The 53,870-nt window shown below is 69.0% G+C and carries 59 protein-coding genes and 1 tRNA gene; 34 read left to right on the top strand and 26 right to left on the bottom strand.

Annotated features, from left to right (window positions below):
* Positions 1-166: 166 nt before the first annotated feature.
* The 7 genes from trmD to C0481_RS05870 all read left to right on the top strand — a co-directional run bounded on the left by trmD (position 167) and on the right by C0481_RS05870 (position 5,381).
* Entirely contained in the window at positions 167-877 is a 711-nt protein-coding gene (gene trmD / locus C0481_RS05900) for a tRNA (guanosine(37)-N1)-methyltransferase TrmD (RefSeq protein ID WP_293401638.1), read from the top strand.
* 26 nt (positions 878-903) lie between these two features.
* Positions 904-1,290 (top strand): 50S ribosomal protein L19, encoded by a 387-nt coding sequence (rplS, locus tag C0481_RS05895; RefSeq protein WP_293401636.1) that lies wholly within the window; start codon positions 904-906, stop codon positions 1,288-1,290.
* Positions 1,291-1,561: 271 nt separating this feature from the next.
* Positions 1,562-2,050 (top strand): helix-turn-helix domain-containing protein, encoded by a 489-nt coding sequence (locus C0481_RS05890; RefSeq protein WP_293401634.1) that lies wholly within the window; start codon positions 1,562-1,564, stop codon positions 2,048-2,050.
* Positions 2,047-2,628 carry a 2-hydroxychromene-2-carboxylate isomerase gene (locus C0481_RS05885; RefSeq protein WP_293401632.1) on the top strand — a complete coding sequence of 194 codons (582 nt, stop codon included), beginning with the start codon at positions 2,047-2,049 and terminating at the stop codon, positions 2,626-2,628. The genes C0481_RS05890 and C0481_RS05885 overlap by 4 nt, the downstream gene beginning before the upstream one ends.
* 26 nt (positions 2,629-2,654) lie before the next feature.
* Positions 2,655-3,353 (top strand): SDR family NAD(P)-dependent oxidoreductase, encoded by a 699-nt coding sequence (locus C0481_RS05880; protein ID WP_293401630.1) that lies wholly within the window; start codon positions 2,655-2,657, stop codon positions 3,351-3,353.
* A gap of 46 nt (positions 3,354-3,399) precedes the next feature.
* Entirely contained in the window at positions 3,400-4,257 is an 858-nt protein-coding gene (locus tag C0481_RS05875) for a bifunctional hydroxymethylpyrimidine kinase/phosphomethylpyrimidine kinase (RefSeq protein ID WP_293401628.1), read from the top strand.
* Positions 4,254-5,381 carry a serine hydrolase domain-containing protein gene (locus C0481_RS05870; protein WP_293401626.1) on the top strand — a complete coding sequence of 376 codons (1,128 nt, stop codon included), beginning with the start codon at positions 4,254-4,256 and terminating at the stop codon, positions 5,379-5,381. Before C0481_RS05875 ends, C0481_RS05870 begins: the two co-directional genes overlap by 4 nt.
* A gap of 142 nt (positions 5,382-5,523) precedes the next feature.
* On the opposite strand, the gene rarD is transcribed toward C0481_RS05870, so the two are convergent.
* From rarD to pseB, 3 genes are all read right to left on the bottom strand, one after another.
* Positions 5,524-6,438: an EamA family transporter RarD gene (gene rarD, locus C0481_RS05865; RefSeq protein WP_293401624.1), complete on the bottom strand. Its 915-nt coding sequence runs from the start codon at positions 6,436-6,438 to the stop codon at positions 5,524-5,526.
* Positions 6,439-6,709: 271 nt separating this feature from the next.
* The gene (gene pseC, locus C0481_RS05860; protein ID WP_293401622.1) at positions 6,710-7,861 is read right to left on the bottom strand and encodes a UDP-4-amino-4,6-dideoxy-N-acetyl-beta-L-altrosamine transaminase; all 1,152 of its coding nucleotides are present in this window, start codon (positions 7,859-7,861) and stop codon (positions 6,710-6,712) included.
* 5 nt (positions 7,862-7,866) lie between these two features.
* Positions 7,867-8,925 (bottom strand): UDP-N-acetylglucosamine 4,6-dehydratase (inverting), encoded by a 1,059-nt coding sequence (pseB, locus tag C0481_RS05855; RefSeq protein WP_293401620.1) that lies wholly within the window; start codon positions 8,923-8,925, stop codon positions 7,867-7,869.
* Between the two features lie 74 nt (positions 8,926-8,999).
* On the opposite strand from pseB, the gene C0481_RS05850 reads away from it, so the two are divergent.
* The gene (locus tag C0481_RS05850; protein WP_293401618.1) at positions 9,000-9,419 is read left to right on the top strand and encodes a hypothetical protein; all 420 of its coding nucleotides are present in this window, start codon (positions 9,000-9,002) and stop codon (positions 9,417-9,419) included.
* 528 nt (positions 9,420-9,947) lie between these two features.
* Positions 9,948-11,111 carry a Shedu immune nuclease family protein gene (locus C0481_RS05845; protein WP_293401616.1) on the top strand — a complete coding sequence of 388 codons (1,164 nt, stop codon included), beginning with the start codon at positions 9,948-9,950 and terminating at the stop codon, positions 11,109-11,111.
* Positions 11,112-11,123: 12 nt separating this feature from the next.
* On the opposite strand, the gene C0481_RS05840 is transcribed toward C0481_RS05845, so the two are convergent.
* The 3 genes from C0481_RS05840 to C0481_RS05830 are packed head-to-tail and all read right to left on the bottom strand — an operon-like array spanning position 11,124 to position 12,879.
* Positions 11,124-11,900, bottom strand: a complete 777-nt coding sequence (locus tag C0481_RS05840; RefSeq protein WP_293401614.1) for an SDR family oxidoreductase — start codon at positions 11,898-11,900, stop codon at positions 11,124-11,126.
* 14 nt (positions 11,901-11,914) lie between these two features.
* A complete protein-coding gene (locus C0481_RS05835; RefSeq protein WP_293401612.1) occupies positions 11,915-12,223 on the bottom strand; it encodes a 4a-hydroxytetrahydrobiopterin dehydratase in 309 nt (102 codons plus the stop codon).
* Positions 12,220-12,879: an HAD-IA family hydrolase gene (locus tag C0481_RS05830; RefSeq protein WP_293401610.1), complete on the bottom strand. Its 660-nt coding sequence runs from the start codon at positions 12,877-12,879 to the stop codon at positions 12,220-12,222. The genes C0481_RS05835 and C0481_RS05830 overlap by 4 nt, the downstream gene beginning before the upstream one ends.
* 91 nt (positions 12,880-12,970) lie before the next feature.
* Between C0481_RS05830 and C0481_RS05825 the strand changes: the two genes are divergently transcribed.
* Both C0481_RS05825 and C0481_RS05820 read left to right on the top strand, forming a co-directional pair.
* A complete protein-coding gene (locus C0481_RS05825) occupies positions 12,971-13,342 on the top strand; it encodes a VanZ family protein (RefSeq protein WP_293401608.1) in 372 nt (123 codons plus the stop codon).
* A complete protein-coding gene (locus C0481_RS05820; RefSeq protein ID WP_293401606.1) occupies positions 13,339-14,172 on the top strand; it encodes a heme-dependent oxidative N-demethylase subunit alpha family protein in 834 nt (277 codons plus the stop codon). The genes C0481_RS05825 and C0481_RS05820 overlap by 4 nt, the downstream gene beginning before the upstream one ends.
* A 7-nt stretch (positions 14,173-14,179) precedes the next feature.
* Here C0481_RS05820 and C0481_RS05815 read toward each other — a convergent pair whose 3' ends face one another.
* Positions 14,180-14,875, bottom strand: a complete 696-nt coding sequence (locus C0481_RS05815) for a response regulator transcription factor (protein ID WP_293401604.1) — start codon at positions 14,873-14,875, stop codon at positions 14,180-14,182.
* Positions 14,872-16,350, bottom strand: coding sequence for an ATP-binding protein (locus tag C0481_RS05810; RefSeq protein WP_293401602.1), 1,479 nt, complete (start codon positions 16,348-16,350; stop codon positions 14,872-14,874). The genes C0481_RS05815 and C0481_RS05810 overlap by 4 nt, the downstream gene beginning before the upstream one ends.
* Positions 16,351-16,524: 174 nt before the next feature.
* Here C0481_RS05810 and C0481_RS05805 point away from each other — a divergent pair, with 174 nt between their 5' ends.
* Positions 16,525-17,649, top strand: coding sequence for a 2OG-Fe(II) oxygenase (locus C0481_RS05805; RefSeq protein WP_293401600.1), 1,125 nt, complete (start codon positions 16,525-16,527; stop codon positions 17,647-17,649).
* On the opposite strand, the gene C0481_RS05800 is transcribed toward C0481_RS05805, so the two are convergent.
* On the bottom strand, positions 17,646-18,389 hold the full coding sequence (locus tag C0481_RS05800; protein ID WP_293401598.1) for an SDR family oxidoreductase: 744 nt from the start codon (positions 18,387-18,389) through the stop codon (positions 17,646-17,648). The genes C0481_RS05805 and C0481_RS05800 overlap by 4 nt on opposite strands.
* Positions 18,390-18,489: 100 nt before the next feature.
* Between C0481_RS05800 and C0481_RS05795 the strand changes: the two genes are divergently transcribed.
* Entirely contained in the window at positions 18,490-19,398 is a 909-nt protein-coding gene (locus tag C0481_RS05795; RefSeq protein ID WP_293401596.1) for an AraC family transcriptional regulator, read from the top strand.
* A gap of 81 nt (positions 19,399-19,479) precedes the next feature.
* The gene (locus tag C0481_RS05790; protein ID WP_293401594.1) at positions 19,480-20,040 is read left to right on the top strand and encodes a sugar O-acetyltransferase; all 561 of its coding nucleotides are present in this window, start codon (positions 19,480-19,482) and stop codon (positions 20,038-20,040) included.
* 46 nt (positions 20,041-20,086) lie between these two features.
* Here the strand turns inward: C0481_RS05790 and C0481_RS05785 are convergent.
* Positions 20,087-20,163: transfer RNA gene (locus C0481_RS05785), tRNA-Arg, on the bottom strand.
* A 50-nt stretch (positions 20,164-20,213) separates the two neighbouring features.
* The gene (locus C0481_RS05780; RefSeq protein WP_293401592.1) at positions 20,214-21,152 is read right to left on the bottom strand and encodes an ABC transporter ATP-binding protein; all 939 of its coding nucleotides are present in this window, start codon (positions 21,150-21,152) and stop codon (positions 20,214-20,216) included.
* A 158-nt stretch (positions 21,153-21,310) separates the two neighbouring features.
* Here C0481_RS05780 and C0481_RS05775 point away from each other — a divergent pair, with 158 nt between their 5' ends.
* Both C0481_RS05775 and C0481_RS05770 read left to right on the top strand, forming a co-directional pair.
* Complete coding sequence (locus C0481_RS05775; protein WP_293401917.1) at positions 21,311-21,559, top strand: zinc-finger domain-containing protein; 249 nt, start codon at positions 21,311-21,313, stop codon at positions 21,557-21,559.
* Positions 21,560-21,661: 102 nt separating this feature from the next.
* Positions 21,662-22,450 (top strand): isocitrate lyase/phosphoenolpyruvate mutase family protein, encoded by a 789-nt coding sequence (locus C0481_RS05770; protein ID WP_293401590.1) that lies wholly within the window; start codon positions 21,662-21,664, stop codon positions 22,448-22,450.
* 9 nt (positions 22,451-22,459) lie between these two features.
* On the opposite strand, the gene C0481_RS05765 is transcribed toward C0481_RS05770, so the two are convergent.
* Entirely contained in the window at positions 22,460-24,484 is a 2,025-nt protein-coding gene (locus C0481_RS05765) for an MHYT domain-containing protein (RefSeq protein ID WP_293401588.1), read from the bottom strand.
* 209 nt (positions 24,485-24,693) lie between these two features.
* Here C0481_RS05765 and polA point away from each other — a divergent pair, with 209 nt between their 5' ends.
* Positions 24,694-27,558, top strand: coding sequence for a DNA polymerase I (gene polA, locus C0481_RS05760; RefSeq protein ID WP_293401586.1), 2,865 nt, complete (start codon positions 24,694-24,696; stop codon positions 27,556-27,558).
* 4 nt (positions 27,559-27,562) lie between these two features.
* On the opposite strand, the gene C0481_RS05755 is transcribed toward polA, so the two are convergent.
* Positions 27,563-27,952, bottom strand: coding sequence for a GFA family protein (locus tag C0481_RS05755; RefSeq protein ID WP_293401584.1), 390 nt, complete (start codon positions 27,950-27,952; stop codon positions 27,563-27,565).
* 161 nt (positions 27,953-28,113) lie between these two features.
* Between C0481_RS05755 and C0481_RS05750 the strand changes: the two genes are divergently transcribed.
* Entirely contained in the window at positions 28,114-28,929 is an 816-nt protein-coding gene (locus tag C0481_RS05750; protein WP_293401582.1) for a thioesterase family protein, read from the top strand.
* A 5-nt stretch (positions 28,930-28,934) separates the two neighbouring features.
* Complete coding sequence (locus C0481_RS05745) at positions 28,935-29,567, top strand: HAD family hydrolase (RefSeq protein ID WP_293401580.1); 633 nt, start codon at positions 28,935-28,937, stop codon at positions 29,565-29,567.
* Between the two features lie 136 nt (positions 29,568-29,703).
* Here the strand turns inward: C0481_RS05745 and C0481_RS05740 are convergent, their stop codons facing one another.
* On the bottom strand, positions 29,704-30,252 hold the full coding sequence (locus C0481_RS05740) for a hypothetical protein (protein WP_293401578.1): 549 nt from the start codon (positions 30,250-30,252) through the stop codon (positions 29,704-29,706).
* A 6-nt stretch (positions 30,253-30,258) separates the two neighbouring features.
* The gene (locus C0481_RS05735) at positions 30,259-31,161 is read right to left on the bottom strand and encodes a LysR family transcriptional regulator (RefSeq protein WP_293401576.1); all 903 of its coding nucleotides are present in this window, start codon (positions 31,159-31,161) and stop codon (positions 30,259-30,261) included.
* A gap of 179 nt (positions 31,162-31,340) precedes the next feature.
* Between C0481_RS05735 and leuC the strand changes: the two genes are divergently transcribed.
* The 7 genes from leuC to leuB are packed head-to-tail and all read left to right on the top strand — an operon-like array spanning position 31,341 to position 37,224.
* On the top strand, positions 31,341-32,765 hold the full coding sequence (gene leuC / locus C0481_RS05730; protein ID WP_293401574.1) for a 3-isopropylmalate dehydratase large subunit: 1,425 nt from the start codon (positions 31,341-31,343) through the stop codon (positions 32,763-32,765).
* A complete protein-coding gene (locus C0481_RS05725) occupies positions 32,762-33,484 on the top strand; it encodes a hypothetical protein (RefSeq protein WP_293401572.1) in 723 nt (240 codons plus the stop codon). Before leuC ends, C0481_RS05725 begins: the two co-directional genes overlap by 4 nt.
* On the top strand, positions 33,481-34,332 hold the full coding sequence (locus C0481_RS05720; RefSeq protein WP_293401570.1) for a VOC family protein: 852 nt from the start codon (positions 33,481-33,483) through the stop codon (positions 34,330-34,332). The genes C0481_RS05725 and C0481_RS05720 overlap by 4 nt, the downstream gene beginning before the upstream one ends.
* Positions 34,329-35,234, top strand: coding sequence for a hypothetical protein (locus C0481_RS05715; RefSeq protein ID WP_293401568.1), 906 nt, complete (start codon positions 34,329-34,331; stop codon positions 35,232-35,234). Before C0481_RS05720 ends, C0481_RS05715 begins: the two co-directional genes overlap by 4 nt.
* Positions 35,234-35,845, top strand: a complete 612-nt coding sequence (leuD, locus tag C0481_RS05710) for a 3-isopropylmalate dehydratase small subunit (protein ID WP_293401566.1) — start codon at positions 35,234-35,236, stop codon at positions 35,843-35,845. Before C0481_RS05715 ends, leuD begins: the two co-directional genes overlap by 1 nt.
* The gene (locus C0481_RS05705; protein ID WP_293401564.1) at positions 35,842-36,144 is read left to right on the top strand and encodes a putative quinol monooxygenase; all 303 of its coding nucleotides are present in this window, start codon (positions 35,842-35,844) and stop codon (positions 36,142-36,144) included. The genes leuD and C0481_RS05705 overlap by 4 nt, the downstream gene beginning before the upstream one ends.
* A 27-nt stretch (positions 36,145-36,171) precedes the next feature.
* Positions 36,172-37,224, top strand: a complete 1,053-nt coding sequence (leuB, locus tag C0481_RS05700; protein WP_293401562.1) for a 3-isopropylmalate dehydrogenase — start codon at positions 36,172-36,174, stop codon at positions 37,222-37,224.
* On the opposite strand, the gene C0481_RS05695 is transcribed toward leuB, so the two are convergent.
* The gene (locus C0481_RS05695; protein ID WP_293401560.1) at positions 37,221-37,856 is read right to left on the bottom strand and encodes a DUF6134 family protein; all 636 of its coding nucleotides are present in this window, start codon (positions 37,854-37,856) and stop codon (positions 37,221-37,223) included. The two genes, leuB and C0481_RS05695, sit on opposite strands and share 4 nt — an antisense overlap.
* Before the next feature lie 137 nt (positions 37,857-37,993).
* On the opposite strand from C0481_RS05695, the gene C0481_RS05690 reads away from it, so the two are divergent.
* Positions 37,994-38,323, top strand: coding sequence for a DUF6481 family protein (locus tag C0481_RS05690; RefSeq protein ID WP_293401558.1), 330 nt, complete (start codon positions 37,994-37,996; stop codon positions 38,321-38,323).
* A gap of 7 nt (positions 38,324-38,330) precedes the next feature.
* Here C0481_RS05690 and C0481_RS05685 read toward each other — a convergent pair whose 3' ends face one another.
* From C0481_RS05685 to C0481_RS05675, 3 genes are read right to left on the bottom strand one after another with little or no spacing between them, the layout of a single operon-like run.
* Complete coding sequence (locus C0481_RS05685) at positions 38,331-39,599, bottom strand: sulfatase (RefSeq protein ID WP_293401556.1); 1,269 nt, start codon at positions 39,597-39,599, stop codon at positions 38,331-38,333.
* Between the two features lie 35 nt (positions 39,600-39,634).
* Positions 39,635-40,555 (bottom strand): helix-turn-helix domain-containing GNAT family N-acetyltransferase, encoded by a 921-nt coding sequence (locus C0481_RS05680; protein WP_293401554.1) that lies wholly within the window; start codon positions 40,553-40,555, stop codon positions 39,635-39,637.
* Positions 40,556-40,603: 48 nt separating this feature from the next.
* Complete coding sequence (locus C0481_RS05675) at positions 40,604-41,050, bottom strand: MarR family transcriptional regulator (RefSeq protein ID WP_293401552.1); 447 nt, start codon at positions 41,048-41,050, stop codon at positions 40,604-40,606.
* An 80-nt stretch (positions 41,051-41,130) separates the two neighbouring features.
* On the opposite strand from C0481_RS05675, the gene C0481_RS05670 reads away from it, so the two are divergent.
* Positions 41,131-42,117, top strand: coding sequence for a D-2-hydroxyacid dehydrogenase (locus tag C0481_RS05670; protein ID WP_293401550.1), 987 nt, complete (start codon positions 41,131-41,133; stop codon positions 42,115-42,117).
* 3 nt (positions 42,118-42,120) lie between these two features.
* On the opposite strand, the gene C0481_RS05665 is transcribed toward C0481_RS05670, so the two are convergent.
* Both C0481_RS05665 and C0481_RS05660 read right to left on the bottom strand, forming a co-directional pair.
* Positions 42,121-42,507: a PaaI family thioesterase gene (locus tag C0481_RS05665; RefSeq protein WP_293401548.1), complete on the bottom strand. Its 387-nt coding sequence runs from the start codon at positions 42,505-42,507 to the stop codon at positions 42,121-42,123.
* Positions 42,508-42,586: 79 nt separating this feature from the next.
* The gene (locus C0481_RS05660) at positions 42,587-43,174 is read right to left on the bottom strand and encodes a hypothetical protein (RefSeq protein ID WP_293401546.1); all 588 of its coding nucleotides are present in this window, start codon (positions 43,172-43,174) and stop codon (positions 42,587-42,589) included.
* Positions 43,175-43,303: 129 nt separating this feature from the next.
* Between C0481_RS05660 and C0481_RS05655 the strand changes: the two genes are divergently transcribed.
* On the top strand, positions 43,304-44,335 hold the full coding sequence (locus C0481_RS05655) for an aspartate-semialdehyde dehydrogenase (protein ID WP_293401544.1): 1,032 nt from the start codon (positions 43,304-43,306) through the stop codon (positions 44,333-44,335).
* Positions 44,336-44,341: 6 nt separating this feature from the next.
* Here C0481_RS05655 and C0481_RS05650 read toward each other — a convergent pair whose 3' ends face one another.
* The gene (locus tag C0481_RS05650; RefSeq protein ID WP_293401542.1) at positions 44,342-45,994 is read right to left on the bottom strand and encodes a hypothetical protein; all 1,653 of its coding nucleotides are present in this window, start codon (positions 45,992-45,994) and stop codon (positions 44,342-44,344) included.
* Positions 45,995-46,281: 287 nt separating this feature from the next.
* Here C0481_RS05650 and C0481_RS05645 point away from each other — a divergent pair, with 287 nt between their 5' ends.
* Genes C0481_RS05645 through C0481_RS05625 form a run of 5 tightly spaced genes read left to right on the top strand, consistent with a single transcriptional unit; the run spans position 46,282 to position 49,767 of the window.
* Positions 46,282-47,001 (top strand): response regulator transcription factor, encoded by a 720-nt coding sequence (locus tag C0481_RS05645; protein WP_293401540.1) that lies wholly within the window; start codon positions 46,282-46,284, stop codon positions 46,999-47,001.
* A complete protein-coding gene (locus C0481_RS05640) occupies positions 46,970-48,601 on the top strand; it encodes a stimulus-sensing domain-containing protein (protein ID WP_293401538.1) in 1,632 nt (543 codons plus the stop codon). The genes C0481_RS05645 and C0481_RS05640 overlap by 32 nt, the downstream gene beginning before the upstream one ends.
* A complete protein-coding gene (locus C0481_RS05635) occupies positions 48,598-49,083 on the top strand; it encodes an HPr kinase/phosphorylase (RefSeq protein WP_293401536.1) in 486 nt (161 codons plus the stop codon). Before C0481_RS05640 ends, C0481_RS05635 begins: the two co-directional genes overlap by 4 nt.
* Before the next feature lie 10 nt (positions 49,084-49,093).
* Positions 49,094-49,498, top strand: coding sequence for a PTS sugar transporter subunit IIA (locus tag C0481_RS05630; RefSeq protein WP_267233765.1), 405 nt, complete (start codon positions 49,094-49,096; stop codon positions 49,496-49,498).
* Positions 49,495-49,767: an HPr family phosphocarrier protein gene (locus C0481_RS05625; RefSeq protein ID WP_293401532.1), complete on the top strand. Its 273-nt coding sequence runs from the start codon at positions 49,495-49,497 to the stop codon at positions 49,765-49,767. Before C0481_RS05630 ends, C0481_RS05625 begins: the two co-directional genes overlap by 4 nt.
* Before the next feature lie 66 nt (positions 49,768-49,833).
* Here C0481_RS05625 and C0481_RS05620 read toward each other — a convergent pair whose 3' ends face one another.
* The 4 genes from C0481_RS05620 to bioB form a co-directional block, all read right to left on the bottom strand.
* Positions 49,834-51,006, bottom strand: a complete 1,173-nt coding sequence (locus C0481_RS05620; protein WP_293401530.1) for an OmpA family protein — start codon at positions 51,004-51,006, stop codon at positions 49,834-49,836.
* A gap of 205 nt (positions 51,007-51,211) precedes the next feature.
* Positions 51,212-51,973, bottom strand: a complete 762-nt coding sequence (locus tag C0481_RS05615) for an ABC transporter permease (RefSeq protein WP_293401528.1) — start codon at positions 51,971-51,973, stop codon at positions 51,212-51,214.
* Positions 51,970-52,896: an ABC transporter ATP-binding protein gene (locus C0481_RS05610; protein WP_293401526.1), complete on the bottom strand. Its 927-nt coding sequence runs from the start codon at positions 52,894-52,896 to the stop codon at positions 51,970-51,972. The genes C0481_RS05615 and C0481_RS05610 overlap by 4 nt, the downstream gene beginning before the upstream one ends.
* Positions 52,897-52,998: 102 nt before the next feature.
* The coding region (gene bioB, locus C0481_RS05605) for a biotin synthase BioB (protein WP_293401524.1) at positions 52,999-53,870 on the bottom strand (872 nt) is incomplete at its 5' end.

The following is a 53,870-nucleotide window of genomic DNA, read 5'->3' as shown; positions in this document are numbered from 1 at the left end:
ATGCTGCAAGTGCGAAAGGAGCCGGATTACGCCGATAGCAGCGTTCCGACAAGCTGGCCGATCCCCTAGGCGCCATCCCGGTTCTCGACCCAGGCCGGATGACGGCCCGGGCCCGACAGCGGGACATCAGTGGAATTTCAACGCCCAATGGTCCAAAAGCCGCGCCATGTCCTTCGACGCCACCGTCCTGACCATGTTTCCCGAGGCCTATCCCGGCCCGCTCGGCGTCTCGCTGATCGGCACCGCCTGGCGCGAGCACGGGCTTTGGACGTTGGAAACAGTGGACATTCGCCAATTTTCCAAGGATAAGCGCGGCTTCCTCGACGACACCCCTGCGGGTGGCGGCCCGGGACAAGTGATGCGAGCGGACGTCATCGCAGCCGCGCTGGACAGCGTGGAGCGGCGGGGACGGCCGCTTTTGTACATGAGCGCACGAGGTCGGCCCCTGACCCAGGCGCGCGTGAGTGAATGGGCCAAGGGTCCGGGACTGATCGTCCTGGCCGGACGGTTCGAAGGGGTGGACCAGCGGGTGCTCGACGCCCGGGGGTTCGAGGAGATCAGCGTCGGAGACGCGGTCCTCGCCGGCGGCGAGGCGGCGTCCCTGGTGGCGATCGAAGCGTGCGTGAGGCTCGTGCCCGGCGTCCTCGGCCAGGCGGAGAGCTTGAGTGAAGAGAGTTTCGAGGACGGGCTCCTGGAGCACCCGCAGTACACCAGACCGCGGGAATTCGAGGGACTTGAGATACCGCCAGTGCTGCTCAGTGGTCACCATGCCGACATCGGCAAGTGGCGCAAAGCGCAGCGTGAAGCGGCCACGCGGGAGCGACGTCCGGACCTCTGGGCGCAGCATCTCGCCAATCAACAGGCAAAGGGCGAGTAAAGCCCGGTAGGACAAGGACGACCGATATGAACATCATCCAGCAGCTCGAAAAAGAAGAGCTCGACCGCCTCGCCGCCACCCGTTCGATCCCGGACTTCCAGGCTGGCGACACCCTTCGCGTCAACGTGAAGATCAAGGAAGGCGATCGTGAACGCGTGCAGGCCTACGAAGGCGTCTGCATCGGCCGTCAAGGCGGCGGCGTGAACGAGAGCTTCACCGTCCGCAAGATTTCGTTCGGCGAAGGCGTGGAACGCGTGTTCCCGCTCTACTCCCCGAACATCGACTCCATCGAAGTGAAGCGTCGCGGCGTCGTCCGTCGCGCCAAGCTCTACTACCTGCGCGACCGTCGCGGTAAGTCGGCCCGGATCGCCGAGCGTCAAACCGCTCGCAACACCGAGACCACCGAAGCCTAAGCTTCCAGGTTTCACGAGACTTCAGACGGCGGCCGTGGCGACACGGCCGCCGTTTTCGTTTGCGGCCGGTCTCCACGGCCTGCTCCCTCGCCCCCCTTGGGGGAGAGGGTTGGGGTGAGGGGGACCTCGGCCGCATTGCGCCGCTTCGCGCCGCCTACCCCTCACCCTCCCCTCTCCCCTCAAGCGGGGAGAGGAAAATCCGCCGCCTACCCTTGCGCGCCGCCGCACGCCCACTAACTCTCATCATAAGAGTTACTGAGGAGCCCCGCCGATGCGCGCCAAGTCCTTCGCCGACATGACCTGTTCCGTCGCCGGCGCCCTCGAGGCGATCGGCGACCGCTGGGCGGTGCTGCTGCTGCGCGACCTGTCGCTCGGCTTGTCGAAGTACGACGAGTTGCAGGCCTCGACCGGCATGCCGACCACCACGCTCTCCACCCGGCTCAAGCACCTGGAGAGCACCGGCCTCGTCGAGCGCCGCCCCTATCAGGACAACCCGCCCCGCCATGAGTATCGCCTGACCGACAAGGGCCGCGACCTCTGGAAGGTCACCACGGCCCTGCGCGAGTGGGGCGACCGCTGGGACACCAATGGCCTGGGCGCGCCGACCATCGAACTGATCGACGGCCAGACCGGCCATCCGCTGGTCCTGGCGCTGGTCGACGCCGAGACCGGCGCGCCGGTCCCGCGCGAGCGCGCCCGCCTGCGCCCCGGTCCCGCCGCCGCCCCCGGTCTCAAGAAACTGCTTGGAGGAAACTCATGACCGACACCCTGACGCGCACGCGCTTCTTCTTCGATTTCCGCAGCCCCTACAGCTACCTGGCCAGCACACAGCTCGACTCCCTGCCCGGGACGTTCGACTGGCGCCCGTTCGACGTGCTGGAGCTGATGAAGCGTGTCGGCAACGTTCCGACCAGCGTGATCTGCAAGCCCAAGCAGGCCTACGCCCGCCAGGACCTCGGCCGCTGGGCTGCGCTCTACCGAGCTCAGCTCAGCCCCAATCCGGGCATGAGCGGCGTCGATGGCCCGCGGCTGTTGCACGCGGCGCTGGCCGCCCGCTCGCTCGGCCACGGCGAAGAAGCGGGCCGCCGGCTGTTCCGCGCCATGTGGGCCGGCGACGCGCCGCTGGCGACCTCTGACGATGTCGCCGCCCTGCTCGCCGACCTCGGCGTCACCGCCGCGATGATCGACGCCCCCGAGCGCGCGACCGAGCTCGAAGCGGGCACCGCCGCAGCGGTCGAGGCCGGCGTCTTCGGCGCACCCAGCTTCGTCACCGAGGGCGGCCTGCTGTTCTTCGGCAACGACCGCCTCGACTTCCTGCGCCGCGCGCTCGCCGCCTAGTCCTCCCTTCCAGAAGGAACGCCCACATGAAACCGCTCGCCATCGTCACCGGGGTCGGCCCCGGGACTGGAGCCTCGATCGTCCGCAGGTTCGCCGCCCAGGGCTACCGCGTCGCCATGCTGGCCCGGGACTTCGACCGCCTGGCTGCTCTCGCCCAGGAGATCCCGGACGCCGTCGCCGTGCCGGTCGACGTCTCCGACGCCGCCGCCCTGACCGCCGCGGTCGACGACCTGATCGTCCGCTTCGGAACGCCCAAGGTCGTGGTCCACAACGCAGTCGGCGGAGCGTTCGGCAACTTCCTCGACATCGACCCGTCGGTGCTGGAGCAGAACTTTGCGACCAACGTCATGGCCCTGCACCACCTCGCCCGCCTGACTGTCCCGAAGATGATCGAGGCCGGCGGCGGCGCGCTGATCGTCACCGGCAACACCTCGGCCCTGCGCGGCAAGGCCAATTTCGCCGGCTTCGCCCCGACCAAAGCCGCCCAGCGCATCCTGGCTGAAGCCATCGCCCGCGAGGTCGGTCCGAAGGGGGTGCACGTCGCCTATCTGGTGATCGACGCGGTGATCGACGTGCCGTGGACCCGCGAGCGCTACAAGGACGCGCCGGACGACTACTTCATCGCTCCCGACGACATCGCCGGCGAGGTCTTCCACCTGGCCCATCAGCCGAAGAGCGCCTGGTCGTTCCTGGCCGAGGTGCGGCCGTTCCGCGAGACCTGGTAGCGCCCAGCTTGTCGGGGTCGGGGGCGCTCGGCTAAGCAGGGCGGCCATGCCGCTCGCGCTGATCATCTCCAGCCACGTCGCCGCCAGCCATGTCGGCGGAACGGCGCAGGCCAGCGCCCTCTCGATCCTGCGCATCGACTCCATGGTCGCGCCGACCGTGCTCTACGGCCGCCATCCCGGCTGGGGCCCGCCCGGCGGCGCGAAGGTCGAGCCGGCCGTGCTCGAAGGCGTGCTGGCCGGGATCGAAGCCAACAAGCTGTTTGGCCAGACCGACCTGGTGCTGACCGGCTACTTCGCCTTCCCGGAACAGGTGCTCGCCGCCGCCCAGGCCATCGACGCGGTCCGCGGCGCCCAGCGCAGCGGCTACGACGGCGAGGCCCCGCGGGCGCCGGTGGTCATCGTCGACCCGACCATCGGCGACGCCGGCAAGGGGCTCTACGTCCCGGCCCCGGTCGCCGAGGCGATCGCCGAGCACCTGATCCCGCGCGCCGACATCCTGGCCCCCAACGCCTGGGAACTGGCCCACCTGAGCGGGCTGCCAACCCGCACCGCGCAGGACGTGCTGGTCGCCGCCCGGCGCCTGGGCAAGCCGGCCCTGGTCTCCTCGGTCGGCCAGGCCAAGGAGATCGGGGTGATCTATGTCGAGCCGGGGGAAGCCTGGCTGGCCGCCCACCCACGACTGCCCTCAGCCCCCAAGGGCACCGGCGACCTGCTCAGCGCCCTGTTCGGCGCGGCGCTCCTCGACGGGCTGGCCGGGTCCTATGCGCTGGGCCGCGCGGTCGGCGGCGTCGCCGAGACCGTCGCCGCCGCCCACGTGGCCGGGGCGGCGGAACTTCCTATCGTCGCCATGGCCCAGCGGCTGAAGGCGACCTCCCCCAGCGTGCGTTTGGAGCGATTGGCATGACCCCCGAGATCCACGGCCTCTGCCCCGAGCGCTTCGCCGACGTCCGCTCCGCCTTCGAGGACAACTTCGCCACCGGCCAGGAGCTGGGCGCGCGGTTTTCGCTGGTGCAGGGCGGCGAGCTGGTCGTCGACCTCTGGGCCGGATTCGCCGACCGCCAACGCACCAAGCCCTTCGACGAGCGCACCCTGACGCCGGTGTTCTCGACCACTAAGGCGGTCGCCGCGCTGCTGATCGCGCGGCTGGTCGACGCCGGAAAGCTCGACTACGCCCAGCGCGTCGCCGACGTCTGGCCGCAGTTCGCCCAGGCCGGAAAGCAAGACATCACCATCGAGCAGGTGATGAGCCACCAGGAAGGCCTCTCGGGCTTCCCGGACGAGATAGAACCCTCGCTGTGGTTCGACTGGGACGCGGTCTGCGCCAAGCTCGCCGCCATGGCCCCGCTGTGGCCGCCGCGGAGCGCCAGCGGCTACCACCCGATCACCTTCGGCTATCTGGCCGGCGAGATCTTCCGCCGCGTCGACGGGCGGACCATGGGAACCGCCCTGCGCGAGGACCTGGCCGGCCCCTTCGACCTCGACCTCTGGATCGGCCTGCCCGACGCCGAGCACGGCCGCGTCGCCGACCTGCAGCGCCCGAACGGCCTGCCGAACTTCGGCGAGATCAACGCCGCCACCAAGGCCGCCTTCCTGACCCCCTGGTCCTCGCCGGCCGGCCGCGGCCAGGCCGAATGGCGGCGCATCGAGATCCCCTCCGCCAACGGCCACGCCACGGCCCCGGCCCTGGCGCGGCTGATCGGCGCCCTGGCCAATGACGGCTGGCTGGACGGCGAGACCATCCTGTCGCCAGCCCTGATCGCCGAGGCCTCGCGCGAGCGCATCCACGGCCAGGACCTGGTGCTGCCCTTCGTGATGAGCTGGGGCGCCGGCTTCATGCGCAACAGCGCGGTCAAGGTCTGGGGCCCGGGCGAGCAGACCTTCGGCCATTCGGGCTGGGGCGGCTCCTGCGCCTTCGCCGATCCGGAGACGGGCCTCGCCGGGGCCTACGTCATGAACAAGCAGTCGACCGACCTGATCGGCGACGCCCGCGCCAAGCGGCTGATCGAGGCGGCCTACGCCGCGCTCTGACCATCGATCGTCATGGCCGGGCTTGTCCCGGCCACCCATAGACTCCGTATCGCCGAGGTAGCTCTGAACGCGTCGCGTTTATGGATCCCCGGCCCGCCGCCGCTGCGCGGCGCCGGCCGAGGATGACGAACAATGGAAGGGCCTACGCCGCGCTTTGAACGGCGAGCATCCGGCTGCGCCGCCAGGCGCCGAACGCGAACACCGCCGCCCCGCCCCAGATGAAGGCGAAGGAGACGCCGCGCAGCGGGGTGAACGGCTCGCCCTGCATCACCCCCATCACGAAGGTCATGCTGGGGGCGATGAACTGCAGAAAGCCCATGGCCGAGAACGGGATCCGCCGCGCCGCCCACGAGAACATCATCAGCGGCAACGCCGTCATCGGCCCGCAGGCCAGCAGCCAGGCCGTCGCCGCCGGGCTGGAGATGAAATGCCCCTGGCCCTGGCTCTGCAGCCAGGCGATCAGGAACACGCCAGGCAGGCCGAGGATCAGGCACTCGATCAGCAGCCCGGTCTGCGCCTCGGCCGCCACCCGCTTGCGAATGATCCCATAGGCGCAGAAGCTGGTCGCCAGGGTCAGCGAGATGATCGGCAGGTGGCCCAGCGCGAAGGTCTGGATGATCACCCCGATCCCGGCCAGGGCGATCGCGCCCTTGCCGATCGCGTCCATCCGCTCACGGAAGATCAGCGCCCCGGCCGCCATCGCCATCAGCGGATTGATGAAGTAGCCGAGGCTGGTCTCCAGCACCCGGCCGTTGTTCACCGCCCAGATGAACACCAGCCAGTTGACGGCGATGATCGCCGCCGACAGCGCCAGCCAGGCCATGGTGCGGCCGTTGCGCAGCACCGCGGCCAGCTGCTTGGTCTGCCCGGCCAGGGCGACGAACAGGAACGCGGTCGGCACCGCCCACAGCGTGCGGTGGGCGAGAATCTCCCAGGCGCCGATGCCGATCCGGCCCATCACCTGGAAGGCCAGCGGCACGATCCCCCAGATCACATAGCAGCCGGCCCCGACCGCGAGCGCGGAACCGTTGATGCGGGCGGAATCATCCTGAGCCATGGCTGCGCCGGTCGAAATGAGCTTGGAACCGGACAAAGACCGGTCGGGCCGCCTTACCTATGCCGCTCGCGCCGCCGGGCAAGCGGAAACCGCCGCCGATGCGCGGACTTCGGACGTCGCAGGAAGCGGCGCAGACCCCCTGTTGTCCCTCTCCCCGCTTGAGGGGAGAGGGGAGGGTGAGGGGTTCGCGGCGCGGAGCGGGCATTGCTGCAGTGGCCGTAGCCCCCTCACCCCAACCCTCTCCCCCAAGGGGGCGAGGGAGCGATCTGCGTCAGAGCCCCATCACGTCCGCCAGAGCCGCGATCACCCGGTCGACGTCGTCGTCGGCCATCCCCGGATAGAGCGGCAGCGACAGGCAGCGCGCGTACCAGGCGTTGGCGCCCGGCAGGTCCAGCTCGCCGTAGCGCTGGCGGTAATAGGGCTGGGTGTGGACCGGGATGTAGTGCACCTGGGTGCCGACCCCGCGTTCGCGCAGCGCCTCGACGACCTCGCGGCGCGTGCGGCCGGCCGCCTCGAAGTCGACCAGCGCCACCATCAGGTGCAGCACCGGGTCGCTCCAGTCGGGCCGGGTCGCCTGCACGACCAGCGGGGCCAGCGGCTTCAACGCCTCTTCGTAGCGCGCCGCCAGAATGCGCCGGCGGGCGGCGAAGGCGTCCAGCTTGCCCAGCTGCGAAATCCCGAGCGCGCAGAGGATGTCGGGCAGCCGGTAGTTGAAGCCGATCTCCGGCATCTCGTACCACCACGGATCGCCGCCGGCCGGCCGGATCATGCCGTGACTGCGCAGCCGGCGCAGGCGTTCGGCCAGCCGCGGGTCGTTGGTGGTGACCATGCCGCCCTCGCCGGTGGCGATGGTCTTCACCGGATGGAACGAGAAGGTCGCCATCGCCGAGTGGGCGCAGTCGCCGACCCGCTCCACGCTGTTGCCGAACTTCAGGGTCGAGCCCAGGGCGTGCGGCGCGTCCTCGACCAGCACCGCGCCCGCGGTCTTGGCCAGCGCCTCCAGCGCCGGCAACTCGGCGGTGTCGCCGCGCAGGTGCACCGGCAGCACCGCGCGCAACCGCCGTCCCTCCAGCCGGCTCATCGCCTCGGCCAGGGTCTCGGCGGTCATCAGCCCGGTCTGCGGGTCGACGTCGGCGAACACCACTTCGGCGCCGACGAACCGCGCGCAGTTGGCGGTGGCCAGGAAGGTGATCGACGGCGCGATCACCACCTCATCCGGCTGCACTTCCAGCGCCAGCATCGCCAGGTGCAGCGCCGCCGTGCCGTTGGAGCAAGCCACCGCATGCTGGGCTCCAACTTTCTCAGCGAAGGCGGTCTCGAACGCCTCGACCGTCGGTCCGGTGGTCAGGAAGTCGCCGCGTAGCGCCTGGGCCACCGCGGCGATGTCGTCCTCGTCGATGGTCTGGCGGCCATAGGGCAGCATCGGCGTCAGTCCGTCGCCCGGCGGCGGCGATGCTCGGGCGCGCCGTCGGCCAGCAGCGCCAGCAGCCCCTCGCCCGACAGCCACTCGTCGTTGGTGTCGCTGGCGTAGGAGAAGTTCTCGGCCACCATCGGATGGGTCTTGGCGTAGGACTCGCGGCCGAACTCCACGAAGGCCGGCTCGATGGCGTAGCGGTCGCCGAGGTCGACCGTGGTGCGCGCGTCGTCGGCGGAGATCATCATCTCGTGCAGCTTCTCGCCGGGGCGGATGCCGATCACCCGGACGCCGACGCCCGGCGACATGGCTTCGGCCAGGTCGGTCATCTTCATCGAGGGGATCTTGGGCACAAAGATCTCGCCGCCGCGCATGATCTCCAGCGACGACAGCACGAAATCGACGCCCTGGTTCAGGGTGATCCAGAACCGGGTCATCCGCGCGTCGGTGATCGGCAGCTCTGAGTCGCCGCGCGCCAGCAGCCGCTGGAACAGCGGCGCCACCGACCCGCGCGAGCCGACCACGTTGCCGTAGCGCACCACCGAGAACCGGGTGCCGATGTCGCCCGACAGGTTGTTGGCCGCCACGAAGGTCTTGTCCGAGGCCAGCTTCGTCGCCCCGTACAGGTTCACCGGGTTGCAGGCCTTGTCCGTGGACAGCGCCACCACCTGCTTGATGCGGTTGGACAGGCACGCCCAGACCACGTTCTCGGCGCCCATGATGTTGGTGTGGATGCACTCCGAGGGATTGTACTCGGCGGCCGGCACCTGCTTCAGCGCCGCGGCGTGGATCACGATGTCGACCCCGCGCATGGCCAGGGTCAGCCGCTCGCGGTCGCGCACGTCGCCCAGGAAGAAGCGCATGCAGGTCAGGGTCTCGGGATCGAACTTCTCGGCCAGGTCGATCTGCATCTCGTGCTGCTTGAGCTCGTCGCGCGAGAACACGATCAACTTGCGCGGCTTGGCGCGCATCAGCACGGTTTCGATGAACCGGCGCCCGAAGGAGCCTGTCCCGCCGGTGACGAAGATCACCTTGCCGTCGAGGTCGAGGTTGGTGGCTGCGAACCGGCCCAAAAGCGGCGCTCCAATACGAAAACTGCGAATCGTCGCCGCACTGTCTGGCCTAGCTCGTAAAGAGAGCTCTAACCATGATGTGGCGTGATGCCGCCATGGACCGCCGCCGCCTCCTTAGCCTCGCCTTGCTCGCCGCCGCGCCGCTGCTGACGGCCGCCGGCAAGAAGACGGACGAGAAGAAGACCAGCGTCGGGACCTATGTCGAAATCCACGCCCTGGCCGCCACCGTCATGCGCCCCAACGGCCGCCGCGGCGTGCTGACCGTCCAGGCCGGACTGGATGTCCCCGACGCCAAGCTGCGCGCCAAGGCCGAGAGCGTCCTGCCCCGCCTGCGCGCCGCCTTCGTCCAGACCCTGCAGATCTACGCCTCCGGCATGACCCCGTCGCTGCCCCCCAACGGCGACGTCCTGGCCCAGGTGCTGCAGCGCGACGCCGACCGAGTGCTCGGCCAAAAGGGCGCCCGGGTGCTGCTGGGCACGATGTTGATCAACTGACGGGCTCAACGCGGGGCGTGGAACTACGCCGGCCGAACCGCTCCCAATGCATGGCGCGAACACAGACTGACAGCGAACGCCGCGCGTCCGAAACGACCGGTTCCGAAGCGGGGTGCCCGCGGGAAGTATGGCTTTTTTGACCACGAACCCCGACTAGCGTCGTGCTGAAGTGTTGCCGAACGACGGGCAGGAAACCGGGCCCCCGGCCATGCAAAGCATGGGGATAATTCCCCATGCTTTGCATGCAGCTCCCTGTTTCCATGTCGCCGCCAACGGAGATGACCACGCGATGATTGTACTGACGCCTCAGCTAGTCGCCGCCTTCGCCGCCCTGCTGCCCGGCCTTGCCGCCCTGGTGTGGGCGATGAGGCGGAAGCCTTGATCCCTTCTGCGGCGGCGGTGGCCCCCGACGGGGTAAGCAGTTCAGGTAGCCCCCGAGGGGCCCACTTCGCGGCAGCATATAGATTTCAGGTCGCCGACAATTTCGCCGCGTCCTACGATTGCGCATCTACGGGTTAGGACCGAGGCATGTCTGACGAGAGCGACCACGAGTTCTTTAGGCTGCGACAGGAAGGCAAGACCTACATCTCGAAGGTCTTCAATTTTGGGGCTCACAACCCGGAGGAAATCCGCAATGTGTGGATGGTCCTAGAGGGCAGCGACAGCGTTCTGCTCGGCGAAGTCCAAGGCGCGCTATGTCTTCGCCTCACCGGGAGTAAGCGCAAGACCCAGGTTACCGCTCTCATCACCCAGGACGACAAGCGTCGCAAACGCCTATCCTTTCAGACGTTCCAGTCTCGATCAGGAGATTGGTACGAGGGATACGACAAACACGAGTTCACGTTCCGAGACGATGAATTCGATCGGCTTCTATCCTTCCTGAACCAGATACAATTCATCGACCTATCGAACCGCGACAGGTTTACAATTCAGGACATCTCCACGACGGCAGGCCCCAAGGCGATCATCGACGCATCCGAGCGAGGGATTGTCGAGCGCGTCAGGGGAATGACCGAGGCTCAGCGGCACGACTTCCTGCGCGATATTCAGAACACTCTGACGGGTGATGAAATCAATGTGCTCCTCGGCCGCAAGCAAGGCTTAGAAGAATATGAGCACCAGCTTGCACAGAGCGCTTGGAGCGAGGGCGACTGGCAAGACTTCTTTGAACGTCAGCAATGGGTGTTCGGCTACGGCCTGGACTACCGGATCATGCGGCAGTTCGACCGCGAGATGAGAGTTGGCGTCGGCGGGACTGACGACAAGAACCAGCCCATGACCGACTTCCTCATGAGCTTCACGGACTACACCGTGCTCGTTGAGATCAAGAAGCCGAGTACGCCGCTGTTTAAGGCGAAGCGGGGCGGACGCGCTGGGACATGGGAGTTCAGTTCGGAGTTCATGAGCGCGGTGTCGCAGGTCATCGAGCAGAAGGCGGAATGGTTGTCATTCTCGCAGACGGGCGAGCACTACAATAAGGCAGGGACGAAGAAGCTCACGGCACGCACCCGGAACGCTAGAAGTATCCTCGTCATCGGTTCCAAGGAGGAATTCGCAAGACAGGGGAACGCGAGGGACGCGGCCGTGATGGCCGACACCTTCGAGCTGTTCCGGCGCGAGTGCAGTAGCATCGACATCATCACCTATGACGAACTCCTAGAGCGCGCCCGCTTCATCACTAGGAGCCAATAGCGCCCCGCCCCCTCACATCGCCGAGATGCCGCCGTCGAGCTTCAGCTCCGCGCCGGTCATGAACTTGCTCTCGTCGCTGGCCAGGTAGAGCACGGCGTTGGCCACGTCGTCCGGCTCGCCGATGTGGCCGAGCGGGATCTGGCGGGCCAGCTTGCCCTCGGCGACCTCCTTGCCGAACCGCTCGCGCAGCGGGTCGAGGATCGGAGTGTCGATGAAGGTCGGGTGCACCGAGTTCGAGCGGATATCCAGCCCCTGCTTGGCGCAGTGCAGGGCGATGCCCTTGCTGAGCAGCCAGACCCCGGCCTTGGAGGCGTTGTAGACCGGGGAATTATGGGCGGCGATCAGCCCGGCGATCGACGAGATGTTGATGATCGAGCCGGGCTGGTTCTGGCGCATGTACTTCAGCGCGTGCTTGGTCCCCAGGAACACCGAGTCGACATTGACGCTCATCACCAGCTTCCAATCTTCGAAGCTGAGCTGCTCGATGTCGCCGCCGCGGCTGATCCCGGCGTTGTTGACCAGCACCGAGATGCCGCCCATCGCCGCGTCGGCCTCCTCCAGGGCGTAGATCCACTGGTCTTCGCGGGTCACGTCCAGCGGAAAGGCGAAGGCGATCCCCTCGCCATGCTCGGCGTTGATCTCCGCAGCCAGCGTCTGGGCCCCGGCGTGGTTGATGTCGGCGATCGAGACCTTGGCGCCCTCGGACGCCAGCATGCGGGCCATGGCTGCGCCCAGCCCCTGAGCGCCCCCGGTGATGAAGGCCTTCTTGCCCTCGACCCGTCCCGACATCGTCTCCTCCCTGGCTAGTCCTTCGCGCCGGCGGCCTTGGCGGCCTCGTCCATGAAGCCCGCCATCGTCAGGTCGAGCTCGGTGACCCCGTCGGCGTCATGAGTGGTCAGCAGCACCTCGACGCGGTTGTAGACATTGAACCATTCCGGATGATGGTCCAGCTGCTCGGCGCGGATCGCCACCCGCGTCATGAACGCGAACGCGATATTGAAGTCGGCGAACCGGTAGGTGCGGGCGATCGCCTCGCGATCGCCCGGCGCACGGCTCCAGCCCGGCAGCTTGGCCAGCGCCGCTTCGGCGCCGATCTTGGTTGGGCGCGTCACGCCAGCTCCTCTTCCTCGAACGTCAGGCCCGTAGCGGCGGACAGCTCGGCCAGGGTCTGACCCACGTCCACCACCTTGATCGCCCGCATGCCCAGGGCCGCGGCCGGTTTGCAGTTGATGCCCAGGTCATCGAGGTAGACGCAAGCCTCCGGCTTCACGCCGAGCGCTTCGCACATCATCAGGTAGATTTTCGGGTCGGGTTTGCGCACGCCGGCCTTCGAGCTTTCGATGATGTGGTCGAACAGCGGCATCACCTGGCCCATGGCCCCGGCCGCGCGCTGCGGCTCGTCGGCGCCGGGGCTGTGGTGGGTGACCATGTTGTTGGTGATGCAGCCGACCTTGAACTTCGCCTTGCAGGCCTTCAGCGCCGCGACCATCTGCGGCCGCAGGTGTCCCGACAGCAGGGGCAGCACGTCGGCGCCCGGCACCGGATGGCCCAGCGCGGTCGATTCCGCCAGGAACAGCTCGTCGAACCCCTTGGTGTCGATCTCGTTGCGCTCGAACAGCGCCCAGGCGTTGGTGTCCGGATTGGTCGAGTTGATCTTACGGATCAGGTCCTTGGGCAGGCCGTGCTCGGCCTCGTACCGCGCGAACGCCTCGAACGGCGAGGACGTGAACACGCCGCCGAAATCCCAGATCACCGCTTCGATCGTCATCGATTTAAACCCGTGTTTGAATTTTCCCGGAAGCTAGCGGGCCAGGGCGGCTTTTGAAAGGCTCGCCGTCGCCGCGGGGCGCGGCTATCAGATGGAAATGCGCGCCTTCTTCTCGTTCATCCCGCGGCCCCTGCGTCTGGCGATCTTCGGCGCGGCGGTCACGGTGATCCTCTACCTGACGCTGCCGCCGTCCAAAGACGTCCCGGGCTCTGGCCTGGTCTGGGACAAGGCCGCCCACGCCATCGCCTTCGGCCTGCTCGTGGTGATCGGCCTTTTGATGTCGACCCACCGACGCAAGACGGTGATCGCCTGCGTCTGGGGATTGGCGGCCGGCATCGAGGTCGCCCAGGCGCTGATGCCGTTCGGTCGTCAGGGCGACTGGATCGACCTCTTCGCCGACACCGTCGGCATCGCGCTCGGCGTCGGCCTCTGGGCGCTGGCCCGCCGCTTCAAGCCGCAATGACCATCCGCCACGCCCCCTACGAGGAGGCCGCGGACTTCACCATCGGCCTGCGCGCCATCCCCGAGGCCGCCTGGCTGGAGGGCGGCGAGGCCGATCCCGCCGCGCGCAAGGATCCGCTGACGGCCGTCCATCGCGACGTGGTCTGGGGCGAAACCGAGGGCTCGCGCCCCGGCCAGGCCGAGGCCGCCGAGCTGATCGCCGCGGCGCTTGGGTCGCCGCTCGGCGGCCAGGACCTGCCGCCGCTGCTGGCCGCCGCGCGGCGCGTCCCCGACGACCTGGTGCTGATGGAAAAGGCCGGCGGCCAGTGGCGGGTCAGCGCGCTGTCGCTCTGCGCCCCGACCTTCTTCACCGCCCACGAGGTGCTCGGCCGCGCGCTCGGCGACATCCACGGACCGGTGCACGGCTTTGCGGACCGCTTCCTCTCCCGCGTGATGCGGATCTTCGACGGACTGCGGCCGGGCCTGGTGCTCGAGCGCCGCAACTGGAGCGTGGTGAACTCAGGCGACACCTTCACCCCGGATTCCGCCCCGATCCGCGCCGGCATCGCCGAGATCGACCCGGCCCGCGCCGGGGCTGAACTGTTCGTCCGGGTCGAGCGCCAGACCCTGCGGCGGCTGCCGGCCACCGGCGGAGCGCTGTTCACGATCAGGGTTTGGCTCTCGCCGCTGGACGACCTCACAAGGGACCCGCCGCGGCTGGCCGCCTTCGCCCGCGCCTGGCGCGAAGCGACCTCGGACTTCCGTGCGTACAAGCGGCTGGAGCTCTACGATGAGCTCGTCGCTGGATTTCTTCGCGCCCACGGCGAAAGCCGCAACGCGAACGGAACCTAGCGGGGGCTCAGGCCTCGTCCTCCGGGGTCAGCCGATAGCCGATCCCTGGTTCGGTCAGCAGGATCTTCGGGGTCGAGGCTTCTTCCTCGATCTTCTGGCGCAGCTGGGCGACCAGCACCCGCACGAACTGGGCGTCGACCTGGGCCGTCGGGCCCCAGACCGCGGCGATCAGCTGGCGATGGGTGACCACCCGCCCGCCATAGCGCGCCAGGGTCTTCAGCAGGTCGTACTCGCGCGGCGTCAGCCGCATCTCCTCGCCCATCACCGCCACGCGCCGGGTGGCGAAGTTGACTTCCAGGTCGCCGCTGCGAAACACCGCGTGGGCCGAGAACCGACGCTCGCGCCCGCGCAGCGACGCGCGGAGCCGCGCCAGCAGTTCGCCGACCCCAAAGGGCTTGTTGATGAAGTCGTCGGCCCCCTGGTCGAGGGCGGCGATCTTCTCGTGCTCCAGGTCGCGGGCCGACAGCACCAGGATCGGGACCTCCGACCACTCGCGGATGCGGCCGATCACCTCCTTGCCGTCCATGTCTGGCAGTCCAAGGTCGAGGATCACCACGTCGCAGGCCTCGCTGGCCAGATGGGCCAGCGCCTCGCCGCCGGTCTCGGCGGTCGCCACCTCGTAGCCTGCCGCGCTCAGCGCCGGGCGCAGCGCCCGCAGGATCTGCTGTTCGTCGTCGACCAGCAGCAAGTGCCCCAGGCTCATGGCCGTCCTCCCGGAAAACTCAGCGCCACCACCAGACCCGTGCGCCCATCCGGCCGCGGCCGCGCGCTCGCCGTTCCGCCCATGGCCTCGACCAGGCCGCGGGTGATCGACAGGCCAAGACCGGTGCCTTGCTGACCAGCCGCCGTCGCCGGCGAGCGGTAGAACTTGTCGAAGATCATCGCCAGGTCGGCGTCCGGCACCCCGGGGCCTTCGTCCCAGACCTCGACCACCACCTGGCCGTTGTCGGTCCGCCGGGCGCAGACCTCGATCCGCGCGCCGTTCGGCGAGAAGCGGACGGCGTTCTCGACCACGTTGGCCAGCGCCTGCTCAGCCAGGATCGGATCGCCCAGCGCCGCCAGTTCGTCGCCGCCGGCCTGCGCGACCAGCTCCCGGTCGCCGGCGCGCTTGCCCAGCCGCTGCACGACCCGGCCGACCACTTCGCCCATGCCGAAGGTCACCGGCTCGATGCTCAGCGCGCCCGACTCCAGCTTGGTCATGTTGAGCAGGTTGCCGACGAACAGGTTCAGCCGCTCGGCCTCTTCCTGGATGGTCAGGGTCAGGTCGTCGCGCACCGCCGCGTCGAAGCGGTCGCCGAACTCACGCAGGCTGCTGGCCGAGGCCAGGATCGCCGCGAGCGGCGTGCGCAGATCGTGCGAGATCGACGACAGCAGCGCGTGGCGCAGTTGCTCGGTGCGCTCGCGGGCCTGCATCTCGGCCCGCGCCCCCGACAGCCGCGAGCGGGCGATGGCCGCCGCCGCCATGTCGACCAGCACGTCGACCAGCCGCTCGTCGTCGTCGGCTTGCAGCCGCCCGGTCGAGCGCCACGCCGCCAGGCCCAGCTCCTGGCCGTCGGCGCGCAGCGGCCGCAGCCGCCAGCGGTCGATCTCGCTCGGGGCGATCTGGGCCGCCGGATCAAGGGCGGCGCGGACCAGCCGCTCGGGCGGCTCGATCCCGGTCGGCGCGCTCCACCAGCGGCCGTCCTCGAACACCACCGCCTCGCGGCCGGTCTCGGCGATGCGGTGCGCCAACGCTTGGCGCACGGCGTCCTCATGGCCCGAGGCGGAAAACTCTTCGCTTGCCCGGAACAGCGCCCCGGACGTCCGCGCCCGGGTCTCGGCCCGCCGCTGGGCCTCGCGCAGGCGGCCGGCCAGCCCGCCGGTCAACACCGCCACGGCCAGGAACACGAAGAGGACCAGGAAGTCCTCGGCCGAGGTCATGGTGAACACGAAGCGCGGCTCGACCAAATAGATGTCGTAGACGAGGAACGCGACCGCGGCGGCGAAGTAGGCCGGGCCCGGCCCCAGGGTGACAGCGGCGACCAGCACGCCGGCCAGGAACACCATCGACAGGCGGTCGGTGTGGAAGACGCGGTAGATCACCTCGGCCACGACCGTAGAGACGGCGACCATGCCAAGGGCGGCCAGATAGCGCAGCGCGCCACGCGCCCGCGGGCCGATTGTCCAATCCCGCGCCATGCGGATCCTTGCAAAGCCGGGCGTCGACGGCGTCCGCCTGTCCGTGGGAACCCCAGGCTCGATAGTTGGGAGACGAGCGAGGCCGTCGACAGCCGGACCATGGCCGCGCCCGCGCGGCGGTTCAATTATGCCGGCCTTATGCCCTGCGCATGCGGCCGGCCTTATAAGCTTCTTATGCTTGTGGACATAATCCGTCCACGCGACCAACCGGGCATGATGATGCAGACCGGTCAAGCCGCGCCCTGGTTCACGGCCCCGACGCCCAGCGTCCCCAACTTCAATTTTTCCAGCCTCGGGGGGCGCTACGTCCTGCTGGCCTTCCTGCCGAGCGAGCCGATCGCCCGCCAATTGGCGCTGGCCGCGATGCAGGCTCACCAGGCGCTGTACGACCAGACCAACCTGATCGCATTCGGCGTACTGCGCGACCCGGTCGCCATCGCCCAGGCCCAGGACCGGCCCGGGATGATGTGGTTCTTCGATCGCGACGGCGCGATCAGCCGCGGCTACGGGGCGCTGTCGGCGGACGGCGTCGAGACGCCCTACTGGTGTCTGCTCGACCCCAGCCTGCGGGTGTTGATCTCCGGAACCATGGACCAGACCGAGCAGGTGTTCGCGACCCTGCGCACGCTGCCGGCGCCAGGCGACCATGCCGGCGTGCCCCTGCACGCCCCAGTCCTGGTGGCCCCGCGCGTCTTCGAGCCGGAGATGTGCGCCCGGCTGATCGAGTTCTACGAGCGCCAGGGCGGGAAGCGCTCGGGCACCATGCGCCAGGTCGGCGGCAAGACCGTCGCCGTGCTCGACAACTTCAAGAGTCGAAGCGACGCCACCATTGAGGACCTCGCGTTCCGCGACGAGCTGCGCGGCCTGATCGAAACCCGACTGTTGCGCCAGATCAACCGCGCCTTCCAGTTCAACCCGACCCGCATCGAACGCTACATCGTCGCCTGCTACGACGCCGACGACGAGAACGGCGGCTACTTCAAGCCGCACCGCGACAACACCACCACCGGCACCGCCCACCGCAAATTCGCCTGCTCCATCAACCTCAACGCCGAGGAATTCGAGGGCGGCGACCTGCGGTTCCCGGAATTCGGGCCCAAGACCTACCGCCCGCCGACCGGCGGGGCGGTGGTGTTCTCCTGCTCGCTGCTGCACGAGGCCACCCCCGTCACCCGCGGCCGCCGCTACGCCTTCCTGCCGTTCTTCTTCGACGAGGCCGGCGAGATCGTGCGCCAGAAGAACCTGCACACCCTGCAGCTCGCCGAGAACGAGCCGCCCGCCGAAGCCGCCGCGAGTTAGGCCCCGCGAAACAGCGCCACCGCGTCGGCGCCGGCCGGGAACCGCAACGCCTCGCCGGCGTCGTGGACGGCGGCCCAGACCGCCTCGGCCACGTCGACTTCCCGCGTGGTCATGGCCGGCCGCGCGAACGCCTCAAAGATCGGGGCGGCGAAGTCGGCGTAGGCCGGGGGAATCAGCTCCTCGACCTTCACCGAGGTGTTTTGCGAGAAGCGCGTAGTCGGCGCGTAGCCGGGCTCGACCAGCCGGGCGCGAACGCCGAAATGGGCGAGTTCGTGGGCCAGCGACCCGGTGAACCCCTCGATCGCCTGCTTGCTCGCCGTATAGGCGGCCGCCAAAGGCATCGGCGCCAGAGTGACGCTGGACGTGACGTTGACGATCGTCCCGGCCCGCCGCGCCCGCATCTGCGGGATCACCGCCTGGGTCATGGCCATGACGCCGAAGGTGTTGGTCTCGAACACCCGTCGGACGTGGGCCATTGGCGTGGCCTCGAAGGCGCCGACCACCCCGATCCCTGCGTTGTTGACCAGCACGTCGATCGGCCCGGCCGCGTCGATCGCAGCCGCGATGCTGGCTTCGTCGGTCACGTCCAGCGGCAGGACGCGCAGCGCCGCCGATGTCGGCAGCCCCACGTCGCGCGGCGTGCGCATGGTGGCGACGACGTTCCAACCCTTGTTCAGAAAGCGCCGCGCCGTCTCGAGCCCATAGCCCGACGAGCAGCCGGTGATCAGTACGGTGTTCATGGTCCTTGCCTCGCCTCGTGAAGTGATGACCCAAGGCTAGGCGCTCGGCGTCGGACGAACTACAATCCAAAGTCCACTATTCATTTGCGAAAGTCCGGCGATGATCGATCCGCTCTCCGAGGTCATCAGACTGCTCCGCCCACGCACCGTGCTGACCAAGGCGATCGTCGGAGCCGGCGCCTGGGGCGTGCGCTACACCGACTTCGGACATCCCAGCTTCGCCGTCGTGATCGAGGGCGCCTGCCGCCTGGCCGTCGACGGTCAGCCCGAACTGCGGCTCCAAACCGGCGACTTCGTCCTGCTGCCGACTACGCCCGGCTTCACCATGTCCGGGTTCGAGCCGGCGGCGCCGCAGCCGACCGACCCCCATGCCGCCGCCGCGGCCGGCCCCGGCGAGGTCCGTCACGGCCGCCAGGACGGCCCGCCCGACGTCCGCATCCTCGGCGGCTACTTCGTCTTCGACGGCGCTGACGCCGGCCTGCTCGCCTCGCTGCTGCCGGCCCAGGTGCACGTGCGCGACGCACCGCGGCTCTCGACCCTAGTCGGCCTGCTGATCGGGGAGGCGGCGCTGGATCGCCCGGGCCGCGAACTGGTGCTGACCCGGCTGGTCGAGATCCTGCTGGTCGAGGCCCTGCGCCTGACCCCCGGCGCCGACGCCCCCGCCGGCCTGCTGCGCGGGCTCTCCGACGGGCGGCTGGCCCAGGCCCTGCGCCAGATGCACGCCGATCCGGCCCGGCCCTGGACGATGGCGCAGCTCGCCAGCGAGGCGGCGCTGTCGCGCTCAGCCTTCTTCGACCGCTTCAGCCGCCAGGTCGGGGCGCCGCCGATGGAGTACCTGCTGTCCTGGCGCATGGCGCTGGCCAAGGATCTGCTGCGCCGCCAGGGCCTCGACATCGGGGAGGTCGCCGAACGCGTCGGCTACGGCTCGGCCAGCACCTTCAGCACCGCCTTCAGCCGCCACGTCGGCGAACCGCCCGGCCGCTACGCGCGGCAGGCCCTGGCGCTCTAACGACCCACAACTTTCGGCGGGTCCGCCGATCCCGGGCCCTCTGCGAACCGCTAAGCTGCGCCCCGGTCGGGAGGAACGCACATGTCGAAGCAGGACGGCGAAGTCAGGATCGCCCGGCGCACGCCGGAGTCCCGGGCCATGGTCGCCGACACGATGCGGGCGATGAGCCTCACCCCGGCGCTCAACCGCCTGACCTTCGCGGAAGGCGACGAGATCCGGCGACTGTTCGCCGAGCTGATCGACAAGCCCCTGGACGACCAGTTCCGGCTGATCCCGCCATTCTTCACCACCTGCGGCAAGAACATCTCGGTCGGCCGTAACGTGTTCATCAACCAGAACTGCACGCTCTACGATCTGGCCCCCGTCACCATCGGCGACGACGTGCTGATCGGGCCCAATGTCAGCCTGATCACCGACGGCCATCCGGTCGCGCCGTCCCAGCGCCAGGCCTTTGTCGTGGCCAAGCCGATCGTCATCGAGCGCGGCGTCTGGATCTGCGCCGGCGCCATCGTCATCGGCGGCGTCACCATCGGTGAGAACTCGGTCGTCGCCGCCGGCTCGGTGGTGACCAAGGACGTGCCGGCCAACACCCTGGTCGGCGGCAATCCCGCCCAGCTCATCCGGTCGATCGAAGGGGAATAGGCGCTCGGCCCACGCGTCCGCCTGAGCGGTTCACGGCGTGAGAAAATGGCGCACCCGACACGATTCGAACGTGTGACCTTTGCCTTCGGAGGGCAACGCTCTATCCAGCTGAGCTACGGGTGCGTCTGAGCGAGTTGCGCTGTCTAGCCGAAAGCTAAGCGAAACGGAAGGGTTCAGGCGCCGGCAGTGGTCAGCGAGACGAACACGTCCTCCAGGTCCGGGTCCTCGGTGGCGATGTCCTTGATGTGCAGGCCGGTGGCGCGCACCGCGGCCAGCACCTGTTCGACGCTCGACTGCCCGGTCCGATAGGTGACCTGGAACGCCCCGCCAGCCCGCGGCTTGGTCTCGAACCCCGGCAGCTCCGGCGGAACCATCAGCGGCTCTTCCGGCGTGACCACCACGTTGCGGGTGTCGAGCCGGCGCAGCAGGCTGGAGGTCGGCTCGCAGGCGACCACCTCGCCGCGATTGACGATGGCGATCTGGTCGCAGAGCTCCTGGGCTTCCTCCAGGTAGTGGGTGGTCAGGACGATGGTCACGCCCTTGCGGTTCAGCTCGACCACATAGTTCCACAGCTGGCGGCGCAGCTCGACGTCGACCCCGGCGGTCGGCTCGTCGAGGATCAGCACCGGCGGGTTGTGCACCATCGCCTTGGCGACCATCAGGCGGCGCTTCATGCCGCCCGACAGCTGACGGACATAGGCCCCGGCCTTGTCGCCGAGGCCCAGCGCATTGAGCAGCTCCATGGTCCGGCGCTCGCTCGGCGGCACCCCGTACATGCCGGCCTGCACCTCCAGCGACTCGCGCGGGGTGAAGAACGGGTCGGCGGCGATCTCCTGCGGCACGACGCCGATCGCGGCCCGCGCGTCGCGCGGGCGCTCGTCGATGTCGCGGTTCCAGATCCGCACCGTGCCCGCGGTCTTCTTGGTCAGCCCAGCCAGGGTGTTGATGAAGGTCGACTTGCCCGCGCCGTTGGGACCCAGCAGGCCGAAGATGGACCCGCGCGGGATCTTCAGGTCCAGCCCGCGCAGGGCGTGCATCTCCGGCGCGGTCTTGGTGGCCGGGTAAATCTTCACGACGCCTTCGGCCTCGATGGCGAACTCAGGTAGGTCCATGCGTCTCTTTGTGTCCGGGGCGTGCATTGACGGGTCGAGCCGTGGTCGAATACCTAGGCGCGTGCGGCGCATCCGCCAAGCTTCCGCCGCCGGAGAGTTCAAGAATGGCCCGTAAAGCCCCCGTTCCCGACCAAGGCCGCTCCTCGCAACTGGAGCCCATGCCCGCCAAGGGCGCGCAGACGCCGGACCTGCCGCCGTCGGAAGTGGTGGTGGTGCGCTCGGGCCGGGTCGCCTGCGACGGCGTCGGCGGCGCGCTGGGCCATCCGCGCGTGTGGCTGGAGATGGGCGAGGCTTCGTTCGTTGAATGCCCGTACTGCGACCGCCGCTTTGTGCTGCCCGAAGGCTCGGAAGGCCCCGAGGACGAGCGCCTGGCCCCCGGCGTCTACGAAGGTCCGCACGGCCACTGACACACCGCTGTCAGCAGCGCGCTGACCACGGCCGATTTCCGCCGGAATGTCACAGGTCCGGCGCCTATATCGTCTTCACCTGATCAACAGGAGGAGGCGTTCATGAGCCAGGCTGAGACTTTCAAGCAACTCCACGCGGGTCCGCAGATCCTCGTGCTGCCCAACGCCTGGGACGCCGCCAGCGCGGCGCTGATGGAAGACGCCGGCGCCAAGGCGCTCGCCACCTCCTCGGCCGCGGTCGCCTGGGCCCACGGCTATGCCGACGGCGACCTCTTGCCGGTCCCCACCCTGATCGCCGCGATCGGCGAGATCGCCCGCGTGCTCAAGGTCCCGCTGACGGCCGACATCGAGGGCGGCTATTCCGACGACCTCGCCACCGTCGCCGAGACCATCAAGGGCGTCGTCGGCGCCGGCGCGGTCGGGATCAATCTCGAGGACGGCGGCCGCGACCCCGACCTGCACGCCCGCAAGATCGAGGCGGTCCGCAAGGCCGCCGGCGCCGACCTGTTCGTCAACGCCCGCACCGACGTCTATCTGCGTGGTCTTGCGGAGGGCGAGGCCGCCCTGGCCGAGACCCTGCGCCGCGCCGAACTCTACCGCGCGGCCGGGGCCGACGGGATCTTCGTGCCCGGCCCGGTCGACGAGGCCCTGCTCGGGACCCTGGCCCGCGACATCGTCCTGCCCCTCAACGTCATGGGCCGCGGCGGCGCGCCGAGCGCCGCGCGGTTGCAGGCGCTGGGCGTGCGGCGGCTGTCCTCGGCCACCGCCCCGTTCCGCGCCGCCTACGCCGCGCTCGGCCGGGCGATGAGCGAGTTCCTGGCCAGCGGCGATGCGAACGCCCTGGCCCAAGCCGGGCAGGGCCTGCCGGACCTCAACAAGCGCTTTGGATAGACGCTTCGGCTAGGCGTTGACCGCGGCCGGCGGGGGCGTGGGCTCCACGGCCGCGGTGATCGCCGCGACCAGGGCCTCGATGTTGATCGGCTTGGTCAGGTAGCCGTGAAAGCCCGAGGTCTTGCCGCGGGTCACGGTCTCGGCCAGCACGTTGGCCGAGATGGCGATGACCGGGATGTCGCGGGTCGCCGGGTCGGCTTCGAGCCGCGCCTTGACCTGAAAGCCGTCCATGCCAGGCAGGTTGATGTCCAGCAGGATGACGTCCGGGCGCAGCCGGGCGGCCAGCTCCAAGCCCTCCATCGGCAGCTCGGCGACATGCAGGTCGAGGCTGCCCAGCGCCTCGGCGATGTGGCGCATGAGCCGGATGTTCGAGGCGTTGTCCTCAATGTAGAGCACCACGGCGTCGGGGGCTTGCCCGGTCATCGCCTGGCGGCGGTCTTCGTCGCGGGTCGCGACCTGGGCCGGCTCGGCGGCCGGCAGGTCGACGATGAAGGTCGAGCCGACGCCCTCCAGGCTCTGAACATCGAGCTTGCCGTTCATCGCCTCCACCAGCCGGCGGGTCAGCGCCAGGCCCAGGCCCGCGCCCTCGACGCCGGAGCCCTCGCGGCCAAGCCGTTCGAACGGCTCGAACAGGTCAGCCATGCGCCCGGTCGGAATGCCGAGCCCGGTGTCGCGCACGCTGATCAGCACCCGATCGCCGCGCGCGTGGGCGGTCACCTCCACCGCGCCGCGCGGGCGGTTGTACTTGATGGCGTTGGAGATCAGGTTGGCCAGCACCTGCTTGAGCCGCAGGTGGTCGGCGCGCACCGCCAGCTCGACCTCCGGCTCGGCGACGGTCACGCTGATCCCGGCGCGATCGGCCATCGGCCGGAAGGTCCCGGCCAGGGCCTGGGCCACCTCCTGCGGGTCGATCGCCTCGATCGAGACCGAGACCTTGCCGCTCTCGATCTTGGCGAAGTCGAGCACCTCCTCGATCAGCGCCAGCAGGTGGCGGCCGGCGGTATGGATCTGCTCGACCGCCTCCGCCTGGCGCTCGGTCAGCGGCTCGCTGCCGCGCAGGCGCAAGATGTCGGCGAAGCCGATCACCGCGTTCAGCGGCGTGCGCAGCTCGTGGCTCATATTGGCCAGGAAGTCGGACTTGGCGCGATTGGCGTCCTCGGCCCGGCGGCGCTGCTCGTCCAGCGCGGCCAGGGCGGTGGTCAGGTCCGTGGTCCGCGACGCAACGGACGCCTCCAGCTGGCCGTTCGCGGCGCGCAACCGCTCGGCCTCGGCCAGCGATCGCGCCTCCAGCCGCCGGTCGATATAGGCGCACATCAGCCCGACGGTCAGGATCAGCGCCGTGCACGCCGCGATCGTCGCCGACAGCAGCGAACCGGAGACCAGCTGCCCGTCAGCGTCGGCGCCCCCCGGTCCAGCCACGATCACCGTGCCGGCCATGGCGGTGAAGTGCATGCCGCAGATCGCCGCGGCCATCACGATCGCCGCCGCCGCCCGCTGGCGCGTGGTGCGCAGATTGACCACCAGCCACAGGGCGACGCTGGCCGCGGCCACTGCGATCAGCACCGACAGCCCGAAGAAGCCCGGCCGGTAGTAGACCTCGCCCGGCAGCCGCATCGCCTCCATGCCCATGTAATGCATGACGGCCACGCCCAGCCCGACCAGGGTCCCGCCGGTCAGGATCCGCCGCCAGCCGCCGCCGTCGGAAATCGCCTTCAGCCCGCCGGCCGTGGCGATCACCGCAATGGCGCCCGACAGGATGGTCAGGCCCGGATCGTACTCGACCTTGAACGGCGTGCGGTAGGCCAGCATGGCGATGAAGTGCATCGACCAGACCCCGCCGCCCAGCACCCCGGCCGCGCCGAGATGCCAGAACCGCCGCGCCGGCCCCCGGGCCGAATGCAGCCGCTCGGCCATGTCCAGGGCGGTGAAGGAAGCCACCACCGCCACCAGATAAGAGATCACCACCAGGGCGTCGTCGTGGCCCGTCGCGACGCCGTCGACACGACTGCTGAAGCAGAGTCCGAGAATCTCCACGAACCACCCACTCCCCGAGAATGATCGCGACAACTTCTCATGATTGTATTGATTCGAAGTTACAACACGATCACTAACGACGCGAACTCACCCCGCGACTACTTTGCCTATACTTTACGTATTTTACGTATAACGGCTCACCCGGCGAACCCGCGGCGCGGCGCCACGCGGCGGATGACCTTCGCCGCCGTGCACCCTATGTTCCCGCCATGACCGACGCGCCCCTCGACGCTCCGACCCTCGCCGACATCCCCCGTGAACCGACCCAGGACGGCCCGGCCGTGCGGCTCTACCTGGTCGACGGCTCGGGCTACATCTTCCGCGCCTACCACGCGCTGCCGCCGCTGACCCGCAAGAGCGACGGCCTGCCGATCGGGGCGATCAGCGGCTTCTGCAACATGCTGTGGAAGCTGCTCGTCGACATGAAGGCGCAGCCGGAGGCGCCGACCCACCTGGCGGTGATCTTCGACCACTCGGAGAAGACCTTCCGCAACAAGCTCTACGACCAGTACAAGGCTCACCGGCCGCCGCCGCCCGAGGACCTGGTCCCGCAGTTCCCGCTGATGCGCCGCGCCACCCGCGCCTTCGGCATCCCCAGCCTGGAGCTGCCCGGCTACGAGGCCGACGACCTGATCGCCGCCTATGCCTGCAAGGTGCGCGACGCCGGCGGCGAGGTGACGATCATCTCGTCCGACAAGGACCTGATGCAGCTGGTCGGCGACAAGGTGTCGATGCTCGACACCATGAAGAACGTGAAGATCGGCCGCGAGCAGGTGATCGAGAAGTTCGGCGTGCCGCCGGAAAAGGTCGTCGACGTCCAGGCCCTCTGCGGCGACAGCGTCGACAACGTGCCGGGCGCGCCGGGCATCGGGGTCAAGACCGCCGCCCTGCTGATCAACGAGTACGGCGACCTCGACACGCTGCTGGCCCGCGCCGGCGAGATCAAGCAGCCCAAGCGCCGCGACACCCTGATCGAGTTCGCCGACCAGATCCGCCTGTCGCGCGAGCTGGTCCGCCTCGATTGCGACACCCCGCTGCCCGAGCCGATCGACGCCCTGGTGGTCGACGACCCGAACGCCGAGGAGCTGGCCGCGTTCCTCGAGGAGATGGAGTTCCGCACCCTGGCTCGGCGCGTGGCCGGCGGCGGCGCGGCCGCTTCGGCGACTCCGGCCCCTGCGCCCGTGGCCCGTCCGGCGCCCGCGCCGGTCGCCACGGCGATCAATCCCAGCGACTATGTCTGCGTCCGCGACCTGGCGGCGCTCGACGCCTGGATCGCCCGCGCCAGGGCCGCCGGCGTCGTCGCCTTCGACACCGAGACCGACGCCCTGTCCTCGGCCAACGCCAACCTCTGCGGCGTGTCGCTGGCCGTGGCCCCAGGCGAGGCCTGCTACATCCCCGTCGGCCACGAGAACGAGAGCACCGGCGGTCTGGAGTTCGAGGCGCCCGAGGCGATCCACCAGCTGGAGCTGGACGAAGTGATCGCCCGCCTGAAGCCGCTGATGGAAGATCCGGCCGTGCTGAAGGTGGCGCAGAACGCCAAGTACGACATCGCCGTCCTCGCCCGCCACGGCGTCGCCGTGGCCCCGATCGAAGACACCATGCTGATCAGCTACGCCCTGGAGGGCGGGCTGCACAAAAGCCACGGCATGGACGAGCTCTCCAAGCGCTGGCTGGAGCACGAGCCGATCAAGTTCTCGTCGGTGACCGGGACCGGCAAGTCGCAGAAGAGCTTCAAGCACGTGCCGCTGGAGCCGGCGACCTGCTACGCGGCCGAGGACGCCGACGTCACCCTGCGGCTCTACCAGCACCTGCGCCCGCGCCTGGCCCACGAAGGCCTGCTGACCGTCTACGAAACCCTGGAGCGCGGCATGCCGCCGGTGCTGGCGGCGATGGAGAACGAGGGGATCAAGGTCGACACCGACGCCCTGCGCAAGCTCTCCTACGACTTCGCGGTGCGGATGGGCGAGTTCGAGGCGCAGGCCCACCGCCTGGCCGGCCGGCCGTTCAACCTCGGCAGCCCCAAACAGATCGGCGAAGTGCTGTACGGCGAGATGGGCCTGGCCTCGAAGCGGGTGACCGCCACCGGCGCGCAGGGCACCGACGCCTCGGTGCTGGAGGAGCTGGCGGCCCAGGGCCACGAACTGCCGCGCGTGCTGCTCGACTGGCGCCAGCTGTCGAAGCTGAAGGGCACCTATACCGACAACCTGGTGAGCGCGATCGCCGACCGCTCGGGCCGGATCCACACCTCCTACGCCCTGGCCTCGACCACCACCGGGCGGCTGTCGTCCAACGACCCCAACCTGCAGAACATCCCGATCCGCACGGAAGAAGGCCGCAAGATCCGCAAGGCCTTCATCGCCGAGCCGGGCCATGTGCTGATCAGCGCCGACTACAGCCAGATCGAGCTGCGCATCCTCGCCCATGTCGGCGACATCCCGCAGCTGAAGAAGGCCTTCATGGAGGGCCACGACATTCACGCGGCCACCGCCTCGGAGATGTTCGGGGTGCCGATCGAGGGCATGCCCTCCGAGACCCGCCGCCGCGCCAAGGCGATCAACTTCGGCATCGTCTACGGCATCTCGGCCTTCGGTCTGGCCAACCAGCTGTCGATCCCGCAGGACGAGGCCGGGGCCTATATCAAGACCTACTTCGAGCGCTTCCCCGGCATCCGCGCCTACATGGACCGCACCAAGCAGGCGGCGCGCACCCAGGGCTTCGTGACCACCATCTTCGGCCGCAAGGTCCACATCCCGGCGGTGACCTCCAAGTCGCAGGCCGAGCGCGCGTTCGGCGACCGCGCGGCGATCAACGCCCCGATCCAGGGCGCGGCCGCCGACGTCATGCGCCGGGCGATGATCCGCATGCCGGACGCGCTGAAGCAGGCGGGCCTGGAAACCCGCATGCTGCTGCAGGTGCACGACGAACTGGTCTTCGAAGCCCCGGAAGCCGAGGCCGACGCCGCCATCGCCGTCATCAAGAAGGTCATGGAGCGCGCCGCCGAACCGGCCGTGGCCCTGTCGGTGCCGCTGGTCGTCGAGGCCCGCGCCGCCGCCAACTGGGACGACGCGCACTGAGGACTTAGGCCGGCGGTCCTTCCGCATACTGCGGCAGGCCGTCGTCCAGCTTCAGCCAGGGCTGCTTGCTCGACACCCAGATGTGGTCGCTCGGCGCAAAGCCGCTCGGGTCGTCCATGCTGCCGCTGGTCAGGCCCATGATCCCCAGCGCCTCGCGCTTGGAGAAGATCGTCGTCCCGCACTGGGTGCAGAAGCCGCGCTTCAGCCCCTCGGAGGAGTGCGCGGTCCCGACCGGCCCGCTCACGCTCACGGCCTCGACCGCATAGAGCGCACGGGCGTTGAACGCCGCCCCGATCGCCCGCTGGCACAGCCGGCAATGGCAGACGCGCACATTGATCGGCTCGCCCTGCGCCGCATAGCGCACCTCGCCGCAAAGACATCCGCCGGTCAGCATGGGTCAGGCCTCCTGCCGGCTCTCTAGCGCGAGGCCGCCGCCGCAATCGACCGCGAACCGCCCGTCGCACGCGATTGCTGGCCGGTGTGCTCACGCCGCACTACCGCCAATGGCGAAGCTTGGCTTATCTGCCCCGCCAGATTGCAGTGGGGGAAATGCAGATGGGCGCGCTTCAGCTCGACACCGCGGTGGTCCGCGACGGGGAGGTCCTGCGGGCCGACCTGCACAGCGACTGGAACATCTGGGGCCCGAACGGCGGCTACGTCGCCTCGGTCGCCCTGCGCGCGGCCAGCGCCGTGGTCCCGGAAGGCCACCGTCCGGCGACCATCTCGGTCCAGTACCTGTCGGTCGCCAAGTTCGCGCCGGTGGAGGCGCAGGTCACGCCGGTGAAGACCGGCCGTAACGCCTGGCTGCTCAACGTCGCCCTGGTCCAGGACGGCAAGACCTTCCTGCAGGCCCAAGTCTGGACCACCAGCAAGGACGCCGGCCCGGTCACCACGCAGGCGGTGATGCCCGACGTCGCCGGCCCCGAGGGCCTGAAGACCATCGCCGAGCACGTCGGCAAGGATCAGATCAGCGGCTTCTGGAACAACATCGACTCCAAGCCGCTGAACTTCATCCCTTGGGACCAGCCGCGCCCGCCGGGCCCCGCCCTGCTGCGCGAGTGGTACAGCTTCGTCGGCTATGAGCGCGGCGACGCCTTCCTCGACGCCTGCCGGCCGCTGATCCTGATCGACACCCTGCTCTGGCCGACCCACCACCGCGGCCTGGCCGACCGGCCCAACTATGTGGCCCCCAGTCTCGACGTCACCGTCTGGTTCCACCAGAGCGCCGGCCCGGCCGACTGGCTGCTGGTCGACGCCCACGCCGACACGGCCATCGCCGGCCTGATCCACGGCCAGGCCCGAGTCTGGACCGCCGACGGCCGGCTGGTCGCCAGCGGCGGCTCGAACATGATGCACGTCGCGCGCGGCTAGGCGTGATGGTCGATCTGGTCATCTTCGACTCCGACGGCGTGCTGGTCGACAGCGAGGAGATCGCCCTGGCGGTGATGGCTCAGGCCGCCACCGCCGCCGGCGCGCCGATGGACGCGGCCGAGGCGCTGGCCGTGTTCCGCGGCCTGAAGATCGCCGATTGCGTGGCCGAGATCGAACGCCGCGCCGGCGCGCCGGTCGCGCCCGGCTTCATCGCCGAGGTCCGCGCCGCCACCGCCGCGGCCTTCGAAGCCGACCTGCGCGCGGTCGAGGGCGTGCACGCCGCGCTCGACGCCATCGCCGCGCCGATCTGCGTCGCCTCCAACGGACCGCTCGCCAAGCTCGACCAGACCCTGCGCCTGACCGGCCTGGCCACGCGCTTCGAAGGCCGGATCTTCAGCGCCTACGAGGTCGGCAGCTGGAAGCCCGACCCCGGCCTCTTCCTGCACGCCGCCCGGGCCCTCGGCGCCGATCCGATCCGCTGCGTCGTGGTCGAGGACTCCCTGGCCGGCGTCCAGGCCGCCAAGGCCGCCGGCATGCGCGCCCTCGGCTACGCCCCCGACGGCGGCCGTCACCTCGCCGAAGCCGGCGCCGAGATCTTCACCGCCATGGCGCAGCTGCCGGGCTTGCTTACGCGCTAGCGTCCTTTTCCCTCTCCCCTCGGGGAGAGGGTAGGGTGAGGGGGCTAGGGCCTCGCCGCGCCACCGACCTCAGCAAGGCGCTGCTCCGCAGCGCAACCCCTCACCTAACCTCTCCCCACAAGCGGGGAGAGGGACGTCATCGATCCGACCCCACAGCCGCCAGCACCCGCGCCACGCTCTCCTCCAGGCTCGGCGTGCCGACGATCTCCACCACCGGGCAGCTCAGCGCCGCCAGCCAGGCCCGGTGCCGCTCCAGGCTGCGGCCCGGGAAGCCCGGCGTCTCGTAGGCCTGCGCCCAGGCCAGGAATTCAAGGTGCGCCGCGTGCATCGCCCCGCCCGGCTCGATCGCCGCGCCATACCGTTCCCGCTCGCGGGCCATCAGCCGCGCCATCCGGACCGCGTGCGGCACGTGCAGGAAGACCACCAGGTTGAAGCGCGGGACGAACACGTCGCCCCAGCCGATCAGCGAGCCGGAAATCACCCACGACGGCGCCCCGGCCACCTCCGCTTCCATCATCGCCACCCGCTGCGCCTCGGGGCGCTTGGCGGTGAACGGCGGCTGGGTCGCCTCCCAGAAGAAGTCGTCGGTGTCGAGGTGCGCGACCGCCAGCCGCTCGGCCAGCGCCGCGCCCAAGGTGGTCGTCCCCGAGGACGAGGCCCCGACGATATGGATACGCGCGGCCATCGGGACCTACGCCTTGCGCCCCTCGGCGATGAAGGCCTGGAAGCCGGCGACCAGGTGATCGAACATCAGCCGCATGCGCCGGTGGCCGCGCAGGTTCTCGTGCATGGCTATCCACACCTCGAGCTCGAAGCCGAAGGCGTTGGCCAGCAGCGGCGTCAGTCCGTAGCGGCGGGCGATCTGGTGCTGGCAGGCGCCGACTCCGACCCCGGCCCGGATCGCGGCGATCTGGGCCAGGTCGTTGTCCGAGCGGAAGGCGAACAGCTCGCGGCTGACCTCCCAGGGCAACTTCAGGTCGGCCAGGGCCTGCAGCGCCGGCGTCTCACGGTCGAAGCCGACGACCGTGTGCTCGGTCAGCTCCTCCAGGGTCTGCGGCGCGCCGAAGCACTCGATGTATTCGGGCGAGGCATAGAACCCGACCCCGATGTTGCCGACCTTGCGGGCGACCAGCGCCCCCTGGGTCGGACGCACCATGCGCACGGCGATGTCGGCGTCGCGTCGCGACAGGTCCTCGGCGCGGTTGGACAGCACCAGCTCGATATCGATCTCGGGGTGCTCACGGCGGAAGGCCCCGAGGATCGACGGCAGGACCTCGGCGCCCATGATCTGGCTGGCGGTGATGCGGATCGCGCCTTTCAGCTGGTCGGCCGAGCCGGAGGCGTCGCGCAGCGCCGCGGCCGCGGCGGCGTGCATCTCGGCCAGATGGCTTTCCAGCTGATGGGCGAGGTCGGTCGGGGTGAGGCCGCGGGGCGAGCGCAGGAACAGCGGCGCCCCCAGCTTCTGCTCCAGCGCCTCGATGTGGCGACCCAGGGTCGGCTGGGTCAGGCCACGCGCCTTGGCCGCCGCCGACAGGCTGCCAGCCTGAAGCACGGCATGCAGGCTCTGGAACAGGTCCCAATCGGCGTTCGCCATGCGCTTATGAATAGCCGATCTGCAAAATTCGGCAAATGCAGGTGGGGGCGGGATTTTCCACCCCGACAAGAGATCGGCGCACGACGACGCGCGGTTCGCGCCCAAAACGCCACGCAAGCGGGTTAATTTATCCGGTTCAGGTGTTTCCACCTGTGGCGGAAAGGGTCTAGATGCCGGCCATGGTTGGAAAGACGCTTTACGACAAGATTTGGGACGCGCACGTCGTCGAAGAACAAGACGGCGAGACGATCCTCTATATCGACCTGCACCTCATTCACGAGGTCACCACCCCGCAGGCCTTCGCCGGCCTTCGCGCCAACCATCGGCCGGTACGGCGTCCGGACCGCACGCTTGCGGTCGCCGACCACAACATCCCGACCGAAGGCCAGGCTAAGGGCGTCGCCGCCGTGGCTGACGACGAAGCGCGGCTGCAGCTCCAGACGCTCGAGCGCAACGTCAAGGACAACGGGATCGAGTTCTTCCCGATGGGCGACATCCGCAACGGCATCGTCCACGTCGTCGGTCCCGAGCAAGGCCGCACCCAGCCGGGCATGACCATCGTCTGCGGCGACAGCCACACCTCGACCCACGGCGCGTTCGGCGCCCTGGCGCACGGCATCGGCACCTCGGAAGTCGAGCACGTGCTGGCCACCCAGACGCTTCGCCAGAAGAAGGCGAAGAACATGCGCGTCACCGTCGACGGGACCCTGGCCCCCGGCGTCGGCGCCAAGGACATCGCCCTGGCCATCATCGGCGAGATCGGCACCGCCGGCGGCACCGGCTACGTCATCGAGTATGCGGGCGAGGCGATCCGCAACCTGTCGATGGAAGGCCGCATGACGCTGTGCAACCTGACCATCGAGGGCGGCGCCCGCGCCGGCCTGGTCGCGCCCGACCAGACCACCTTCGACTACATGCAGGGCCGCCCGGCCACGCCCAAGGGCGGGGCCTGGGAAATGGCGCTCGGCTACTGGAAGACGCTGTTCACCGACGAGGACGCGGTGTTCGATCGCGAGGTGGTCATCGACGGCGACAAGATCGCCCCGCTGGTCACCTGGGGCACCAGCCCTGAGGACGTCATCGCCGTCACCGACGTGGCGCCCGATCCCGACAGCTTCGCCACCCCGGACAAGCGCGCCTCGGCCGCCCGCGCCCTTGAGTACATGGGCCTGACCGCCGGCCAGCCGATCCAGGACGCCAAGATCGACGTGGTGTTCATCGGCTCGTGCACCAACAGCCGCATCGAGGACCTGCGCGAGGCCGCCAAGGTCGTCCAGCACGCCTTCGTCCACGGCAAGATGGTCGCTGAGCATGTGCGGGCGATGGTCGTGCCGGGCTCGGGCCTCGTGAAGGCCCAGGCCGAGGAAGAAGGCCTCGACGCCATCTTCAAGGCCGCCGGCTTCGATTGGCGCGAGCCGGGCTGCTCGATGTGCCTGGGCATGAACCCCGACCGCCTCACGCCGGGCCAGCGCTGCGCCTCGACCTCGAACCGCAACTTCGAGGGCCGCCAGGGCCGTGGCGGACGCACCCATCTGATGAGCCCGGCCATGGCCGCGGCCGCCGCCATCGCCGGCCATATCGCCGACGTCAGGAACTTCATGTGATGATGAGCGCCCGCACCAGCTTTCTCGTCTGGTGGGGGCTTCCCATCCTTTGCGCCGGTCTCGGCGCCATGGCCGCCGCCTATATGGGCGAAGGCGGCATGTTCGGCAGCGGACCCGGCCAGATCGGGCCGCTGATGCTGCTGGGCGGCTACATCCTGGTGGTCGGGCTGCTGGCGGTGATCTTCCGCATGCGCCAGAGCCTCGCCGCCTTCGAGGACCGCGATCGCTTCGACAAGCCGGTCGAAGCCGCGATGATCGCCCTCTGCGCGCCGATTCTCGCCGCCGGCGTCTGGCTGATGGCGACCGGCCTGCGCGCCGACCTCGGCCCCAGCCGCACCGTCGTCGGCGAGCTTGAGCACATCGACAAGGTCGGCGCCTTCGGCCGCAGTTTCGGGATCAACCTCGAAACCACCGCCAGCCCGCTGATCCTGCCTTGCCGCATCGAACGCAACTGCGGCAGCCCGTTCCCGCTGATCCGTCTGGAGCGCGGCTCCCGGATTGAAGCCGAGCTCCTGAACGGCAAGGTGCTCGGCCTGCGGGCCGACGGCCGCCTCTTGGTCGACCCCGCCGTCCAGCGCCGCTGGCGGGTGGGCTTCGGCGCCGCTGGCCTGGCCCTGCTGGTCCTCTATGGCGCGGCGTTCGTCGTCGCCTCGTTGCGGCTGCTGTTCGACGCCAGCGAACCCGAACCCGATCCCCCCTCCTACTGGGCCGCGCTGTGATCTCTGGACTCGACCACATCGCCCTGGCGGTACGTGACCTGCCCGCCGCCATCGACGCCTACACGCGGCTGCTCGGCCTCGCCCCCAACTGGGTCGGCGGCGACGGCGGCGCGCGGCACGCCTGGTTCCAGCTGCCGAACATGGCGCTCGACGTCATCGCTGCGGACGGCGAGGGCGCGTTCGGGGACACCATCCGCGCCCATCTCGACGCCCACGGCGAAGGCATCTGGGCGATCGCCTTCACCACCCCGGACATCGAGGCCGCGCACACCCTGCTGGCCCGGCGCGGGATCGGCGGCTCGGCGCCGCGCTCGGTGCGCTCGACGCATGACGACGGCCGCAAGCGCTACTGGACGACCAGCACCCTCGACGCCGCGGCCGCCGGCGGGATCAACATCCTGCTTACCGCCCCGCCCCGCGACGGCGTCGCCTGGCCGCAGTCTGAGCCGACCGGCGAGGCGCCGATCGCCCAGCTCGACCACGTGGTGATCTACACCCCCAACCCGGACCGGGCGCTGGGCGTCTACGGCGCCAAGCTCGGGCTCGACCTGCGGCTCGACCGCTCCAACCCTGATTGGAAGGTCCGGCAGCTATTCTTCCGCTGCGCCGATAGCGTCGTGGAGTTCGCCGCCCGCCTCGACCGGCAGGTTTCCGACGCTCCGGACACCTTCGGAGGCCTTGCCTGGCAAGTGGCCGACATCGACGCCGCCCAGGCCCGCATCGCTTCGGCAGGTTTCGACGTTTCCGAGGTGAAAACCGGCCGAAAGCCCGGCACCCGCGTCTGCACGATACGATCAGGGGTTGCGTCCGCGCCCACCCTCCTCATCTCGCAGGGCGCCCGGCCGTGAAGCCGGCCGCGGCCGTACTGGCCGCAGCGCTGGGAGGGCTCGCAGCGCCCGCCGCCGCCGAGGGTTTCCCGGTGAGGCTGGACGACGGCGCGACCTGGACCATGACCGTCGAGCACACGGTCGAGACCAATCGCGCTGGGGCGAAAGAGATCGTCGGCACGACCACCACCTCGCAGCTGGTCTGGGAGCCGGGCGTCGTGACCGTGCACCAGCTGTCGATCGCGGGGCGAGACGGCGTTCCGGACGACGCCGTCCAGGCCCTGAACCTCGGCGTGCCGATCGAGCTGACGGTCGATGAGGCCCTTCAGCCGACCGGGATACGCAACGAAGCTCAAGTCCGCGACGCGGTCGCCGCCATGCTCAAGCGGACCTCTCCCAACTCCCCCGACCCGGCGACGGTGGGACCAGGCAAGGCCGCGATCTTCAAGGGGATGGTCGATGAACTCGCCATGCGCGACGTCCGCCGCACCAGCCTAGGCCAAGGGCTGTCGCTCAAGCTCCGCAAGACGATCACCTACGAAGACGCTGTGCAGAGCTCCTTCGGCGGCCCTCCGATGGCCGCCAAGGGCAGCTTCACCCTGGTCTCCCGCGATGCTGCGAAGAACCGCGCCGTCATCGACTGGGCCCAACAGCTGGACCCGGAGTCGGCGCGACGCAGCGTCGCCGACATTGCGACCGGCGCGTTCGACGACCTCTCGAAGGATCAGGCCAAGACGTTGCACAAGTCGGTGACGCAGCTGCCTTTTGACCAGAGGGAGGAATGCCGGCATGAGATCGACGTTCCGACCGGCCTGGCGCTCAAGGTTCAGTGCAGCTCGACCGTAATCCTGGGCGACATTTCCCGCGTCGAACGCTGGACCATCACGCAGACCCAACCTCAAACTCCTGCTAAGACCAACTGATGCAAGCCTTCACCCGCCTCGACGCCAAGATCGCCCCGCTGCCGCTGGCGAACATCGACACCGACCAGATCATTCCCAAGCAGTTCCTCAAGACCGTGGAACGCGAGGGCCTGGGCCGCGGCCTGTTCTACGACTTCCGCTTCGATGAAAACGGCAAGGAAAAGAACGACTTCGTTCTGAACCGCCCCGAGTACAAGGGCGCGGGCGTGCTGGTCGCCGGCGACAACTTCGGCTGCGGCTCCTCGCGTGAGCACGCCCCCTGGGCGCTAATGGATTTCGGGATCAACTGCGTGATCTCGACTAGCTTCGCGGACATTTTCTATAACAACTGCTTCCAGAACGGCCTGCTGCCGGTGGTCCTGAAACCCGAGGAAGTTCAGGATCTTATGGAAGAGGCCAAGGGCGGCAACCACATGGTCACGGTCGACCTGGAGGCCCAGACCGTGGTCTCGCCGTCGGGCAAGACCTTCAGTTTCCAGATCGACCCGTCCCGCAAGGACAAGATGCTCAACGGCCTCGACGCCATCGGCGAGACCCTGCAGGCCGCCCCGTCCATCGACGTCTTCGAAGGCAAGCGCGCCATCAGCCAGCCCTGGCTGGAGCGGGCGTGAGCCTGATCATCGCCGGCACGGTGCGCGTGCCGCCGGAGGTCCTGAACGACTTCCGGCCGCACATGCGCGCCATGCTGGACGCCAGCCGCGCCGAGGACGGCTGCCTCGAATACTCCTACGCCGAGGACGTGCTCGATCCGGGCCTGATCCGGGTGTTCGAGGCCTGGCGCGACCAGACCGCGCTCGATGCTCATTTCCAAACACCCCACATGGCGACCTGGCGCAGCCATTGGCCCGCCTTCGGGGTTTCCGATCGCCGGCTCTTCGCCTACGAGATCGCCTCCGAACGCCAGCTCTAGGCGCGTGACTTTTACAAGGTTTCCCACATGACCGACCTGCTCCTCCTGCCCGGCGACGGCATCGGCCCGGAAGTGACCGCGCAGGTCCGCCGCGTGGCCGAGGCCCTGACCCCGGACCTCGCCATCGAGGAGCGGCTGTTCGGCGGCGCCAGCTACGACGCCCATGGCGTCCCGCTGACCGACGAAACCCTGGCCGCGGCCAAGGCCGCCAAGGCCGTGCTGATGGGCGCGGTCGGCGGTCCCAAGTGGGTCGGCGCCCCGCGCGACAAGCGCCCGGAAGCTGGCCTGCTGAACCTGCGCGCCGGCATGGAAGTGTTCGCCAACCTGCGCCCGGCGCTGTGCTTCAACGCCCTGGCGGACGCCTCCAGCCTCAAGCGCGAGCTGGTCGAAGGCCTCGACTTCATGATCGTCCGCGAGCTGACCGGCGGCATCTACTTCGGCTCGCCGCGCTTCATCGAAGAGCTGCCGGAGGGCGGCAAGCGCGCTGTCGACACCCAGGTCTACACCACCGCCGAGATCGAGCGCGTGGCCCGCGTCGCCTTCGAGCTGGCCCGCGGCCGCCGCAACAAGGTCCACTCGGCCGAGAAGTCCAACGTCATGGACAGCGGCCTTCTCTGGCGCGAAGTGGTCAGCGACCTGCACAAGCGCGAATACGCCGATGTCGAGCTTGAGCACATCCTGGCCGACAACGCGGCCATGCAGATCGTCAAGAATCCCAAGCAGTTCGACGTCATGGTCACCGACAACCTGTTCGGCGACATCCTCTCGGACGCCGCGGCCCAGCTGACCGGCTCGCTCGGCATGCTGCCCTCGGCCGCGCTTGGCGCCGCCGGCAAGCCCGGCCTCTACGAGCCGATCCATGGCTCGGCCCCGGACATCGCCGGCCAGAACCTGGCCAACCCGCTGGCCGCGATCCTGTCGCTGGAAATGGCCCTGCGCTGGTCGCTCGACAGCGCCGAGGCCGCCGACAAGCTCTACGCCGCCGTGGTCAAGGCGCTGGAAGGCGGCGCCCGCACCCGCGACCTGGGCGGCGCGCTCTCGACCGTGCAGATGGGCGACGCGGTGCTGGCGGCGCTTTAAAGCCGCCGGTACTCCATCGTCGAGCCGTCCGGGAGACGGCCGCGCAGAGCGGCCCAGACGCCGCCCTGGTCGTACCAGTTGTCGATCTGGCTCTCGCCGCGCAGGCTCCAGCGCGTCGCGGCGATCGCCTCGCCGCTGGCCAGCCTGACCGGCTCGGTCGCGCCCCGCCGCGCCGTCAGCCGCAGCAGCTTGCCCTCCTGCGGATTGAACAGCGGCCCGCTCAGCGCCGCCGCCTTCCAGTGGGTCAGCGGCACAGCTGCGGCCGGCGCGCGGATCTGCGCGCCGCCGGCGTCGATCAGCACGGCGTCGGGCGCCCGCCGCGCCTCCACACGCTGCAGCCTACCGTTGCCGTTGGTGGTGGTCGTAAGACTGAAGAATCGGCCCCCGCGCCAGCGTTCGAGGGCCTGGTGAGCGTAGCGGTAGACCGGAACCGGGCCCAGCTTGACCACCAGCGACACCTCGGTCCGCACCGCGACATCTTCGTCGGCTCCGGAAAATGTCATCTCATGTTCGCCGACCCGCACGCCGTTGCGGAACACGGCGAAGGCGAGCTTGGCCGCCGCCGCGGCTCGCGGCGCGCCGAGCAGCGCAACGCCCGTCGATACAACGGTTCTACGCGAAATGGCGTCCATGGCGACGCTCCCAGACCCGGCGCGGCCCGCGCCTGTCTGGAGATACGTGCATCCACGCCACACGGACGCGCCGCGGCGAACAAACGCACCATCTCCCGATTGCATTTTCCAGCGATATGGGAGATGGGGACGCCCGCATGAGTTATCTTAAGAACAGCACTTTCCAAGACCGCGCCACCGCGTCCCTCGAAGCCAAGAAGGCTCTCCTGGCCAAGATGAAGGTGAAGCCCACCGTCACGGCCGACCCGGGCACCGACCGCGCCACCATCAAAGCCAACGAGCTGGCCGAACTCCGCGCCAAGCGCGAGATCGAGCGCGCCGAAAAGCGTCGCGTTCAGGCCGAGCAGGACGCGCTCAAGCGCGAGATCGACGCGTTCAACGCCGAGACCGCCGAGCTTGAGCTGCGCGCCGCCCAGAAGGCCGCGCGCGACGCCCGCTACGCCGCGCGCAAGCAACGCCGCAAGTAGGCTGCCGTCAGTCGGGGTGATCGGCCGCTGAGGCCGGCGCCACGTGCGGCGGAAACGCCTGCGCCATAGGTTCGTACTTGGCCCTGGCCTTCTCCAGCCGCGCGCGCATGTCCGCCGCGGCGTCCGGGAAGTTGCGCGCGATGCTGTAGTTCTCGCCGGGATCGATATCCATGTCGAACAGCAGCGGATAGCCGTCCAGCGGGATGTCGTAGGTCCGGTAGTAGGACCGCGCCACGTACTTCCAGCGCGGCGTGCGCACGGCCGCGACCTTGGCGTTGTCGAACAGCACGATCTCCTCGTGCGGCGAGGCCGCGCCGTCCTTCAGCACGCCCGACAGGTCGGCGCCGTCGAGTTCGCGATCGGCGACCGGCGGGCGGCCGGCCATGGCGTTCAGCGTCGGCAGCAGATCGAGATTACTGGCCAGGGCGTCGCTGACCGCGCCGGCCGGCAGCGTCCCCGGCTGGCGGGCGATGAACGGCACGCGGAAGCCGCCGTCCCAGGCCGAGCCGCCCTTGCGGTCGCGGAACGGGCCTGACGAGCCCTCGAACCACGGCCCGTTGTCCGAGGTGAAGACGACCATGGTGTCGTCGTCGATGCCTAGCGCCTTCAGCTTCTCTAGCAGCCGACCGACATTAAGGTCGATTTCCTCGACCACCTCGCCATAGGCGCCGCCGGGCGAGCCGGTTAGGTCGTCGGGATTGGGCTTCAGCGGGATATGCGGCGCGGTCAGCGCCAGCAGAACGAAGAACGGCTGCTCACGGTTCTGCTCGGCGAAGGCGGCCGTCTGCTCGAAGAACCACTGGGTCAGCTTGGTGAAGTCGGCCTTGCTCTCGGTCATTGGCGAGGTGGCGCTGTCATAGAGCGCCAGCGGCTTCATATCGTGGCTGTAGGGCAGGCCGTAAAAACGGTCGAAACCGTAGACCATCGGCGGCCAATGCGGCGCCACATGGCCCAGGTGCCATTTGCCGATCAGGGCGCTGGCGTAGTCTTCGCCCAGCGCCTTGGGGATGGTCAGCGCGTCCGGCGGCAGGCCAGTGGTGTCAGCCGGCTGGATGACCTCATGCGCCAGGCCGTTGCGGATCGCATACTGGCCGGTCAGCAGGCCGGCCCGCGAGGGCGTGCAGACATTGGCCGACGCATAGAAGTCGGTCAGACGCACGCCTTCGGCCGCCATGCGGTCGAGGTGCGGCGTTCGGATGACCTTGCCGCCGTCGCAGCCGAGGTCGCCATAGCCGAGATCGTCGGCGAGAATGACAATGAAATTGGGTTTGCGCATGGGCGCACTCTAGGGGCGCCGGGAGCGTTGTCACCCTAGAGCTTCAATACCCAGGTCTCGCTGATCAGCCCCTCGGCGAAGGCGCCGTCAGGACGGCTCTCGACCAGCTCAAACCCGGCGCCGGCATAGACTGCGCGTGCGGCGCCGAGGATGCTCTGGGTCCAGAGCGTGATCTCGTCGTAGCCGGCCTGGCGGGCGAAGGCGACGCACTCGGCGACCAGCCGCTTGCCCAGGCCCAGCCCCCGCGCCGCCGGCTCGATCAGCAGCAGCCGCAGCTTGGCCTGGCCCGGCTCCTCGCCCTTGACCAGGAAGATCGAGCCGAGGATTTCGCCGTCGCGCTCGGCGATCCAGCAGCGCTCGCTGGTCGGGTCGAAGTTGTTGACGAAGTCAGCAGCGATCTGGGCGACCAGCGCCTCGAAGCGCTCGTCCCAGCCGTACTCGCGCGCATACAGCGTCCCGTGGCGATGGATGACCCAGCCGATGTCTCCGGGTCGATGGCCGCGCAGCACGATCTTCCCTGGGGCCGGCTCGTCGAGCAGATGCTCGATCTCGGCCATCGCCTTGGTGAGCTTGGTCTTCTGAACGGCGGTCAGCGCGCCCAGCATCCCCTCGACCGCGCCTTGGGCCGAGCCGAGCCAGCGGTTGTAGGCGTGGATGCCGTCGGAAGTCAGCCATACCGAGACGCTGCGGCGGTCGCTCGCCGAGGTCTGGCGGGAGAGCAGCCCCTCGCGCTCGAAGCGCTTGAGCACCCGGCTGAGATAGCCGTTGTCCATGCCGGTGCGCGTCGCCAGCAGCTTGGGTGTGACGCCGTCCGGCGCCTGAGCGACCTCATACAGCACCCGCATCTCAGCGAGGGTGTACGGCGATCCGAGGTGCGCCTCGTCCAGCGCGCCGATGCGGCGGGTGTAGAAGCGGTTGAAACGCCGGACAGCGGCGACGGGGTCCCTGGGCAACATGCAAACGCCTCCTGGGACAAGGAAAATGCAAATAGTTGACTGAGTCAACTATCTCGTTTTCGGCGCCGCCCGTCGGCTCATCAGGCCCAGCAGCTCGGTGGCCACCGCCAGCCATGCGGGGCTCAATCCCTCCGACAGGCCCTGGGCCCACAGCAATTTGCGCTGCAAGGCCTCGCTGTAGGCGGCGCGTCCGGCCGGCGTCAGTTGCAGCAGCCTCGCGCGGCGGTGCTCGGGGTTCTCCCGCCACGCGGCCAGCCCCCTCTCGGCGAGGTCGTCGGCCAGACGTTGCACCGCCTGGCGGGTGAGCCCCAGGGTCCGGGCCACCTGCGGTACGGTCCGCGCCGCACCTGGCGGCGCCAGCACCACGGCGACCCGCATTCGCGCGCCGGTCAGACCGGTGTCGGCCAGCATCCGGTCCTCGAATTGGGCGAAGCCGTCAGCCGCGATTCCGACGGCGTCGACCAGGCGCAGAACGGCGTCGGCAGAGGCTTCCATGACAACAGACTGCTACTTCGACAATACGCTGTCAAATGTTCGGGCATTGCCGGAACTGAAGGCCAAGCTAGAGTTCGGGTATGCAAGCTCTCCTCCTCCGCGCCCCCTACGACCGCATCGCCGAGCGCCTGGCCGCCCTCGCTCCCGACCTCGACGTCGTGATCCTGGAGCCGGACGGCGGGCTGACCCTGCGCGGCGCGCCGTTCGATGCGGCGGACCTGAAGCCGCAAATCTGGTGGCTGAGCCTCGACGCGTTCGGCAAGCGCGGCGGCGACTATTTCCCGCGGCTGGCGGCCTCGCCCGATGCGCGCTGGGTGCAGACGGCGTTCGCAGGGCTCGACAATCCGATGTTCAAGCCGCTGGCCCGCGAGGCGCTGACCGTCACCAACTCCAGCGCCCAGGCCCCGGCCATCGCCGAGTACGTGACCATCCACGCCCTGAGCCTGCTGCACCCGATCGCCGAGCAGGCGGCCCATCAGCGGGCCCACCAATGGACGCCGGTGAACTTCCGCGAGGTCGGTCAGACCCGCTGGCTGATCGTCGGTTTCGGCAATATCGGCCGCGAGATCGCCCAGCGCGCCAAGGCGTTCGGGGCCCAGATCGAGGCGGTCCGCCGCTCCCCCGACCCCGAAGGGCTGGCCGACGCGGTCAGCACCCTGGCCGACCTGCCCCAGACCCTGCCCGAGGCCGACGTGGTGGTGCTGGCCTGCGCGCTCAACGAGGAAACCCGCGACCTCGCCGACGCCGCCTTCTTCGCGGCGATGAAGCCCGGCGCGATCCTCATCAACATCGGCCGCGGCGGGCTGGTCGACGAAGACGCCCTGCGCGCCGGGCTCGACCGGGGTCAACCCGCGCACGCGGTGCTCGACGTCTTCCAGACCGAACCGCTGCCGGCCGACGCCTGGTTCTGGGATCACCCCCAGGTGCGGGTCACGCCGCACGCCTCCAACCGCGGCGAGCTGACCGGCGGGCGCGGCGACGAACTGTTCCTGACCAACCTGGCGCTCTACCTGCGCGGCGAGCCGATGCGCAACGTCACCCGCGCCGAGGACATCGGGGCCGGCTAGACTCTAAGCCTCCACCGTCATCTGGGTCTGCAGCACCAGCGCCAGCAGCTTGCCGTCGGCGTTGGTGATCCGGGTCTGCCAGACGCTGGACCGTCGGCCGATGTGCAGCGGTATGGCCTCGCCCTGCACGGTCGTCCCGACCTTGGCGGCGCCGAGAAAGTTGGTCTTCGATTCCAGGGTCGTGGTTCGCGCCCCAGCCGGCAGGTTGAGGAAGCCGCCGACCGCGCCCAGGGCGTCGGCGAAGGCCATGAACGCCCCGCCATGCAGGATGCCGCCGGCGGTGCAGAGGTCTTCGCGCACGATCAGCCGTCCGACCACCCGCTCCTTGCTGCGCTCAACGATCTCCACCCCCATCAGGTTGGAGAAGGGCATGCCGGTGTCCTGCGCCATCGCGCGTCTCCTATGTGATCGTTTGCGCACCGAACCGCGCGCGGGGCCGCAGGTCCATGACCTGCGAGGTCATGCTGCGTCAGGACCGCGCCAAAGCTGCAACCATGCGCTCGGTCATCCGCGCCCGCTCCTCGCGCAGCACGCGGTCGAGCGCGTCCGGCGCCGGCGGCGTCGGCCCCGCCTCGCCGATGCCGACCAGCCGGCGACGGACCTGGTCGAGATAGTCGGGGGCGGCGGGGTCGGGCAGCCGCGGCGACCGACGCTCCAGGCCGTACGCCGGCAGCACCTCGCCGCCGATCACCTCGGCCCGCAGCTCGGCCAGGCTCAGCTCGTCGGCTTCGTCGCTGACCAGCCAGCTGGCCAGGCCGCCTTCAGCCAGAACGTTCTGCAGGGACTCGATCGAGATCTCGGCCGCCTCCCCGGCGCCGCGTGTACGGGCGGCAAAAGCCGCCGAGTCGTTGTTGCCGCCGGCCATACGCGCCAGATCCAGCATCGCGGCCAGGTCGCCCTCGGCCTCGTCGCCGGCCAAAGTAGGACCCGCGCCCGCCCCGGCCCTGGCGTAGGCCTTTGAAAACAGCGACTTGCCGTCCGCCGCAAACTCGCCGGGCCGGCCCTGGGCCGGGGCCTGCGCGGCCATCGGCGCCGTCGAAGTGTTGCTGATGGACATGAAGCCTCCCGCTGTGACCGCGCTCTCATCGCAAGCGGCGGGCCAACCGGAAAACTGCGGTTCATTGCGCGCGGGAACCGCAAGGCGTAAGGGGACGCTCCGCTTCTGAACGATCTAAAGGAGACCGCCATGGGCTATCGGGTGGCCGTGGTCGGCGCCACGGGCAATGTGGGCCGCGAGATGCTGAACATCCTGGAGGAAGTGAACTTCCCCGTGGACAAGATTCACGCGATCGCCAGCCGCAAGTCGATCGGCGTCGAGGTCTCGTTCGGCGAGCAGATCCTCAAGTGCGAGGACGTCGAGCAGTTCGACTTCTCGACCGTCGACGTCGTGCTGATGAGCGTCTCGGGCTCGTTCTCCAAGGAATGGTCGCCGAAGATCGGCGCCGCCGGCCCGATCGTGATCGACAACTCGTCGGCCTGGCGCATGGACCCCGACGTGCCGCTGATCGTCCCGGAAGTGAACCCGGACGACGTCGCCTATGCGTCGAAGAAGAACATCATCGCCAACCCGAACTGCTCGACCGCCCAGCTGGTCGTGGCGCTGAAGCCGCTGCATGACCGCGCGCGCATCAAGCGGGTGGTGGTTTCGACGTACCAGTCGGTCTCCGGGGCCGGCAAGGAAGGCATGGATGAGCTCTGGGATCAGACCAAGGGCGTCTTCGTCCTCGGCGCGCCCGAGCCCAAGAAGTTCCCCAAGCAGATCGCCTTCAACGTCATTCCGTTCATCGGCTCGTTCAACGATGACGGCTACACCGACGAAGAAGCCAAGATGTGGCACGAGACCCACAAGATGATCGATCCGTCGATCGCCCTGACGGTCACCTGCGTCCGCGTCCCGGTGATGGTCGGCCACTCCGAGAGCGTGAACATCGAGTTCCACGATCCGCTCGACGAGGACGAGGCCCGCGATCTGCTGCGCGAGAGCCCCGGCCTGATCGTCATCGATCAGCGCAACGACAAGGGCTACATCACGCCGAAGGAAGCCCAGGGCGAGTTCCCGGTCTTCGTCAGCCGCATCCGCAAGGATCCGACCGTCGAGAACGGCCTGAACATGTGGGTCGTCGCCGACAACCTGCGCAAGGGCGCGGCGCTCAACGCGGTCCAGATCGCCGAACTGCTGCACGAACGCGGCCTGCTGAAGAGCAAGACCGCCGCCTAAGGAACGTCAGGCGGCCACGCCGAGCTGGCTGATCAGGCTTCGCACCTGGTCCATGCGCTCGGGGTTGGCCGCCAGTTCGGCCCGCGTTTCGTCCTGGCGGACCAGGCGCATCGCCTCCTGGCGGGCGCGATCGGCCGCCGGTCCGGCCGGCGCGGTCTCGCCCGCAGCCAGCCTGAGCAGCAACAGCAGCTTCTGCGCCGCCGAGGCGGGCGTCTTGGCCAGCGTCGGGATCAGCCGGGCGTCGGCCTCGACCAGGCCGCCGACGTCGCCGATCTTGGCCTGGATCGGGGCGTAGTCCTCGGCCGCCAGCCCGCCGCGCGCCACCGCGCGCTGCAAGGCCGCCAGCTTCTGCAGCTTCACCGCCGCGGTGTCGGGGCCGTAGCGGAATTCCTTCTCGAACCGCAGGGCCGAGACGCCGGCCGACAGGTAGCGGCCTGCCTGGCGTTTATTGGCCCCGCCGATCACATTCTCGACCAGCCAGACCAGCGCCTCGATCTCTTCGCGGGCGCTGCGCTCGCCGCCGCCCAGATAAGCCTCGACGAAGTCGCTGGTGACCAGCATCCGCGAGCGCTGCACGAAGGCGGCCTGCACGTCTTCGACGTTGAGCAGCGCGCCGGCCGCCGCCGCCGCGGTCAGCGTCATGGCCAGACCGCGCATGACCTCGATCTCGCCGGAGGCGTCCGAGGGGCGCAGCCGCCGCGGGCCGTTGAGCTCGCGCACCACCCGCTTGGCGATGGCCACGCGGACGCTGGCGAAGTCGTCGGCCGCCAGCCACTTCGACAGCCGCGTGGCCGCCTCCGACAGCGGCGGCATCATCTTGGCGACCGACGGCTCGGCGCGGATCAGGGCGTCAACTGTGTCGCACGCCGCCAGCCGGGTCATCGCCGCCAGCTGGCCGCCCAGGTCCAGGTCCAGGCCGATAATGTTGTCGAGCCCCGACTTCGATCCGAGGATCTCGGCCAGCGGCTGTTCGACGGTCTGCAGCGCCAGGCCGCGCGGCGGTCCGGTGACCGGCGCGGCGTCGGCCAGGTCGAGCAGGCGCGAGACCTTCTCCGACCACGAGCGGGCCGGGGCGATCGAGGCCGCGACCCCGGCGCCCAGCAGGTAGGCGCGCTCCGGATCGTGGCTGACCCGTTCGGCCGCGCGGGCGAAGCCTTCCTTGTCGAGATTGGGCATGCCGCCGCGGCGGCAGTCCTTGAGCAGCCGGTCGATGGCGCGCTCGACCAAGCTGGAAAAGGTGCGGATCAACTCGTGGACGGTCAGGCCGCGGGCTTGAGCCTCAGGGATCGCGACCTTCTGGATGGCGTGCTGCAGGTCGGTGCCCGACGCCTCCAGCTCCTCGACCAGGTCGGGCCGGTGCAGCAGTTCGAACGGCGTGGCGCCCTTGCGCTCCAGCCAGCCTTCCAGCAGCCGACCGATCCGTTCGCGGGCGTGGACGGTGTAGAGGTCCTGCGGGCTGACGCAGAGCGGATCCTGGTTCTCGACGACCTTCTTTTTCTTCGGCGCTTCAGAAACGCCGAGGTTGAGGATGGTGATCGACTGGAACTCGCGGGTCTCCGGATCGAGAGTTTCCTTAGAGACCCGGACCGCGGCGACGCGCCCCTCGGCCATCAACTCCTCGGCGGCCGAGACCGCCGCGGTGCGGTTCTCGGTAGCCATGTCGAGTTTCCACGCCGCGCCAGGGGCCCGCCGAATGAAGACTTCGTAATGGACTTGCTGGCCGTTCACGGAAGATCCCCTTCCCAGACAGCATGCCCCGCCAAGCTTAATATCGTTTTATCATAAGGGATTGCGCCCTCGCCCGACGCGCGGCGCGGCGATGGAACCAGCCGCCCGTCCGCCGGCTTCCCCGTGAGAGGCCGCGCGCGCTCCGTGCGGCGCCCCATTGAGGACACGCTGGCGGGCCATTAGCTTGCCAAGCTTCGCTGAAGGATACGACGAGACCTATGGCCAAGATCACCCTGGTGGACGACGACGAGAACATCGTCACGTCGGTCAGCCTCGCCCTTGAAAGCCACGGCCACGAGGTGAAGGCCTATTTCGACGGCGCCTCGGGACTGGCGGCCCTGGAGAACGAGCCGCCGGATCTGGCGATCCTCGACGTCAAGATGCCGCGCATGGACGGGATGGAGGTGCTGCGCCGCCTGCGCCGGACTTCGGACCTGCCGGTGATCATCCTCACCTCGAAGGACGAGGAGATCGACGAGATCCTCGGCTTCAATCTTGGCGCCGACGACTACATGCACAAGCCGTTCAGCCAGCGCCTGCTGATCGAGCGGGTGAAGGCGGTGCTGCGCCGCGCCGGGATCGAGGGCGAGGAGCCGGCGCCGGCCGCGGCGGGCGCCAATGGCGACGCCGCCTCGCGCGCGCTGAAGCGCGGCAAGCTGACCCTCGACCCGGCCCGCCACGACTGCCTGTGGGACGGCAAGCCGGTGAAGCTGACCGTCACCGAATTCCTGCTGCTGCAGTCGCTGGCCCAGCGCCCCGGCTTTGTGAAAAGCCGCGACAACCTGATGGACGCGGCCTACGACGATCAGGTCTATGTCGACGACCGCACCATCGACAGCCATATCAAGCGGATGCGAAAGAAGTTCCGCGAAGTCGACCCGGAGTTCGACGCGATCGAAACCCTCTATGGCGTCGGATACAGATACCGCGAAGCCTGACCCGAAGCCGGCGGCCCGCAAGCGGCGACCGCCGCCGTCCGGGCCCTCGTTCTTCAGTTGGCTGCCAGGCTCGCGCCTGGGGCGTTTCATCATCCTGCTCAACGTTCTGGGCCTGGCGATCATCATCGCCGGCTCGCTGCTGCTCAACGAGCTGCGGCGCGGCCTGGTCGGGGCGCGGATCGACAGCCTGACCACCCAGGGCGAGTTGATCGTCAACGTGATCAACCGCGCCGCCACGGTCGGCGAGCCGACCCCCGAGCTCGACGCCCAGGCGGCCAGCGAAATCCTGCAGATGCTGTCCAACCCGCGCTCGCAGCGGGCCCGGCTGTTCGACGCCGAGGGCAACCTGATCGCCGACAGCTACTGGGTCGCCGACCGGGTCGAATGGAAGGTGCTGCCCCCGGCCCGCCCGCGCGAGGACCAGCGTGGCCTGGCCTTGGACCTCAAGATCGGCCGCCCGCCGCCGCCGCCCGCCCCCGCGGCCCAGCGCGCGCTGATGATGGAGGTCGGCGAGGCGCTGCGCGGCGTGCACTGGGCCGGCATGCGCACGGCCGAGGACGGCGAGCGCGTGGTCTCGGTCTCGATCCCGATCCAGCACGTGCAGGCGGTGCTCGGGGTCCTAACCCTCGAGGCCAGCGACGTCGATGAGATCATCCGCGCCGAACGCCAGGCCCTGGCCCCGTTCATCCTCATCGCGATCTTCGTGACCCTGGTCTCGTCGCTGCTGCTCAACAACCTGATCGCCCAGCCGGTGCGAATGCTGGCCCGCGCCGCCGACCGGGTGCGCCTGTCGCGGGCGCGGTCGATCTCGCTGCCGCAGCTGGCCAAGCGCGACGACGAACTCGGCGATCTGACCCGCTCGCTGGAAGACATGACCGATGCCCTGTCCGAGCGGATGGACGCCATCGAGCGGTTCGCCGCCGACGTGGCCCACGAGATCAAGAACCCGCTGACCTCGTTGCGCTCGGCCGTCGAGACCTTGGACCTGGTCAAGGATCCGGTCGCCCGCGACCGGCTGATGGCGATCCTCAAGAACGACATCAAGCGCCTCGACCGGCTGGTGACCGACATCTCCAACGCCTCGCGCCTGGACGCCGAGCTGTCGCGCGAGGACCTGCGCTCGCTCGACCTTGGCCGGCTGATCGGCGAGGTCATCCAGCTCTACCAGGACACCGCCAAGCCGGGCGACGTGGCGGTCGCCTACACCCCGCCCGACACGCTCGAACCGATCATGGTCTCCGGCCGCGAGGGGCCGCTCGGTCAGCTGCTGCGGAACCTGATCGACAACGCCCGCTCGTTCAGCGCCCAGGGCGGCGAGGTCCGCGTTCGGCTCGAGCGCGGGCGCGGCCAGGCGGTGCTGACCGTCGAGGACGACGGCCCGGGCATTCCGCCGGACAATCTCGAGACCATCTTCCAGCGGTTCTACACTTCGCGGCCCAAGGGCGCGGCGTTCGGCGGCAATTCGGGTCTCGGCCTCTCGATCGCCCGCCAGATCGCCGCGGCGCAGGGCGGCTCGATCCGCGCTGAAAACCGCACCGGCCCCGACGGCGTCGTCGAGGGGGCCCGCTTCGTCGTCACCCTGCCCGAGGCGCGGCGATGATCGTCCACGCCGGTCTGCTGGCCGCCTACATCGACGGGACCTGGCGCGGCGTGCTGATCGAAGGCCCCTCCGGCGCCGGCAAGAGCGACCTGGCCCTGCGCGCCCTCGACCACGGCTTCCGCCTGGTCGCCGACGACCGGGTGGTGCTCTGGGCCTGCGACGGCGCGCTCTTTGGCCGCGCCCCCGACACCCTCTCAGGGTTGATCGAGGTCCGTGGCCTCGGGGTCCTCCCTGAACCCGCTCTTCCCTTTTGCCGCATTGCTTTGGCGGTCGCCTGCGAGCAGCATGAGCGCATGCCCGCACCGGCTTTCAGGGATTACGTCGGGTTGAGTATCCCGGCGCTTTCACTTCAGGCGTTAGAGTCTTCGGCGCCCGCGAAGCTTCGTCGCGCACTGCAACATCTTGGAGCTTGGGCGGAAGAAGCGTATCTAGACGCCCTCGCGGCCGGCGTATCGCCGCGGCCGGGTGGGGATTCCCGTTGAGAGAGTTGGCATGATCGGGCTCGTGATCGTTACGCACGGGCGGCTGGCCGAGGAATTCGTCTTCGCCATGGAGCATGTGGTGGGGCCGCAGGCTGCGGTCGCGTCCATCTGCATCGGGCCGGAAGACGACATGGAAAAGCGCCGCAAGGACATCCTGGCGGCGTGCGAGGCCGTCGATTCCGGTTCTGGCGTCATTCTGCTGACCGACATGTTCGGCGGCACGCCCTCGAACCTGGCCATCTCGGTGATGGAACAGACCAAGGCCGAGGTCATCGCCGGGCTCAACCTGCCCATGCTGATCAAGCTGGCCTCGGTGCGCACGCGCCAGTCGCTGGAAGATTGCGTCGCCTGCGCCCAGGAAGCCGGCCGCAAGTACATCTCCGTCGCCTCCTACGTGCTGGCCGGCGAAAAGTGAGCGCAGCCCGCACCGTCGAGATCATCAACAAGCGGGGCCTGCACGCGCGGGCCTCGGCCAAGTTCGTGAAGCTGGCCGCCACCTTCGACGCCGAGGTCAAGGTCGCCAAGGACGGGTCCAGCGTCGACGCCCGCTCGATCATGGGCCTGATGATGCTGGCCGCCGGCCCCGGCTGCTGCATCGACATCCTGGCCGAGGGCAAGGAAGCCGCGCCTGCGGTCGAGGCCCTGGCCGCGCTCGTCGCCGCCCGCTTCGACGAAGACGAATAGGAACGGCCCGCATCGCTGCGGGCCGCCCCCAAGCCCCTACGAGGGCCTACGACTTACAAAAGTTGATCACTTGCGGATGATGACCAGCTCGGTCCGCCGGTTCTTGGCGCGCCCGTCCTCGGTCGCGTTGTCGGCGATCGGGTCGGCCTCGCCCATGCCGGCCGTCTCGATACGGTCCGCGGCGATGCCTTGCGCCGACAGCTCCTTCTTCACGGTGCCGGCGCGGGCGTCGGACAGCGTCTTGTTGGCGGCCGGATCGCCCTGGTTGTCGGTGTAGCCGACCACCCGCCCACGAACGTTCGGATAGGCCTTCAAGATCAGGACCAGGGTGTCGATCGTCGGCTTGCTCTCCGGCGTCAGGGCGTTCGAGGCGGTGTCATAGTTCAGGTTGTCGAACACGAAGGTCTTGGGGGCCGCCTCGTTGGACTCCAGGTACTTCGTCACCCCATAGCCGATCGAGCTCGGCAGCACCGTGATGGTCGCCCCGCCCGGCAGGGTCAGGGTCTCGGCCGCCGCGACGGGCGCGGGCGCAGGCGCGGGGACCACCTCGGTCTTGACCGGCGGTGGCGCTTCGACCCGCTTGGAGCCGCAGTTGCGCAGCCCGAAGATCAGGGCCAGCACCACCGCCGCGGCGATCAGCCAGGGCAGGATTTTGCCGAAGCCGCCGCCGCCCGACGTCGTCGCGGCGCGCGCGGTTTGCGTCGCTCCGCCCAAGCCGAACAACGAGCCGAGCCCCGGCGGCAGCGCCCCCAGGATGCTCGCCCGCTGATCCGACAGCAGCGACTGCACGCCCGAGGCGGTCGGGGTCCCGCCCAACGACTTGCCGATCGCGCCCAGCACCAGCGGCGCGGCCAGCGAGAGCAGCTGCGTGGCCGCCCCGCCCTTCAGCCCGGCGAAGCTGGCCAGACTGTTGGTCGCCGCCCCGGCGTTGCCGCCCAGCAGACTGTCGGACAGGGTCTTGCCCTGGCTGAGCAGGCCGGCCCGCGCGGTGTCGTCACCGAGCAGCGCCGGCAGCCGGTCCAGCGGGTTGCCGCCGCCTGTCGCCTGGCTGATCAGGCTGAGCAGGCCGTTTGCGCCGCTGCTCGTCGAGCTTTGCTGGAGGGCCGCGGCCAACAGCGCCGGGGCCGCTGCTGACATCCCCTTGCTCACTGAGCCAGAGGATTCGCCAAGGACGCTGGACAGGTTGCCGATCATGTCCGGCGACAGGGCGCCGATCACAGTCTGAACGAGGTTGGTCACGACAGATCTCCCGCAGGGGTTGGATCGTGGACTCAGCGCAAGTCACGCACTCGAGCTGTGCTCGATCCCCCCAGACAGGCCCCGCGCTGTGCGGACACGGTCCGACAGATTGGTTGAACGTCGTTTTGTCTACACTCGATCCGATCGCCCGCGATAGTTGCGTAAATACCCTATAGGCGCCCCGAACACTGGCCCTTGGCGGGGCTCAGGTCTTGAGCTTGTAACCGGTCCGGAAGATGGCCCAGATCGCCGCCAGGCAGATCAACACGAAGCCGAAGGTGGCGGCCAGACTGACGCCCACATCGACGTCGGAGATTCCGTAGAAGCTCCAGCGGAAGCCGGAGATCAGGTAGACCACCGGATTGAACAGCGTGATCTTCTGCCAGAGCTCGGGCAGCATGCTGATCGAGTAGAAGCTGCCGCCCAAGAAGGCCAAGGGCGTGACGATCATCATCGGCACGATCTGCAGCTTCTCCCAGCCGTCCGCCCAGACCCCGATGACGAAGCCGAGCAGGCTGAAGGCGATCGAGGTCAGCACCAGGAAGCCAATCATCCAGACCGGGTGCAGGATGCTGAAATCCACGAACAGCCGCGCCGTGGCCAAGATGATCAGGCCCAGGATCACCGACTTGGTCGCCGCCGCCCCGACATAACCGACCACGATCTCGAAGGCCGAGATCGGGGCCGACAGCACCTCATAGATCGTGCCCGAGAACTTGGGCATGTAGATCCCGAACGAGGCGTTCATGATGCTCTCGGTCAGGATCGACAGCATGATCAGCCCCGGCACGATGAAGGCGCCGTAGCTGACCCCCTCGATCTCGACCATGCGCGAGCCGATCGCCGACCCGAAGACGATGAAGTAGAGTGAGGTCGAGATCACCGGCGAGGCGATCGACTGCATCAGCGTGCGCCAGGTGCGCGCCAGCTCGAAGAAATAGATGGCCTTGATGGCGTGCAGGTTCATGGCCGGCCCCTCACCAGGCTGACGAAGATCTCCTCCAGCGAGCTTTCCTCGGTCCGGAGGTCCTTGAAGTCGACGCCGGCGGCGCCGAGCCGCCGCAGCAGGCCGGCGATGCCGGTGTCCTCGCTCTGGGCGTCGAAGGTGTAGACCAGCTCATGGCCGCCCTCGGCCAGTTCGAGCTGATAGTCCGAAAGGCCGGCCGGCAGGTCGCTCAGCGGCTCCTGCAGGTGCAGGGTCAGCTGCTTCTTGCCCAGCTTACGCATGAGCACGTCCTTGTCCTCGACCAGGATGATCTCGCCCTTGCTGATCACCCCGATCCGGTCGGCCATCTCCTCGGCCTCCTCGATGTAGTGGGTGGTCAGGATGATGGTCACGCCGCTTTCACGCAGACCGCGGACCATCTCCCACATGTCGCGGCGCAGTTCGACGTCGACCCCGGCGGTGGGCTCGTCGAGGAACAGGATGCGCGGCTCGTGGCTCAGCGCCTTGGCGATCATCACCCGGCGTTTCATACCGCCGGACAGCGCCATGATCTTAGAGTCCTTCTTGTCCCAGAGGCTGAGGTCGCGAAGGATCTTCTCGAGATAGGCCGGGTCCGGCCGCCGGCCGAACAGCCCGCGGCTGAACTTCACCGTGTCCCAGACGCTCTCGAAGGAGTCGGTCGACAGCTCCTGCGGCACCAGGCCGATCTTGGCCCGCGCGGCGCGGTACTCCGAAATGATGTCATGGCCGTCGGCGGTCACCTTGCCGCCGCTCGGATTGACGATGCCGCAGATGATGCTGATCAGCGTCGTCTTGCCGGCCCCGTTCGGGCCCAGCAGGGCGAAGATCTCGCCCTGCCGGATCTCGAGGTCGACGCTCTTGAGGGCCTGGAAGCCCCCGGCATAGGTCTTCGTCAGACCCGCTACGGAAATGATCGGCTGCACGCAGGCTCCTGTCAGGGCGGCGTCACCCAGATAGGCGGGCCGCAACGCTCCAGCTAGTCCGAAGGACGCACGGACCTGTCAGCAGCCGACAGCCGCCCCCAACTAATTCGCCGCCATGGTCATGGGGCGCAGGCCGAGGTCGGCCATGAGCGCGGCGTCGGTGTCCTTGTCGGGGTTGGCGGTGGTCAGCAGCCGCCCGCCGATGAACATCGAGTTGGCGCCGGCCAGGAAGCAGAGCGCCTGCAGTTCGCGGCTCATGTGCTCGCGGCCGGCCGAGAGGCGGACCACGGTCTTGGGGCAGACGATGCGGGCGACGGCGATCATCCGCACGAACTCCAGCGGATCGACGGCCTTGGAGTCGCCCAGCGGCGTGCCGGGGATCGGCATCAGGTCGTTGATCGGCAGCGAATTCGGATGCTCGGGCAGGGTAGCCAGGGCGTGCAGCAGGCCGGCGCGGTCGGTGCGCGTCTCGCCCATGCCGACGATGCCGCCGCAGCAGGTGTTCATCCCCACCGAGCGCACCGCCTCCAGGGTGTCGAGCCGGTCCTGGTAGGTGCGGGTGGTGACCACCTGGTCGTAATAGTCCGGCCCGGTGTCGAGGTTGTGGTTGTAGTAGTCGAGGCCGGCGTCCTTCAGTGACTGGGCCTGGTCGCGGGTCAGCATGCCGAGCGTCGCGCAGGTCTCCAGACCCAGCGCCTTCACGCCCGAGATCATCGCCGCCACCTTCGGCACGTCGCGGTCCTTCAGGTCGCGCCAGGCCGCGCCCATGCAGAAGCGCTGCGCGCCGCCGGCCTTGGCCTCCATCGCCGCGGCGATGACGGTGGTCGCGTCCATCAGCTTGCCGGCCTTCACGCCGGTCTCGAAGTGCTGGCTCTGGCTGCAATAGCCGCAGTTCTCGGCGCAGCCGCCGGTCTTGACGCTGAGCAGCTGCGAGAGCTGCACCTCGCTGGGATCGAACCAGGCCCGGTGCACCG

Origin of the sequence: Phenylobacterium sp. (genome assembly GCF_013822795.1) — a bacterium.
Lineage (GTDB): Bacteria > Pseudomonadota > Alphaproteobacteria > Caulobacterales > Caulobacteraceae > Phenylobacterium.
This window is presented reverse-complemented; position numbering and strand designations above follow the sequence as displayed.

What these genes read in the sequence shown, in the direction of transcription:
- trmD (WP_293401638.1), top strand. Translation starts at nt 167, where the DNA reads ATGTCCTTCGACGCCACCGTCCTGACCATGTTTCCCGAGGCCTATCCC.
- rplS (WP_293401636.1), top strand. Translation starts at nt 904, where the DNA reads ATGAACATCATCCAGCAGCTCGAAAAAGAAGAGCTCGACCGCCTCGCC.
- C0481_RS05890 (WP_293401634.1), top strand. Translation starts at nt 1,562, where the DNA reads ATGCGCGCCAAGTCCTTCGCCGACATGACCTGTTCCGTCGCCGGCGCC.
- C0481_RS05885 (WP_293401632.1), top strand. Translation starts at nt 2,047, where the DNA reads ATGACCGACACCCTGACGCGCACGCGCTTCTTCTTCGATTTCCGCAGC.
- C0481_RS05880 (WP_293401630.1), top strand. Translation starts at nt 2,655, where the DNA reads ATGAAACCGCTCGCCATCGTCACCGGGGTCGGCCCCGGGACTGGAGCC.
- C0481_RS05875 (WP_293401628.1), top strand. Translation starts at nt 3,400, where the DNA reads ATGCCGCTCGCGCTGATCATCTCCAGCCACGTCGCCGCCAGCCATGTC.
- C0481_RS05870 (WP_293401626.1), top strand. Translation starts at nt 4,254, where the DNA reads ATGACCCCCGAGATCCACGGCCTCTGCCCCGAGCGCTTCGCCGACGTC.
- rarD (WP_293401624.1), bottom strand. Translation starts at nt 6,438, where the DNA reads ATGGCTCAGGATGATTCCGCCCGCATCAACGGTTCCGCGCTCGCGGTC.
- pseC (WP_293401622.1), bottom strand. Translation starts at nt 7,861, where the DNA reads ATGCTGCCCTATGGCCGCCAGACCATCGACGAGGACGACATCGCCGCG.
- C0481_RS05850 (WP_293401618.1), top strand. Translation starts at nt 9,000, where the DNA reads ATGATGTGGCGTGATGCCGCCATGGACCGCCGCCGCCTCCTTAGCCTC.
- C0481_RS05845 (WP_293401616.1), top strand. Translation starts at nt 9,948, where the DNA reads ATGTCTGACGAGAGCGACCACGAGTTCTTTAGGCTGCGACAGGAAGGC.
- C0481_RS05840 (WP_293401614.1), bottom strand. Translation starts at nt 11,900, where the DNA reads ATGTCGGGACGGGTCGAGGGCAAGAAGGCCTTCATCACCGGGGGCGCT.
- C0481_RS05830 (WP_293401610.1), bottom strand. Translation starts at nt 12,879, where the DNA reads ATGACGATCGAAGCGGTGATCTGGGATTTCGGCGGCGTGTTCACGTCC.
- C0481_RS05825 (WP_293401608.1), top strand. Translation starts at nt 12,971, where the DNA reads ATGGAAATGCGCGCCTTCTTCTCGTTCATCCCGCGGCCCCTGCGTCTG.
- C0481_RS05820 (WP_293401606.1), top strand. Translation starts at nt 13,339, where the DNA reads ATGACCATCCGCCACGCCCCCTACGAGGAGGCCGCGGACTTCACCATC.
- C0481_RS05815 (WP_293401604.1), bottom strand. Translation starts at nt 14,875, where the DNA reads ATGAGCCTGGGGCACTTGCTGCTGGTCGACGACGAACAGCAGATCCTG.
- C0481_RS05810 (WP_293401602.1), bottom strand. Translation starts at nt 16,350, where the DNA reads ATGGCGCGGGATTGGACAATCGGCCCGCGGGCGCGTGGCGCGCTGCGC.
- C0481_RS05805 (WP_293401600.1), top strand. Translation starts at nt 16,525, where the DNA reads ATGCTTGTGGACATAATCCGTCCACGCGACCAACCGGGCATGATGATG.
- C0481_RS05800 (WP_293401598.1), bottom strand. Translation starts at nt 18,389, where the DNA reads ATGAACACCGTACTGATCACCGGCTGCTCGTCGGGCTATGGGCTCGAG.
- C0481_RS05795 (WP_293401596.1), top strand. Translation starts at nt 18,490, where the DNA reads ATGATCGATCCGCTCTCCGAGGTCATCAGACTGCTCCGCCCACGCACC.
- C0481_RS05790 (WP_293401594.1), top strand. Translation starts at nt 19,480, where the DNA reads ATGTCGAAGCAGGACGGCGAAGTCAGGATCGCCCGGCGCACGCCGGAG.
- C0481_RS05780 (WP_293401592.1), bottom strand. Translation starts at nt 21,152, where the DNA reads ATGGACCTACCTGAGTTCGCCATCGAGGCCGAAGGCGTCGTGAAGATT.
- C0481_RS05775 (WP_293401917.1), top strand. Translation starts at nt 21,311, where the DNA reads ATGCCCGCCAAGGGCGCGCAGACGCCGGACCTGCCGCCGTCGGAAGTG.
- C0481_RS05770 (WP_293401590.1), top strand. Translation starts at nt 21,662, where the DNA reads ATGAGCCAGGCTGAGACTTTCAAGCAACTCCACGCGGGTCCGCAGATC.
- polA (WP_293401586.1), top strand. Translation starts at nt 24,694, where the DNA reads ATGACCGACGCGCCCCTCGACGCTCCGACCCTCGCCGACATCCCCCGT.
- C0481_RS05755 (WP_293401584.1), bottom strand. Translation starts at nt 27,952, where the DNA reads ATGCTGACCGGCGGATGTCTTTGCGGCGAGGTGCGCTATGCGGCGCAG.
- C0481_RS05750 (WP_293401582.1), top strand. Translation starts at nt 28,114, where the DNA reads ATGGGCGCGCTTCAGCTCGACACCGCGGTGGTCCGCGACGGGGAGGTC.
- C0481_RS05745 (WP_293401580.1), top strand. Translation starts at nt 28,935, where the DNA reads ATGGTCGATCTGGTCATCTTCGACTCCGACGGCGTGCTGGTCGACAGC.
- C0481_RS05740 (WP_293401578.1), bottom strand. Translation starts at nt 30,252, where the DNA reads ATGGCCGCGCGTATCCATATCGTCGGGGCCTCGTCCTCGGGGACGACC.
- C0481_RS05735 (WP_293401576.1), bottom strand. Translation starts at nt 31,161, where the DNA reads ATGGCGAACGCCGATTGGGACCTGTTCCAGAGCCTGCATGCCGTGCTT.
- leuC (WP_293401574.1), top strand. Translation starts at nt 31,341, where the DNA reads ATGGTTGGAAAGACGCTTTACGACAAGATTTGGGACGCGCACGTCGTC.
- leuD (WP_293401566.1), top strand. Translation starts at nt 35,234, where the DNA reads ATGCAAGCCTTCACCCGCCTCGACGCCAAGATCGCCCCGCTGCCGCTG.
- leuB (WP_293401562.1), top strand. Translation starts at nt 36,172, where the DNA reads ATGACCGACCTGCTCCTCCTGCCCGGCGACGGCATCGGCCCGGAAGTG.
- C0481_RS05695 (WP_293401560.1), bottom strand. Translation starts at nt 37,856, where the DNA reads ATGGACGCCATTTCGCGTAGAACCGTTGTATCGACGGGCGTTGCGCTG.
- C0481_RS05690 (WP_293401558.1), top strand. Translation starts at nt 37,994, where the DNA reads ATGAGTTATCTTAAGAACAGCACTTTCCAAGACCGCGCCACCGCGTCC.
- C0481_RS05685 (WP_293401556.1), bottom strand. Translation starts at nt 39,599, where the DNA reads ATGCGCAAACCCAATTTCATTGTCATTCTCGCCGACGATCTCGGCTAT.
- C0481_RS05680 (WP_293401554.1), bottom strand. Translation starts at nt 40,555, where the DNA reads ATGTTGCCCAGGGACCCCGTCGCCGCTGTCCGGCGTTTCAACCGCTTC.
- C0481_RS05675 (WP_293401552.1), bottom strand. Translation starts at nt 41,050, where the DNA reads ATGGAAGCCTCTGCCGACGCCGTTCTGCGCCTGGTCGACGCCGTCGGA.
- C0481_RS05670 (WP_293401550.1), top strand. Translation starts at nt 41,131, where the DNA reads ATGCAAGCTCTCCTCCTCCGCGCCCCCTACGACCGCATCGCCGAGCGC.
- C0481_RS05665 (WP_293401548.1), bottom strand. Translation starts at nt 42,507, where the DNA reads ATGGCGCAGGACACCGGCATGCCCTTCTCCAACCTGATGGGGGTGGAG.
- C0481_RS05660 (WP_293401546.1), bottom strand. Translation starts at nt 43,174, where the DNA reads ATGTCCATCAGCAACACTTCGACGGCGCCGATGGCCGCGCAGGCCCCG.
- C0481_RS05655 (WP_293401544.1), top strand. Translation starts at nt 43,304, where the DNA reads ATGGGCTATCGGGTGGCCGTGGTCGGCGCCACGGGCAATGTGGGCCGC.
- C0481_RS05650 (WP_293401542.1), bottom strand. Translation starts at nt 45,994, where the DNA reads ATGGCTACCGAGAACCGCACCGCGGCGGTCTCGGCCGCCGAGGAGTTG.
- C0481_RS05645 (WP_293401540.1), top strand. Translation starts at nt 46,282, where the DNA reads ATGGCCAAGATCACCCTGGTGGACGACGACGAGAACATCGTCACGTCG.
- C0481_RS05640 (WP_293401538.1), top strand. Translation starts at nt 46,970, where the DNA reads ATGGCGTCGGATACAGATACCGCGAAGCCTGACCCGAAGCCGGCGGCC.
- C0481_RS05635 (WP_293401536.1), top strand. Translation starts at nt 48,598, where the DNA reads ATGATCGTCCACGCCGGTCTGCTGGCCGCCTACATCGACGGGACCTGG.
- C0481_RS05630 (WP_267233765.1), top strand. Translation starts at nt 49,094, where the DNA reads ATGATCGGGCTCGTGATCGTTACGCACGGGCGGCTGGCCGAGGAATTC.
- C0481_RS05615 (WP_293401528.1), bottom strand. Translation starts at nt 51,973, where the DNA reads ATGAACCTGCACGCCATCAAGGCCATCTATTTCTTCGAGCTGGCGCGC.